Raw genomic sequence first — 56126 nt, 5'->3', positions numbered from 1 at the left:
CGCTGACCCTGCTGGTGATGTTCAGCCTGTGGCAGATGCCGCATTCCTACGCCATCGCGATCTTCCGTTTCAACGACTACCTGGCCGCCTCGATTCCGGTGCTGCCTGTGAAGCGCGGGATCCAGACGGCGAAGAAGCACATCCTGCTCTACATCCTGGCCTTCCTCGTGGCGACCTTGATGCTGACCTTCAGCGGCTACGCCGGCATGAGCTACCTCGCCGTCGCCGCCGCCATGGGCATGTACTGGTTGTACATGGCCTGGACCGGCTACAAAGCGGTGGATGACACGGTCTGGGCACGCAAGCTGTTCGTGTTCTCGATCTTCACCATTACCGCGTTGAGCGTGATGATGTCCCTGGACTTCAAAGTGCCGACCGAATTGCTGCTGACGTACGCGCACTAAGCGCTGCTAGCGACAAACAAAAACCCCGCCCTTCGAGAGAAGGTGCGGGGTTTTTTGTTGGGTTACATGGCAGGTTTTTGCAAAAAAACTTGGCTTACTCGATTTGGACTGACCATATCTGTAGCGAGTTCAGGGAAAATGCAAGCAGTTCTTCAATTGCAATGACCTTCCAGTTCACTGAAAAAAACAGGCTTTAGAAGTTAGTCGATGGCCTTTAACAGTTGCTTCCTAGTGCAGCAGTAATGGATGGCCACGGATAGCGACGCAGTTAAAAATGCTGCGCATGCAGCCAAAATAAAGGGGGCTTGTCTACCCATGTCTGCAATTAGCACTGTTCCTATCATCGGCCCCATGATAACGCAAAGGATTTGGATACTTCTGAAAGACGTCGATACCCTTCCGATATTTTCAGCGGGGCATAGCTGTTGAAGAATAATATTCGAGGATATTATTAATATTTCATAGCCAAAGCCATTTATAAACCACACCGCTGGATAAAGATATCTTCTGCCGGGGATCTCAAAGAATATTAGTGCGGCAGCGAGCAGCAATGCGGTTGAAAAAATGATCAGGGCATATGATCGAAGCACAAATTCGTCGGTAGTCTTGAATTTGAACTTCAATAGTAAAGCAGCACACACGGCGCCCCCGGCGGTCGCTGATATGATCCCGGAAAACACAACGGGGGCCAGGCCTTCATAAGCGAGGAAGGCGGCCAAATGGGGATCGTAGACTCCTAACGCCAATGACGTTAGCAAGGAGTATAGAAATCCGATCCGCAACTGAAAAGGCAAAGACCGGAATATATGAAACCCTTTCAAAACGTCTTGATACAGCGAGAGGATCTTTGCAGACGAAACCTCAGGCTTCGACGGGATGGCCGCGCAAATCGACATCAGGACAGGAAGGGAAATAAATACGGCAGCGGCCGATAAAAAGAATAAATCTTTCGGTATCAGAATCAAAGTTAATAGTCCTGCCAGCAATGGAGCAAGAATCTTCGTGGATTGATCAAGCAAACTCACGTAACTGAAGAAGCTTTTTCGATCCTCAGCGCCGATCAGTTGCCGCACAGTTACGGTGATGGAGGGGAAGTAAACTAGATTTGCCACGCCTTTCAAGATGACGAGGCCTAAAAATACATTAAAATTCGGCGAGCAAGCTAGCGCGGTAGTCGAAATTACGCGAAGCAAAGCTCCAAGTATTAATGTTTTCTGAACATCTTGTCGATCTATTATGGTTCCCACTACCGGCCCCAAAATCAACATGGGCAAGCCGAGGCAGAAAGCTAACAGAGCAATTGATGAGGGCGGAACTTGCCACATGTAAACGGGGACAGTAAAAATCAGAAAAATGTCTAGCCATAATGACAGGCTGGAAAGAGATTGGACGAAGATAAGTTTATTTGAGACTTTCATTGTTGCGGCCTGTGTCTTTCAAGTAAAACTTCTCGTTGAAGATGAACCCATCAAGCCCATGCTCATTGGCAAAGCGATGGAGGTCACTTAATTTATTTATAAATCCACGTCCGTTAAAATTTAGAGAGGTGTTGCAAAGCACCCCTATTCCCGACACGTCCCGGCATGCGCTTAGCAGTTGATGCATGAGAAAATTTTGCGATTGATTAACAGATTGAGGGCGCGCTGAAATGTCTACATGCGTTACGGCGGGTATTTTAGTGGATATGACTCTACGAAACTCTAGCATATAAGGTGAAGGGGAAGATGGATAAAAATACTTATTCATACATTCCTCCCTACAGATCGGAGCAATAGGGCGAAAGCCCTCTCGCTTCTTAATACGGTTCAACCTATCGAGATTTTGTTTTGGATAAGGCGCTGCTAATATCGAGCGATTTCCCAGCGCTCTAGGGCCTATTTCATACCTTCCCTGTACCCATCCCAATATGTACCCATTATTCAGCAAGCGTGCTACGCGAAGCGGATCGTACGGCTCTTGAGTAAAGCCGTTTATTCTCCCCATGTCGTCATCTGGTAGCTCTCCGGCATAGGGTGACCAAGTAATTTTAGCTTGCCCTTTGATATGCAATAAAGCATCAATGGCAGTTCCAATTGCTGAGCCGCTATCGTTTGTGCAGGGAGGAATAAACACATCAGTAAATAGTCGAGTTTCGATCCACTTTGAGTTCCAGTCACAATTTAATCCGCACCCACCGACGATCAACAATGGCGCATCGTCAAAAATGGCTTTTTGTACAAAGTCTCGGAAAAGATTAAAAATTGCGTTCGATAGATGATGAGCGAGCGAAGCAAGTCGAGGGCTTTCGATTCCTATGTTGTAATATTTATTACTTTGAAATTGGCGCTTTTCTAATTTTCTGAAGTCGAGGTTTTTATCAGTTAGTGCTTTAATAATGTATTCGGCGTCACTGTCAAGTGCATTGTCTTGACCTTTACCATATGCGGCCACAGCCATGAGTTTGCCTGCATCACTCAAGCGAATTTGGCCCGCGCCTAGGTTAAAGGTAGGATCCGCCAGTCCATACAAAAAAGCGAACCTGTCTCCAGGATTATCAATTACTTGACCTAGATTCGTAATGTTTACATCCTGATCAATTCGATAAAATGCTCCAAAATGGCCCTCCCAGAGTAATGCATAGCATGGTTGTCCCTGTGGGAATGGCGAAAGCCCATATCCGCAAAGAAGGTGAGAGCGTTCATGCGAAGATGAGTAATATTTTACGTCTTGACCAAGTATCGAAAGGTCCGCATGTAAAATATTATTCAATCCAGAATAACCTGCGCCTATGGCATCGCTGGAAAATCTAGAACCTCTATTCCACCCGCTTTGTGCCACAACATCCAAGGGTTTGTTTATGGTGCTAAGAACTTTTAGAATGACATCTGGCGTTAAGCTCGAAAAACGCAGTCCGTTATCTTTTTCCGCTTCCGTTGAAAATGCCAAGTGACCATCTACAATTAAAGCCATGGCGCCATCATGTCCATCTTTAACGCCAAGAATTACACAGTCATCACTGCGATAATCAACCATGAATCGCTCCTTGATCAGGTTCTAGCGAAAAGCTCTCTTACTTCTTTGGTATAGGAGCTACCACTACCATGTCCCGCCCCTACCAAAAAAATAACCTGTTCCGAGGAGGTTTTAAGGTCTAGTAGTTCATTGATTTCTTTATCATGAAAGTAACCGGTCAACCACGGATGTAAACCGAGCGCCGTAATCAATAGGTTAGCGGTTTGCGATAGATGCCCGATATCGATCAGCATCGGGCGATAAGCACGAGAGTGCGGATATTTCCACCAAAGTTTGTCGAAGCGAGAAGTAAAAAATATCGCGAACCCTAAATTATTTGACCAGTATTGGCCGCATAGATATGTGGATATAATTTCCGGAGGAAGATCGCGGACTTTCTCAAGAGTGTGTTGTTCACTTAAATAATGGTAAATACCAGTATCTAAGCCTTCGACGTTGCGTACCCAAACGTAACCCTCGGTGGCCTGGAGTCCGCCTGCTGATGGCGATGTTCTCCTGAAACCGAATTTTCGCGCGCCAACGGGTGAGTCATTATCCGGCTCTTTTTTATCAGCCAATGTTCCATAGAGTACGGTTGCGAGCGCTAGTAATGACATAGGTTTGTCAATGAAGTCACGACAGGTTCGCCGGTTCGATAGGGTATCCCACAGGCTTGCCTGTTGAATTGCGACAATGTTGGGTGGTGGTAATATTGTTCTTGCGCCTCCCTTTATCAAAGAAAATTCAGGCTCTTTTTTATGTATTGACTGACAGAACTCCAAATAGCTTTTGGCATATTCTACGTACATGTCTGGCCTGTCTGGCGTGGGCGGATTTGGATGTGATGTACCGATATGGAATATCTTTGATAGGACGTCCCATCCCCAGTCATCAGGTGGTTGCGAGTCAAGTAAAACTCCAGAATTTTCAATCGCCTTGTCATCGGCTGTAGTCTTTATAAAATCACCTGCCGAGAATTTCACTAATCGTTCGAATTCGGTCGAACTTATCTCGTATTGGGTATGATTTCTGTAATCCCACAAATAGGCCGTACCATCTTTTAGGATTACAAAAACTTCGCTTGATAGCCACTTCTTATTTTCGATGCTCATGAGCTTTGACTGCCATTTGATATTGTTGATTTTAGAGGTGCCTGGGCGGTAGCCCAGGCGGTCAGTCACACATTTAGTTCACTTTCGACGCTTAAGAGCGGAGGGCTCGTTTGGGTTGAGCGTGACTTTCAATGCGGAAGTGGCGGCCATCTTAATTGTAAAGTGAGGGTTGTTGTAAGCGTCATTTGATTGGTTTTTAAGTGTCGGTTCTATAAATACTTGCTTCATGTATAGTTCCTCAAAGTTGTCGCCTCGCAATATAGCGATGCAAAAAGACCCTAAGGAAGCGAGTTTCGTGTGTCAACGTGATTTTTATGTCTTTGGATTTGGTAAAGATTTTTGTTTGTAGGATTTTTCTTAGTTATTTTTCCTACTTTGCGCTAGCCGTCTAATTTGTAGAGGTGCCCAAAAATTAATTGCGGGGTTGCTCCGACCTGTAAAAAATTTTACGTCTTTTGTATGTGTAGGACATTTCTCCATCGTTGACCGATCAAACGCTTTCAAGCTAACGTTTGGGCGTCAATGCACCTCGAAGGGCTGTGTTTATCCAGCCACGCCTTAATTAAGGGTAACGTGTGATATTAAGCGTCGGCTGATGCAAAAAACTGCCTTGTCAGAAGTGCGTTTTCTCTGCAGGAGACTTCAGTTCGTCGGGTTAGCGTATGAATGATGGCCAGTCTGGATCTTTGTAATTTATAACAAAGAGGTGATTGAGGGTTTGAATGCTGAACAAGAGTGAGTGCTCAAACAATCAGTGAGACAGAGTTGAAAGTACGAGGTACCCCCTGAAGAAACGCGATCTGTTAGCAGAGCTGATGCAGGGCGTTGATGAGATGGAAACTCAACGCGAAGGCAAGATCACACTGCGCATTACCAGCATTGAGGACATTTCTGCGTCTGAGGTTGGTGCACGGAAAATGGTTGCACCCCGGGAGAGGCTTGATATGTCCCAGACAGTTGTGCCAGACGCATCAGAACCAGCCCCGGCACGCTGAGAAACTGGGAACAGGAAAAATCCAAACCCAATGCCCAAGCCGCGTTGTTGATCAAGCTGGTGGAAAATTTTCCAAACATGGTTGATCGGGTGGCAGTGGTTTGAATCCATGATCGAACATGAAATACCCTGCCCTTCGAGAGAAAGTGCGTTTTTTGTTGGACTAATGTTCCTCCATTATGGCGGTGCGACTATTCGACAGGCTCCCACAGCCAATGGGGAAACGTCCTAACGCCAAATCCGTTTCACTGACGTTGATGCCGAGATCAAAGATCTACCTACCTCCGTCCTCACCAATATCCTGCATGACTATCTGGAGGCAAAAGATGATGAAGTCCTCTGATAGTCACGTTCTCTCCACTGCATTGGACACGCTGGTCAAAAGCCCGTTGGACCAGGCGGATGACGCCGCGCTGGTTAACGCTGCGAAAGCTCTCTGGTACTCGAGCGCCAATCTGGGAAACGAAGTCGCTGCGTTTCTGAGCTGCCACAGCGAAGAGTTGGAGTTACGGCGTGCGGGCTATCTGCTTGAGCGCTTGACTCGTTTCGCGTGCGTGTCTGATTCCCGGGTCTGCGAAACCCTGAATGTGATAGAGCTTTTTGCGTGTGCAACATCCACGCAGGAAGTCACTCGGCGTTTGGGGGTGCCGCTCCATCAGCGCCGTGACGAGTTGGCCATTTCCTGGGGATTGGCTGAAGGGCTGGGGCTAAAAGCCCAAGCCCTGATGCCTTATCAGACGCGGCATTACGCAGCAGAACAGCGACTGATTTGATCAGCGCCTGGTGCCGTAGTACAGGGCGCTGCCAGGCTCTGAACGTCTAATCGAGCAACCGAAAAAACCGCTCACGCACCTGAAAGTTATCACTGTGTGCCACATTGAAGCGCATGAACTGGCTTGCCTGCGGGGCCTTGCTCAGCAAGGTGCCGGGGGCCAGGACCAGGTCGATATCCATGCCTTTGAGCGCGAGTGTTTCGGCATGCAGCCCATCGGGCAGGCGCGTCCAGATGTACAGGCCTTCATGGGGCCGCGAGGACACCGAGCAGCCGGCCTCGATCAGCCAGCCGGACACGCGACTGCTCGATTCGTAGAGCCGGTCCACGGTGCGACGGGTGTGCTTGGCGTAGCTGCCATCGCTGAGCATGGTGCAGACGATCTGTTCGGCCAATTCCGACGTCATGCCGCCGCAGGCCATTTTCAGGGTGACCATCCGGGCCGCCAGTTGTGGCGACAGCACGGCGAAGCTGACGCGGCTGTTGGCCGTCAGGGTCTTGGAGAAACCGGAGATGTACGTGACGTTGTCCAGCCCGCCTGCGGCCAGGCGCGGGGTCATGCGCTGTTGCAGGTCGCAATACAAATCGTCTTCGACGATGTGGAAGCCATAGCGATGGCTCAACTCCAGCAAGCGATACACCTGTGCCGGGGAGAACGAGTGGCTGGTCGGGTTGTGAAGAACGTTGTTGGTCAGGTAGAGCACGGGGCGCTGGCTGCTCACCAATTGCTCGAAGGCCTCCATGTCCATGCCGTCGGCACTGCGTGGAATGGTGATGACCCGGGCGCCGTGCAACGCCAGGTTGGTGTGCATGGTGATGTAGCAGGGGTCGTCGAGCAGCACCGTGTCGCCGGGTTTGACCAGCAGGCGCATCAGCATGTCGATGGCCTGCACGGTATTGGCCGTGGTCACGATCTGGTCCAGCGGGACCTCGATGCCGATGGCCGCCAGTTTGACGCGCAGTGCCTCACGCAATGGCACGTAGCCGGCGGCGACGCCGTATTCGCCCATCTGCAGCGATGCGGCGCGCAAGGTGCCGCGCACGGCCTTGAGCAATTCTTCGGCGGGCAGCCAGGACGAAGGCAAGAAGCCGGCGCCGGGGCGCAGGGCGCCGGTGTCCTGCAGCACGGCGCGACGCACCACGCTCAGGGTGTCCTGGGGTTGCAGGTCGGGGCCGGCATCGGTCTTGATCGTCAGCGTGGAGCGGTGCACGTAATGCCCCGAACCCTGGCGCGACACCACCAGTCCCTTGGCCCGTAGTCGGTCCAGCGCATCCACTACCGTGGATTTGCCCACGTTCATCAACTCGGAAAGTTCGCGAATCGGCGGCAGTCGCGAGCCATGAGGCAGCCCGCCCTGACTGATCGATACCGACAATTGATCGACGATCTGCTGGACCAGCGGCACCCCCGGCTGGAACTCGAAGGCGGCGATCACAGCGCGCTGAACCTGCATTTTACTGGTCCTTTTGGCAGTAAAGTTCGTTTGATTCTATACGAACTTACTCTGATGAAAACAAACGGCTCTCTCTACCATCACCTCACAGACTACCCAGATTGTCGGCGCTCGTCGCCTGGACAATCGCTGGTTCCAGAGGTGTTGCATGAGCGTTCAAACAACGGCGGCCGTCGCCAAGCCGGTGATCAACGTCCGGCTGTTCCTGATCCGGATCATCACGGCGGTGTCGCTGTTCGCAGTACTGGGCAAGGCCAACGTGTGGCTCGATACGGCCACCAACAGCATCCTCGCCCTCGGGTATCGGGCGTTGCTGTTGCTCCTGCCGTTGACCTTGCTGGTGCTGGGCCGGCGTTCCCTGAGCGTGACCCTGACGTGCGCGGCCCTTGGCCTGGTGTTGTTGGCCGTTACCAGCAACCAGGGCGTGGTGATGTTCGCCGCGGCGTTGTTCGCCTACGGCATTGCGATTGCCGGCTACCTGATCAAGAGCGAAGCGGCGCAAACCAAGGAAGGCGCGGCGTACAACCGCGTGGCGATGAACATGGGCAGCCTGCTCGCCGGGCTGATCCTGCTTTCACCGCTGCTCACTCCGAGCATGTTCTTCCTCGGTGCGGCGGCGTTCGTCCTGCTGTGCCTGCCGATCGCGGCGGGTGCGACCTTCACCTCCCAGCCGGTGGTGACGAGCCCGGTCACCGTTGATGGCAGCGGCTGGCGCAACAAACTGCCGTGGGTGATCGCCGGGATCATCATGGGCATCAAGTTGTTTGGCGTGTTCTCGATCCTGCCGCAGGCAATCCTCCTGGAAACCGGTGAGTTGCCCGCCTGGTACGGCCTGATGCTGATACTCAACAGCGCCGTGGTGGTGTTTGCCCAGGTGCCGATGATGAAGCTGATCGAGCGCACCGGGCGCTTCAAGGTACTGGCGGTGATCGGGATCATTGCCGGCGGTTTTGCGGTGCTGTCGTCACCGGCGGCGTTCCACGTCCAAACCCTGGCCGGCGCGCTGATCTGGGTGGCGCTGCTGTCCCTCGCCGAATGTGCGTTCAGCTACCTCGACTATTTCTCGGTCAAGCAAAACAACATGTTCATCAAGGAAGTCTCGCTGGGCATCGGCGCCGGGCTGACGGTGCTCGTCATGCGGGTAGTGCCGATGCCGTACAACGCGTTGTTGCTGGCTGCCATCGGGGCTGCGGGCATCCTGGCGTGGTACTGGTTCAACCGTAAATCCATTGCGTCGCTGCATGACTGAACGTCTGCATCTTTCTTCTCCACAGGTCGGAGGCTTCATGAATACGACGTCATGCGTAGTAGTGGTCGGGTACAACGGCAATCGGGTACACGATATCCGCAAGCTGCGCGACCTTTGCAAGGCGCTCTATAACGCCCGGCTGATCCTGGTCGTCGAACGGATCCAGGCCGATGACGACCAGGTGGCGGATCACGTCTGCACGGCCTCGATGGCGACACAGGACATCGCCGACTCGGTGGATCTGGTGGCCGGTTGCCTGGGCGTCGACAATTGGAAGCTGATAGGCGTCCTGCCGTTTTCCGACCGTGGCGTGCTGCTGGGGGCGGCCTTGGCGACCCATTTCGGCTTGCCTGGCATTACCTCCGGCGAGGCACGGGCGGGCCTGGACAAACAAATCTTTCGCCAGCTCGAAGTGGCGGTCGACCATGAGCCACAGGGTTACCGCCCGGTGTTCTCCGCTCGGGTCGAAAGCCTTGGCGAGCTGCGCCAGCGGGTGGTCGAGCTGGGCGGTAAAGCGTTCATCAAGCCGGCATGCGAAGGGGCGAGCCGGGGCTGCCGGGTGATTCATCATCCGTCCGAATGCGATGAGGCCTGGCAGGCGCTCAAACCCTACCGCGAGGGTGGCATTGTCCTCGAGGAGTTGATTCAGAACGCCCGGGAATACAGCTGGGATTATGTGGCGGGCAGCACCTGGGTCACTGAGAAAACCACCACCGAAGGTGCCTATCGCGCAGAGATCCAGCAAGTCGTACCGGCGCCGCTGGCCACGGATGTCCAGGCCCGCCTGGCTGCTGCCGGCCGACATATGGCCGGGCTGGTGTCGCTCGACAACGGCGCCTATCACAACGAAATCTTCCTGCGCAGCGACGGCCTGACCTCGGCAGTGGAAACCAACATGCGTCCCGGCGGCATGCATATCTGGGACCTGGCGCGGTTGGCATTCGTCGACTTCGATCCCTGGGAGCGTTGGGTCAGGTGGGCCGTCGAAGGCACGGTCGAACCTCACGATCCAGTGGCGCGTGGTTATTGCGGCATCCGCCTGCTGCGGGCGCCGGCCGGTGGTTTGTTGCGCTCGTTACCAGACATCGACGCGCTGGCCCGGGAGATGAACATTCAACTGGTCGAGGCGCTGTACAGCAAACGACTCGGTGATTCGGTCACCGCCCTGGTGAGGGACAACACCTCTTTTATCGGCCACATCGTGCTGTTCGACGAAGACTACGCGGCACTCAGCGCCAACCTGTTGCGCCTTGCCGAAGCCATCGAGTCGCGTGTCGAAATCACCGCACTGGCGGCACCGGCGAGAGCCGTGGGTTGAGTCGTCGGTATATCAAGTTTTGGGACAAGAGGATCGGTTCAGATGATTGTGCAAACAAAAATGTCTTGTGATGAACGCTTCATTGCCCTGGCAAAGGAACTCGACTACGACATTTACGGAGAGAACACCGTGGGCGGGCATTACTCGCCGCTGGTGAGGCATCACGATGAGCTGTACGTCAGTGGACTGGTGCCGCGCACGAACGGCAGGATCCAGTTTCCGGGCCGGGTAGGCTTGGAGCTCGGCATGGCGGACGCCCAGGCAGCGGCCAGCATCAGTGCCATGCGTGGCCTGGCGCTGATCGTCGACACCATCGGCTCTCTGGACAAGATCAAGTCGCTGATTCGCATCACGGTCTACGTAAAATGCACCGCGGATTTCGTTGACCTCAGCGAGGTGGCCAACGGTGCATCGGATGTCTTCAGCCACGTGCTGGGCGATGCCGGGAAACATACCCGCACCACGGTCGGGGTGTATCAGTTACCGAAGAATGCGGCTGTTGAAGTTGACATGATTGTGGCGCTTCGGCCGTCGGTTATATAAGTGTTAGTTGCCTGGCTTTACAGTGACTGATTGTTCGCCTAGTGTCTTGTCACTTGAGTCGATAATAAGTCGGTGTCTACAGATGAATAACACAAAAGGTGGTTTTTTTTCGTATAAGGATTTTCGCCAGAGCCTGGCTAATCCACCGGTCAGTGCCAAAGTCTGGAAGGACGGCGAACTGGCCGACATTCGCCGCAGTCTGGAATCCAGCGAGATCGATATCGTCGCGCTGGCTCATGACAACAGTGTCGAAGGCTGCAAGCTGACGCCAGGGATGGCGGTGTCCATGCAATGGTTGAAGCCCGGTACGGCACTCAATGGCCATGCCCATTCGTGGTGGCATCTGTTCATCATCCAGTGCGGCAGTGGCACGCTGACCCTTGGGGATGCCGATGCAGTCAGCGTCGGCCAGGGTGATGTCCTGCTGGTGCCCGCCTGGACCCGACACGGCTTCGTCAACACCAGCGCCACCCAGCCACTGGCTATGCTCAACCTGAGCAACATGCCGCAAATCGCCCAGCTCTCCAGCTCAACAGACGCCGTGGCCTGATTTCCCCCCGCCCAGTTTTGCCCTGCTGCCTGCCAGGGAGTCCGCATTCGCCGACTCCCTTTTTGTTATTGGCAGACATTTTCTGTATCCGTATAAACAGATAATTTCTGTATCTGTTCAGACTTTAACCATCTAAATACGATCGCTCCCAAGGCAACGGATTATTGTGCTTAATGCAAGGGAGCGTTCTATGGAAAGTTCAAAGTTGAAGTTGTATGTTGGCGCCGATTTTGTCAGCGCCTTTGCGATGTCGGCATTTGTGGCGCTAAAGGAAAAGCAACTTACATTTGAAATTGTCACGCTGGATTTAAAAGCGCGTGAGAACTATCAAGCCAGTTACCGTAATGTGTCGTTGACCTGCAAGATCCCGACCCTCGTGCACGAAGGTTTTGCCCTCTCGGAATCTTCCGCCATTGGCGAATACCTCGAAGAACTCGCGCCCGGGCATCCAAAGTTGTATCCCCAAGGCATCCAGCAACGTGCCCGTGCCCGTCAGCTACAAGCCTGGTTGCGCAGTGACCTGCTGGTGATCCGCAAGGAGCGCCCGGCTGATCTCATTTACTTCGGCAAAAAGAACACCGCGCTGTCCGACGACGCCCAGGCCGCGGTCGCCCGGTTGTTCTTCGTCGCCGAGCAGTTGCTGGAGGAGGGTGCCGATCATCTGTTCGGCAACTGGAGCATCGCCGACACCGATCTGGCGATCATGCTCAACCGCCTGGTGGCCAACGGTGATCCGGTGCCTGAACGGTTGGTGACCTACGTCCGTCGACAGTGGGACCGCGACAGTGTTCGCGCATGGATGGACATGGAGCGCGTAGCGCCAGCCATTGCCCCTTGAATCACCCGGATTTCGTGAGGCAATCACCAGGAGCGCTGCCATGCAAGGACTGGAGCAAGAACGATACAAAGCCTACAACTCACGCACCATACGCGACACGCCGTATTGGCAGAAACTGACACCCGCGTTGCAGGAAGCCATGGACGTGGTAGCGCGGGTCATGCCGTTTAGAACCAACGAATACGTGCTGGGCACCTTGATCGACTGGAACAACATTCCGGACGATCCGATGTTCCGCCTGACCTTCCCGCACAAGGACATGTTGCTGCCCGAAGAATATGCGTCGCTCAAGCAGTTGATCGAGCGCGACGATGCCGTCGCCATCAAGCGGCGGATCGAAGCGATCTGGCTGCGCATGAATCCGCATCCGGCCGGGCAACTCACGCACAACGCAGCAACGCTCGACGCAAAAGTCCTGCCGGGCCTGCAGCACAAGTACCGCGAGACCGTGCTGTTTTTCCCCGGCGCCGGGCAGACCTGTCACGCCTACTGCACCTTCTGTTTCCGCTGGGCACAGTTCATCGGCGAGGAAGAGCTCAAGTTCAACGCGCGTGAATCACAGGAGCTGGTGAATTACCTGCGGGTGCACACCGAGGTTACCGACGTGCTGATCACCGGGGGCGATCCGATGATCATGAACACCCGGTCGCTGGCAGGTTACATCGAGCCCTTGCTCGCGCTGCCGCACCTCAAGAGCATTCGTATCGGCACCAAAGCCGTGGCGTACTGGCCGCAACGTTTTGTCAGCGACAAGGATGCGCCGCAGCTGCTGGAGCTGTTTGAGCGCATCGTTGCAGCCGGCAAGCACCTGTCGGTGATGGGCCATTACAACCATCCGGTGGAGATCCGCCAGGACATTGCCCGTCAGGCCATCGAGCGAATCCGCTCGACCGGCGCGACTTTGCGCATGCAGGCGCCGGTGATCCGCCACATCAACGAAAACCCCGCCGACTGGGCTGCGTTATGGACCGAAGGCGTGCGGCTTGGGGCGGTGCCCTATTACATGTTCGTCGAGCGTGATACCGGGCCCAGCCACTACTTTGAGATGCCGCTGGCGCGGGCGTTCGAGATTTTCCAGGCGGCCTACAGGACCGTGTCAGGGCTGGCGCGCACGGTGCGCGGACCGTCCATGAGCACCTTCTACGGCAAGGTGTTGATCAACGGCATTGAGGTGGTCGCCGGGGAAAAGGTCTTCGTGCTGCAGTTCCTCCAGGCCCGCGATCCGCAGTGGGTGTTGCGCACCTTTTATGCGCGCTTCGATCCGCTTGCGACCTGGTTCGATCAGTTACGACCTGCGTTTGGCGAGGCGTCGTTCTTCTTTCAACTGCCGCCGGCAAACGCGCCTGAATTGATACCGGTCCTGCTGGAAACGGCGTAGGACGATTCACCTGGAGACAAGGACATGAGCAGTATCGGGTTTGATCAGCGAGAAGGTTTTATCTGGCTCGACGGTGAGTTTGTCGAGTGGTCCCAGGCACGGTTGCACGTGCTGACCCACGGTCTGCATTACGCGAGCACCGTGTATGAAGGCGAGCGTGTCTACAACGGCAAGGTCTTCAAACTGCGCGAACACAGCGAGCGGCTGTATCGCTCGGCGCACCTGATGGATTTCGTCATCCCCTTTGAACGGGCCGAGCTGGAGTCGGCCAGCCATGAATTGCTGCAACGCAACAGCGTGGTCGACGGTTACCTGCGCCCCGTAGCATGGCGTGGCAGTGAAATGATCTCCACCTCGGCGCGTTTCAACCGTGTGCACGTGGCGATCGCCTGCTGGCAATGGCCGAGCTACTTCGATCCGGCGGCGCGCATGGCCGGCATCCGCCTGAAGACGGCGGCTTGGCGACGCCCGCCACCGGATACCAGCCCGTTCGAAGCCAAGGCCTCGGGGCATTACCAGATCGCCACGTTGAGCAAGCACGACGCGGAAAATCACGGCTATCACGATGCGCTGATGCTCGACTGGCGCGGTCATGTGGCCGAGGCCACCAGTGCCAACGTGTTTTTCGCCAAAGGCCGGACGCTGCACACGCCCAAGCCGGATTGTTTTCTCGATGGGATCACCCGCCAGACCGTCATCGAGCTGGCCAGGGCGCTGGATTACCAGGTGGTCGAACGCAGGATTCTTCCCACCGAGCTGGGTGATTTCGACGAGTGTTTTCTCACGGGCACCGCCGCCGAAATTACCCCAGTGCAGAGCATCGACGAGCAGCACTACCGACCGGGCACTGCCTGCCGCGACTTCATCGCCGCGTACACCCAAACCGTTAACGCCTGATAAACCACCAGGAACACCACCATGTCAGATCAAGGGACTCTTGTGTCTACACCTTACGTTTCGCTCGGCCATCGCCAAGAGGAATTGGCCTCGCGCGGCTGGACGGTGCTGACTGCTGGCGAATTTGCCTACGATGTTGTCGGCACATTGCAGGCGTTCGGCCGGATCATTCCGCAATTCAATGGGCAAACCGCCTACCCCATCACCCGTATGCCAGGGTATGAAGCCTTGCCGTATTCCCAGAGCATGAATGGCATTGGCCCGCACACCGAGGCGCCGGTCTACGGCCCGCCGCCGCGTTACCTGGCGCTGCATTGTCATCAGCAGGCGACCTGCGGCGGTGGGCATACCGGGTTGGTGGACGGCATCGAGTTCCTGGCCCATCTGGAGCGCACCGAACCGGAATTGCGCGAGTGGCTCGACGAAACCCCGGTGGAATTTGTGGCCACCGCCAAACCGGGGGAAGCGGCACAGACGCGGGTCAAGGAATACATCCTCACGCCTACAGAAGATGGGGATATTTTCCGCTTCAGCTACAACCAGTTTCACTACGGCGATGTGAACCCGTCCGAGGAAGACCTGCAGCACTCGAACGTGACGAACAGCCGCTCGCCACTGGCCCGTTTTGCGACCCTGGGGGAAGCCTGGTTCGTCGAGCACAACACGCCGGTGCTGATCCCCGATGGCTGCATGTTGATCTGGGATAACTGGCGCATGATCCACGCCCGCAGCCGATACACCGACCCCGGACGAAACCTGACCCGCTACTGGCTGGCCTGACTCCCACTTTTCCATTGGCGTACCCCTTACCGGGTACGCGTCCTACAGGTATCGCCTCATGCAAACAGCAATCGAGATCGCCAAGGTCGATCATCAACTGGTGGTCCGCCTCAACCAGGCCTGGACCCGACGCGCCACGGTGTGTTCGCCGGACAAGTCTGCCGTCGACGAAGTGTTCGATCCCGCTCGTCCGGATTATCCAGAGTGCATGGTGCCGTTTTTCCACCACCCGGAGTTCCAGGCGCTGGATGACGAGCTGAAAAGCAACGTCGTGACCTGGGGCTGGATTGGCTACAACCTGCGCACCGTGACCGCTGAAGAGCACGTGGTTAATCCGGCACTGAGCGTCATCGCCAACCAGTATCTGGGAAAGGACAACTGGCATTTTCGCGAGGCGATGCAACAGACACTGATCGACGAGCACTACCACACCCTCATGCACCTGCGAGCCATCGAGCGGACCCGAGAGGACCGTGCGCTGGACCACGACCTGGACCTGCCACCCTCAGTCACCTACCTGCGCCTTGTCGCATTGCAGCAAACCCTGACCGAACAATGGCAGCGCGACCTGGCGGCGATCACCTTCGCGGTGGTGGCCGAGATCAGCGTCAACGCCTACCTGGATCTCCTGGCCGATGACCAGAGTATCCAACCGCAAAACCGCCGGGTTGCCGAACTGCACAACCGCGACGAATATGCCCACAGCAAGGTACTCGCCGAAGTGGCGAAGGTCATGTACGCCAACATGGAATCCGAGCAACGGGTGTTTTTCACACAGACCCTGTCGGTAGCGCTGAGTGCATTCGTGGCACAGGACTACTCGATGTGGGAGGCGATCCTGACCCAACTGGGTGTCGCGCAGGCGGAGCGGATCATTGCCGACACCCGCGAGAGCAACCGGAACGCCACGATCATGCGTGACTACAGCGGGCTGCAGCGGTTGGCCGAGGATCTGGGCATCCGCGACCAGATCGATTTCGACTTCCGTCCGACACTCAAATCGGCTGCCGTGGCCTGATCAGGAGATGAATATGTCCGTTCCTGAGTACGAAGTGTTCGCCATTCGCGTCGGCGCCAATGCCCAGCGCACGGCGCGGGAGAACTTTCTTTACGACGCCTGTTGTGGTGATCCGAATGCCTCGATGCCGCTGGATTACTACTTCTGGGTCATCCGCAACCCGCAGCAGGTGATCGTGGTCGACACCTGTTTCCAGCCGGCCACGGCGGATCGGCGCAACCGACAGATGTATTGCCTGCCGGAACAATCCCTACGCCAACTGGACATAGATCCGTCACGCGTCGAGAACCTGATCCTCACCCATTTACACTGGGATCATGCCGGCAACCTGGGGTTGTTTCCCAACGCCACGGTGCATTTGCAGGAAGCCGAATTGCGTTTCTGCACCGGTCCGAAAATGGCACACCGTACGGTGAACAAAACCTATGAGGTGGAGGATGTGATGTCGGCATTGCCGCCGCTGTTCGAGGGGCGGTTGCGGTTGCATGGTGGCGTGGTCGAAGTGGCGCCGGGTGTGACGCTGCACCCGGTGGGCGGCCACACGCCGGGCAGCCAGGTGGTGCGGGTCAACACGGCACGCGGGTGGATTGTCCTGGCCTCGGATGCGGCGCATTTGTGGGCGAACATCCGCGAACGCAGCCCGTTTCCGATTCTGGATGACCTGGCGCAGACGCTGGAGGCGTTCGATGTGATCGACGCGCTGGCGGATGGCGAGGACCACGTCATTCCTGGGCATGATCCGCTGATCGCTGAGCGTTTCCCGCATTGGAATGGTGAGCCGCACATTATCTGTCTGCATCAAGCACCAATGCTCTACCCCCTGTAGAAGCGAGCATGCTCGCGATGGAGGCCAACGATAACGCTGGCTGCCTGACACCCTGTGGAGTCCCGGCCACCATCGCGAGCGTGCTCGCTCCTGCAGCGAGGTGTTCAGGTCGGGTTTTTTAACATCTGCCCCAACGTCGCCAGCGCCTCATCGATCTTCGGCGAATACGGCATCCCGCAGCCGATCCGCACGAAATGATTGAAGCGTTGGTTGTTGGAAAAGACATCCCCAGGCAAGATCTGGATCCCCACCTTGAGCGCTTCATGGAACAGCCTCATGGATGAACAGTGTGGTGGCAGTTCCACCCACAGCAACGCGCCGCCCCGAGGTTCGCTGATGCCGGTGCCTGCCGGGAAATAGCGTGTGATCGATTCACTCATTTGCTGGCGTTGTAGCGTCAGGGTTTTTCTCAACCGGCGCAGATAACGTTCGTAGGAGGGTGTTTTCATGAACGCGCTCACCGCCAGTTGCGTCAACGCTTCGCAACCTCGGGATTGCGTGTGTTTGAGCATCTCGACGCGTTCGTGCCATTTCCCCCCGCTGATCCAGCCCAGGCGCATGCCCGGTGCCAGGGTTTTATTCAATGAGGCGCAATGGATCACGTTATCGCTGTGGTCCCAATGCTTGAGCGTCGACAGCGGCTGATCGGTCTCCACCAGGTCGCCGTAAGTGTCGTCTTCGATCAGCACCGTGCCGTGCTCGGCGCACAGTTGCACCAGCCTGGCCTTGTTGGCGTCGGGCATGATGCTGCCCAGCGGATTTTGCAGGTTCGGCATGACGACCACGGCGCGTATGGGCTGCGAGCCTTGCAGCAGTTGCTCCAACGCCAGCAGGTTGATACCCGATTGCGCCGTTGCCGGAATTTCCTGCACGTGCAGGTGGAGGCTCTCGAGAATCTGCAGCAGTCCATAGAAGGTCGGTGACTCCACGGCCACCGTGTCACCGGGATGGCTGACCGCGCGCAGCGCCAGCGTGAGAGCTTCAGTGGCGCCGTTGGTGATCACGATTTTCTCCGCGGGCAGAATGGCTTTGGCGGTCAGCGCACGTCGAGCGAGGACATTGCGCAACGCAAGGTTGCCGCAGGTCGGGCCTTCTGTATCAAGTAAATGCGCGTCCCGACGCAGCGCCTTGATCATCTGGTCCTGCAAGGTCTTCAAGGGGTAGAGCGATGGCGCGCAGTAGGCAGTGGCGAAATTGACCTTTACCGCCGCCTGCTCGCTGGCCTTGAACACAGATGATACCTGCGGGTGAATGCCCAGGTAAACACTGGTGTCCAGGGGCGGGGCAGGTGTGATCGCAACTTGTCTGGGCGAGGTCTCTGGCTGGCGAATGTAGTTGCCCGAGCGCGGTCGCGCTTCGAGGACGCCGCAGTCCTCAAGTTCGCGGCAAACCTGCACGGCCGTCGATAGGCTGACGGCATGTTTCTCCATCATCAGCCTGATAGAGGGGAAACGTTCACCGGTTTTCAAGGTGCCGCTTCGGATCGCGTCGAGATAGTGGTTGGCCAACTGACGGTACAAGGGCGTGGTGTGCATGATGACCTCAGCAATCGCACCACTGAAGTCTTGGGCTGGAAAGAAAGTCGATGTTCCCCGCAGGCGGACCCGTGGTGCTCAAGGGTGAAGGGAAGTGTTTAAGCATGTGTCGTTACTGTGAGAGTAATCGGGCTTTGGCAGGAATCGCGGGCAATAAAAAGCCCCGCTCTAGGGCGGGGCTTTCAGTCCGACGGTGGCGGGACTTCGAGGGAGTTACTGTGCGGTGATGCTATAGCCGTCGAAGGCTGTTTGCTGTTGGAGCGCGGTGATGATGTTCTTGCGGTTGACCGCTTGTTCGGTGCCCGCATTATCCAGGAAGGTCTCGCTTTCAAGCTCGGCTTCATCACCTTCACCGACGAATGCAAAGCCGAGGAATTCCAGCGCTTCACGGTCAACGCTCAAGCGCGAGCGCGGGGTGCGCAGGGGCAGGGTGACACTGATGCCGTCCTTGCTGATGGTGAACACTTCGGCTTCTTTTTTGACTCGGGCAGCCTTGCTCTTGCCACCGCTCGGGTTACTGATGGCCTGATGCGTCTGGTTCAGCACTTTGAGTGCCAGGCCGTAGACGATTTCCTGGAACGCCGGGTCGTCCTTGAACGCAGACAGGATGCGGCTGATCGGGAATTTGCTGCTCAGGTCTTCCAGCGCCGCCGTATCGGCTGCTTCGGCATCCTTGAGCTGTTTGAGCTGGCCCATCAGTTCATAGGCGGTATCGTCATCAAAGCGGTCATGCGCCTGGCGAATCGCGGCACGCAGCTCGCGAATCTGGTCACTTTCCCGAGTGGACTGGAAAGCGTCCAGCACCATCTCGCTAATGGTCTTGGCCTGGGACACATGTTGTGAAAGATTGATGGAGTTTTCGTATTCCGCTTTGGACGACAGGGTGACTACGGATTCAGCGGTATTGGAATCGGACATTGAAATTTCACTACTTATTTCAGCTTGAATAGAGACGAGAAAGCGCGCGGGCTTTTTCCGGCCGACTAATCTATTGGACCGGGGCGGGGTTGTCACCCCTGTAGGAGCGAGCCTGTCAAAACGTCGAAACGTGGCGATGGTCGTTAACGATAACGATGGCTGCCACCCTGCGGCGTCCTTGAGTCCATCGCGGACAAGTCCGCTCCTACAGGGGATGCGTTATCCCCGTTCCCACGATGGGGTTTACAGGGTTGGGGTGTTGAGGTTCATGGACCGCACGGCCCACTGTTCCGCTGTCTGTTGGTTTACCGCCAATGTGAAGCGAAAGGTCGCGCCGCGCCCGGGCACGTCGACCAGCTGGATATCGCGGCCATGCAATTGCAGGATCCGGTGCACGATCCTCAGCCCCAGTCCGCCGTCACGGCGCGCGCCGCCGATGTTGAACGGCCGCAGGAACAAGCCTTCGCGCAGTTCCGGGGCGATACCCGGGCCGGTATCGCTGACGGTCACCTCAATGAAAGCTCCCTGAGTTCGCAGGCTCAGTTCGATTTCCCCCCCCTGCGGCGTATGGCGCAAGGCATTGTCGAACAGGTTGGTCAGCACCCTTTCGATCAAGCCCAGGTCGGCGCAGGCTGCCGCCACGCTGGGGGCGAAACTGGCCTTGAGCTCCACTTGGCGCGCCTCGGCGGTCAGTTCGAATTTCTGAAAAATGTCCTGAACCAGATCGGTCAGCGAAAAGCGCTCAAGCACCGGTTGCACAAAACCGTGTTCGAGCCTTACCAGTTCCAGCAGTGACTGCGCCAGGCCGCCTACCTTGCGGCTCTGATCCAAGGCGATGCCCAGGTAACGCCGCCGGTCGGCTGGGGACAGCGTCGTATCCTTCAGCGACAGGGTCTCCAGATAACCATGCAATGAAGCCAGCGGCGTACGCAGGTCATGGGAAATGTTCGCGACCAGTTCGCGTCGCTCCTGATCCTGGCGGGTCAGCGAGCGCCACTGTTCGCTAAGCCGTGTCTGCATCTGGCGGAAAGTCGCATCGAGAATGGCAATTTCGTCGTGGCTGGCGATCTTTTCCACAGGGAGTGCGGCAGCGGCTGCCATTGGCGTGCCATCAATGTCGAACCGGCTGACGGTTTCCGTCAAGCGGCGCAACGGCCGGGTGATCAACGCGAACGCGGTGAGACCTGCGATCAGGCAAAGCAGGGCGACCAGGGCGATGGACAGCAGTGCAGTGTTGAGGGCCGCGCTGGTGGCACCGCGTTCGGCCAGGCGATCATGATCTTCGCCCAGTAGCACCACATAGAGATAGCCGGCGGCTTTGCCGTCAACCTTGAGCGGCGCAGCACTGAATACCTTACGGGCATCGACGCTGCGCGGGTCGTCGCCGAGGATCGGCAGGGCATCGCCCTTGAGCAGGCGCTGGATAGGCGCCAGGTCGACACGCTCGCGGTGAATCCGTCCTTCGGGCGCCGCGCTGCCGACGATCTTGCCCTCGGTGTCGAGCAGATACACCTCGACACTCGGGTTGACCAGCATCAGCTTGCTGAACAGATCACGCACGGCATTGGGCATCAGGCCCTGGGTGTCCATCAGCACGGTGTCGCGGGCGATGTGCTGGGCGAGGTCGCGTGACAACCCCTGCACCACTTCCTGCTCGTGCATCTGGTTGGAGCGCACCTGCATCCATGCCGACGTGCCGCAGCACACCAGCAACAGCACGGCGAATACCAGCGACAAACGCTGCGTCAGGGTCAGCCTCATGGCTGTTCATCCGGGGCGGCGAATTTGTAACCTCGACCCCACACCGTGAGGATGCGCATCGGGTCTGCCGGGTCGGCCTCGATCTTGGCGCGCAGGCGGTTGATGTGGGTATTGACCGTGTGCTCGTAGCCTTCATGGCTGTAGCCCCACACGGCATTGAGCAGGTCCATGCGCGAGAACACCTTGCCTGGCTGGCGGGCGAAGAAATAGAGCAGGTCGAACTCCCTTGGCGTGAGGTCCAGTCGCCGGCCATCGAGGGCGACCTCGCGGGTGATCGGGTCGATGGACAGTCCGTCGATGATCAAGCTGCCGGCGTCCATCTTCAGGTTGCGCGCCATGGCGTCCACTCGCCGTAACAACGCCTTGACCCGGGCCACCAGCTCGAGCATGGAGAAGGGTTTGGCCAGGTAGTCGTCGGCACCCAGCTCCAGCCCGAGAATCCGGTGCACCTCACTGGAGCGCGCACTGGTGATGATGATCGGTGTGTAGCGGGCCATGGCGCGAGCGCGCCGACAGATTTCCAGGCCGTCGACACCCGGCAGCATCAAATCGAGAATCAATGCGTCCCAGCTTCCTTGCTCCAGCCGTCGCATACCTTCGTTGCCGTCGGCGCAGTGCACCACCTCGAACTGCTCGTCACGCAGGTGCAGGCAGATAAGGTCGGCGATATGCAGGTCGTCCTCGACCACGAGAACGCGTTTGGTCTGTTCCATCCAGTTCAATCCTTCGACGCAATGGGCACATTGTGCGGGTTTTCCAACGCCAGAGTTATCACGAATTATTTAACTTCTCGTGAGGATTTGGCGATCAACCCAAGCCTAGGCTGTGTTCCACGAAAGGCACTTTGGATTGTTGGAGGCGGCCATGTTTTCTCGGCGACATTTTCTTCTCGCGGGCGGTGGGCTGGGGGTTGCGGCGGTGGTCGTCGGTGTATTGCCAAAATTTGCCGCGACCAGCGCACTGATCAGCGAAGCCAATGCCGGGGAGGTCTTCGAGGTCACCCACAGCGACAGCGAATGGCGTTCAAAACTCAGTGCCGAGCAATACGAAATCCTGCGCGAAGAGGGCACGGAACGCGCCTACAGCAGCGCCCTGAACAACGAACACCGCGAGGGCACGTTCGCCTGTGCCGGTTGCGAGCTGGCGTTGTTTTCATCGGCGACCAAATTCGACAGCCGCACAGGCTGGCCAAGTTTTTGGGCGCCGCTGGACGGCGCCGTCGCGACGCGCCAGGACCGCAGCTTCGGCATGGTGCGCGACGAGGTCCACTGCCGGCGCTGCGGCGGGCACCTGGGGCACGTTTTCGATGACGGGCCGAAACCCACGGGCCTGCGCTATTGCATGAACGGCCTCGCCATGACATTCGACCCCCAAACCGTTTGATACGTTTTTTTCATTCTGGAGTAAGCCCATGAAATCCATGTTCACCTGGCGTCGTGCCCTGTTGGGCCTGGCCGCTGCCGGCGTTATCGGGCAGTGTTCGGCGTTTTCCCTTGGCGGGGCTGAAGAGGCGGTGCTTCTTCCTCCTCCCGCGATTGACGAAAACACCCAGGCCCACACTGAAACAGCGATCTTCGCCGGTGGCTGCTTCTGGGGTGTACAAGGCGTGTTTCAGCATGTCAAAGGCGTGAAGAGCGCGGTGTCGGGTTACGCCGGGGGGGCGGCCGGTACTGCGCAATACGAGCGGGTCAGTGAAGGGGATACTGGCCATGCGGAGTCGGTACAGGTGACTTTCGACCCCACGCAGGTGAGCTATGGCACCTTGCTGCAAATCTACTTTTCCGTGGCGCACAACCCCACTGAACTCAACCGCCAGGGACCGGACCACGGCACGCAATATCGTTCGGCAATCTTCGTGCAGAACAGCGAGCAGCAACGTGTCGCCCAGGCTTATATCGACCAACTGAGTGCGACGAAGTCCTTCGAGCAGCCGATCGTCACGCGGCTGGAACGCTACAACGGTTTTTACCCGGCGGAGGAGGAACACCAGGACTTCCTGACCGAGCATCCGACGTATCCCTACATCGTGATCAACGATCTGCCGAAGGTGGCGCAGTTGAAGCAGTTGTATCCACAGCGCTACCAGGAAAAACCGGTGCTGGTAAAAGCGGGGCCTTGAGGGCGGGAGTTCAACTGGAAATCACATTCTTGCCTGCCGTTTTCGACCGATACAACGCTTGATCGGCTCTGGCGAGCAAACCGGTCTGGTGTTCTTCGTCGAATCGCTGCACCACCCCGATGCTGAGTGTCAGTTGGAAATCGCCGACCGGGGGAAGGTCGGCAAGTTTGCTACGAATGGTTTCAGCAAGAGCCCTGGCGTCGGCCAGGCTCGTATTGGGCAGGACCATGATGAACTCGTCACCGCCCCAGCGCACCAGCAGGTCGCCTTCACGAACGCATTGTTTGACCTTATCGACCACCCGCACCAGCGCTGCGTCCCCAAGGGCGTGCCCGTAGTGGTCGTTGATCGGCTTGAAGTCGTCAATGTCCATGGCAATCAGCGACAGTGGCTGGCGAAAACGTTGGGCGCGCTCACATTCCTGGGGCAGGGCGGTGCTCAGCAGATGTCGGTTGGCGGTCGCTGTCAGCGCGTCGGTTTGCGCCAGTTTGCGGTTTTCTTCGAGCTGGGTTTGTAGCTGCTGGTTCACCCGGGACAGCTCCTGGGTGCGCGCTTCAACCATGGCTTCCAGGGATTCATTACGTCGCTCGAGGGCTTCGACCAGTCGCTTCCTGTCATCGATACTGCGATGCGCGCCGACCATGCGCGCGACAGAGCCATCGTCATTGCGGGCAATCACGTAGCCTCGGTCTTCGATCCAGATATAGCGCCCATCTTTGGCGCGGCATCGGTACTCGGCCTGGTAACCGGTCGAGCGTCGTTCCAGGTAGGCGTCGAACAGGACCATGACCCGAGGGTAGTCGTCGGGATGTATCACGCTTTCCCAGGTCAGCACGGTGTTTTCCAGGGAATGCGGTTCGTAACCCAACATTTCATACCAGCCAGGGTTGCGATAGACAAATCCGGAATTGGCGTTCCAATCCCAGATGCCATCGCTCACCAACTCCAGGATGGTGTGCAGCATGTCTTCGTTCAAATCCGATAGATTGAACTTCAGCGTTCCAATTTCCGACGCTCCATCCATCAACGTTCTCCCTGACGAAAATGTTCCGCGTGCCCAGCAGATTAGTCGAACAGTTGTTCAGCCGCCTAGTGCTTGCCCCACATCTGCATGGCGAAATCGACAAAGCGACGCAGTTTCGGCAAACGGTAGCGATCTTGCGCGTACATCAGGCTCATCGGCCGGCTAGGGGGCAAGAAGTCTGGCATCAGGGCAATCAATTTGCCGTTCTCCAGATCCTCCTCCACCAGCGCATCAGGCAACATCACGATACCCATGCCTGTACGGGCAGCCTGGTGTAGCCCAGCGGAACTATTGATCAGCATCGGTCCGTTGACCGCGACGGCAATCTCGCCATCGGGTCCACTCAGGCGCCATTGTTTTTCCACCGAGTGCCAGTCGTCGCCGGCCGGGTAGGCGAACGACAGACAGTCGTGCAATTGCAACTCCTCCGGGGTTTGCGGATTGCCACGTCGCGCCAGGTAGGCGGGTGAGGCGCACATGGTCAGTGGATAGTCGATCAAGGCGCGGGCGATCAGATTCTGCTGTTCCATATGGCCAAGGCGAAAGGCCACGTCGAAACCGTTTTCCAACAGGTCAGGGCGGCGATTGGTCAGGACCACGTCGAGTTTGACGTGCGGGTACAACAGCGTGAACTCGCTCAGGGCCGGTGCCAGTTTTTCCGTGCCGAACGTCAACGGGGCAGTGATGCGCAAGGTGCCGCTCGGCTCATCCAGTGCCTGCTCGGCCAGGCGCTCGGATTCGGCCACCAACCCCAGTACCTCCAGGCAGCGCTGATAGTACGCGGTGCCGAATTCCGTCAACCGCTGGCGCCGTGTCGTACGGTTGAGCAAGCGCACGCCAAGACGTTTCTCCAGGGCTCGCAGGTGATTGCCCACCATCGTGGTAGACATTTCGCACTGCAAAGCTGCGGCGGTCATGCTGCCTGTTTCCACCACTCTGACGTAAACGGTCATTGCCTGGAACAAATCCATTATCAAGCCTGACTTTTAAATGAATGAAGTTTTGCAGAGTTTATCCATTTCAGGTGGCTAACCATACTGGCAAAAACACCAACCTGATGGAGCCTGATGCCATGACCGCCGCCTGCCTGATGAGCACTTACCAACCACTGGCCCTGAGCTTCAGCAAAGGGCTGGGCACGCGTTTGTGGGACCAGGCCGGGCGAGAGTACCTGGACGCGGTGGCAGGGGTGGCGGTGACCAACGTCGGTCACTCACATCCGAAAATCGTCTCCGCCATCAGCGAACAGGCCGGCCTGTTGCTGCACACCTCCAACCTCTACAGCATCGACTGGCAGCAACAGTTGGCGCAGAAACTGACGCGATTGGCGGACATGGAGAAGGTGTTTTTCAACAACTCCGGTGCCGAGGCGAACGAAACCGCGTTGAAACTGGCGCGTCTGCATGGCTGGCACAAAGGTATCGAACAACCGCTGGTGGTGGTCATGGAAAACGCTTTCCATGGCCGCACGCTCGGCACCCTGTCGGCCAGCGATGGCCCGGCGGTGCGCCTGGGCTACAACAAACTGCCGGGGGACTTCGTCAAAGTGCCATTCGGTGACCTCAAGGCGTTGGGCAAGGTGCAAAAGGCCCATGGCCCGCGCATTGCCGCGATCCTCATGGAACCGATCCAGGGCGAGAGCGGCGTACAACCGGCACCACCCGGGTACCTCAAGGCGCTCCGCGATGTGTGCAGCCGGCACGGCTGGCTGCTGATGCTCGATGAAATCCAGACCGGTATCGGCCGCACGGGACAGTGGTTCGCCTTTCAGCACGAAGGCATCGTCCCGGACGTGATGACCCTGGCCAAGGGCCTCGGTAACGGCGTCCCCATCGGCGCCTGCCTGGCTCGTGGCCGAGCCGCCGAACTGTTCACCCCAGGTAGCCACGGCAGCACCTTCGGCGGCAACCCGCTGGCTTGCCGCGTGGGTTGCACCGTGCTGGAGATCATCGAGGAACAGGGGCTGCTGGAGAACGCCAAAGTGCAGGGCGTACGGCTGCTCGAAAAATTACGCATCGAGTTGGCCGACAACCCCAACGTCCTGGCGATTCGCGGCCAGGGCTTGATGATCGGCATCGAACTCAAGCAACCCATCCGCGACCTGGCCCTGATCGCCGCCCGAGATCACGGCTTGCTGATCAATGTCACACGCGGCAAGACCATTCGCCTGCTGCCGCCGTTGACGATCGATGAGCGGGAGGTGGAGATGATTGTCAGAGGGGTGGGGCGGGTGGTACGGGAGGGGTGAATATCAGTAATGGTATCTGCACATGACGATGCAGATTTCACCGCCTTCGACGGCGTAGACCAATCGGTGCTCTGCCGTAATCCGACGTGACCAAAAACCGCTCAAGTTGTGTTTGAGCGGTTCTGGCTTTCCGAGACCATCGAACGGTTCGCGCTGAATTGATTTGATCAACAGATTGATGCGCTTCAAACCTGCTTTATCGTTTTGTTGGAACCACAAATAGTCTTCCCAACCTTCAGGAGTGAATTCGATGTTCATTCTTCGATAAGTTGCCTGGTTTTTGTTTTCCCTGCTCGCAGGTTGCTGATCGATTTGATCAGACGCTCAGCGTTGGCCGGTGAGCGCAGGAGATACGCTGTTTCTTCGAGGGCGTTGTATTCCGCCAGGGACATCATTACGACTGGCTCGCCTTTCTGGCGAGTCACCAGCAATGGTGCTCGGTCTTCGTTAACTCGATCCATGGTTTCGGCAAGGTGCGCGCGTGCGGTGGTGTAGTTAATGGTTTGCATATTGTCGTCCTCGCTTGATGCGACGAACGTACAGAAATGAGTACAGGTTGACAAGGCGATACCTACCAATGGTTGTTTCGCAGACGACGTATCTGCGTTCGCTCTGAAGTATCGCTCAAGCCGATTCGAGACGTTTCTGTGACTGATGTAGTCCAGGTCCTAGCGTAATCAAGCAGACAACACGGGCAACTGTAGGAGCAAGCTCGCTCCTACAGGTCCTCGGGTTCAGGGGGGATCATTCGGGTTTTCGGTGCGCCGTTGGCGTTGTGTTGGTAGATCGCCTGCGGTTGCCCCTGTTCATTGAAGAACACCTGGCCGATCCCCGCCGAGTTCCACAGGCGCTCGCCCGCTTCGGCATGCTCGGGCACATGCGGCACGATGCGCATGCGCCGACGTTTGGTCAGCCAGTTCAAGGGTGAGCGTGGGGAATAGAGCCAGCGGTTGAGGCGGTCGAACCATTCCAGCAGGGCGGGCGGGAATTCGTTCTTGATGCCGCTGCTGGTGATTTGCCAGATCCGTGGGCCGCCCTTGCGGTGGCGGATAAACACTTCGTAAACGAAGGAATAATGCACGTCGCCGGATAGCACCACGTAGTTTCCCGGTGTACGCGAGTGTCGGAAAATGTTCAGGATCACCTGCGCTGCGCCGCGATGGGCCATCCAGTTTTCCGCGTCCACCAGCAGCGGGTAACCCAGCCAGCTGAAGACCCGCTGCACGGTCTCGATCAGTTTGACGCCGAATATCGGAGCGGGGGAAACGATGATCGCCGAAGGGTGATCCAGCAGTTCCTGTTGCAATTCACACAAGGCTTCCCAGTCCAGCAGACCCGAGGGTTGCTTGAGTGTCATCTCGCTGCGCCAGCGCCGGGTGCGGGTGTCGAGCACCACCAGCGCCGGGGTGGTGGGCAGCACGTAATGCCAGTGCTGGAACTTCAGCAGTTCGTCGATCAAGGCGTCCTGCACCGGGCTGTCGAGGTAGCCGTCGTCGCCGGTGGTACTGAAACCATTGGCCTTCTCAAGTAAGGCGCCGAACACATCCGGGTTGTTGCCCCAGCCCTGGCACAGCAGGTAGGCAATCAGCGCGTTACCGATGATGCGCTTGGAGAACGGATGGCCGTAGGCCGTTTCTTCCCATTGCGCGGAAAGGTTCCAGTCGTCGGTTATATCGTGATCGTCGAAAATCATCAGGCATGGCAAGTGCGCGAACGCCCGGGCGACACGGGGCAGGCCAGCCTTGAACGCGTCGATGCGGGTCTGCTCCAGGGCATAACGCTCACGGCGCTCGGGGATCAGCTTCGGCGGTTTCGGCGCGATCAGCGTCCAGGGCACTGGAGACCAGACCAGCAGGTACATGGCCATGACTTCGGCGAAGGTCACCAAATGGTTGTCGGCACTGCTGCTGGTGAAAATCGGCTTACGTGTGCCGCCAAAAAATCGCTCGCGCAGGGTTTCGTTGCTTCGCAGCGCCGGTAGCAAATCCGCACGGTGGTAGTAGCTGGCCGGGTGTTCGTAGAGCTTGGCGCTGTCACTGACCACCGCGCCGTCCAGATGCTCGCCAAACAGGCCGAGGCGCTCGATCAACGCATGAATCGCCCGCAGCATCGGTCCGGCGACATCGTCGGCGTACACTTGATCGCCGCTCATCAGCAGCAGCGCGGGCCGCTCTGTTGCTTCATGGGTCGAACCCAGCAAGCCGTCCACACATAGCAAACCGTCAACTGCCGGGTGATGCGGTTTTCGGCAGGAACCGTGTAACAACTGGTCGATACGCGAGCGCAGGACAAAATTCGGACAAGCCGCCGCGTCGTACACCAGATGGGGCGCCCATTCAGCAATGCCGCTCAAGCCGTCGATCAGCAAGTCGTAATCGATCAATGTGTCGCAGGGCAGGGCGCTGTCCAGCGGCACATCGATCAAATGCACAAAAGCATGACGACCAACCGGGATCACCGTGCACTGCCCGGCATCCAGACGGATGTCGCCAACACCTTGCAGACGTAACGTCAGCGCCAGCGCCCGACTTCCTACGAGCCACAAGACCAGCCGCGTAGGCTCCAGCCGTCGCAGCATGGGCCCTGCGAGAACCGCTGGCAGTGAAGAGTCATCGTCAGGTAATGGCAGAGATACGGACATCCGGGTTCAAGACTCGTGGCGCTTGGGTGGTCGATGATACCGCAGAGCGCAGAGGAGCCAGGAATGGCTGTGTTGAAACAGCATGATTCGCCGGTGATTCGTGGCGTCTTATTGCCGTTTCGCCATTGGCCACCAGCCAGCGAAACAACTCGCTGACTGACACCGTATGGCTGCGCTCGACCCAGCGTACCAGCGCCGGGCCGTAATGTTCGCTGTAGCGGCTGAGCACCAGTTGCCGGCAGTCCGGGGAAAACCGCAGGGTGATTTCCCGGCAGTGCAGCGCCGCCTCGTCCTCGCGGGTGGTGCGTTGTTGCAGCAGTTCAAAAACCATCAGCCGATGCTCCTGTGCAGTGTGGCTTGGATGCCTTTGGCGACCCCTGTTTGCCCTCAATCACAAAACCGGCGCGATGCTCGGCCACCACGTTGCGCAGCGCGCTGTAATAATCCGGCAGTTTTTTCAGGCTGTCGGTGAGCGGCAATGCCTCAGCGCGGCCGTCTACGATGTCACCCACGGTATTGACGGTCGAGAGTGTGTCCACGGTGTCGCTGTTGTCGCCAAACGGATCGACGACAAAACTCAGCACCCGACCGGCGGCGTCGCGGCTGTTGGAGGTGCCGAGCAGCGGCAGCTCGACGATTGGTCCGTTGCCGATACCCCACACGCCAAAGGTCTGACCGAAATCGGCCTGGTGACGGGCGATGCCCAGTTTGCCTGACACGTCGAACAGGCCCACCACGCCCACCGTGGTGTTGATCACGAACCGCCCCAGTGTGTTGGCCGAACGCTGCGCATTGCCTTGCAACAGGTCGTTGATGAACACCTTGGGTTCGCCGAAGTTGTTGACGAAGTTATGCACACCCGTCTGGAAAAAATCCGGCAGGTGACGGTAACCCCGGGCAACCGGCGCCAGGGCGTAGTCGTCCACCACTCGGTTGAAGGCGAAGATCCCACGGTTGACCGGCTCCGCTGGGTCATACGCCGAATAGTTCACATCGGCGCATCGAACATCGGCCTCCACCTCCGGGGCCGGTGGCTGGTTGCTGCAACCGGCCAGGCCAACGACGATCACGGCAATTGAAGTGTTGCGGGCCAGCCAGGGAGCGGGAGAATAACGCGACATAGGGGCAAGTCTCGTGGGAAATTCGCCGAGATGCTGGGCCCAGAGCCTTGCGTAAAGATGTCCGCTTTATTGCGCCGCTGACGTTTTGTTGCACGATTGAAATATATGACTCGCCGCCGCGAATGGTTTTGAATGACGGTTCTATTCGCGCCTTTTAAGTGACCCTTGGTGAACAGCCTGTTGATTGTCGATGACGACGTTGAAGTCCTCGACCTGCTGAAAAAATTCTTCGTCCAGCACGGCTACCGCGTCGAAGTCGCCACCGACGGCGCTTCGCTGTGGGCAGCCATCGAGCGGCAGGCGCCGGACCTGATCATTTTGGACGTGATGCTGCCAGGGGACAGCGGGCTCATCCTGTGTCAGCAACTGCGCATCCGCCATGCGGTGCCGGTCATCATGCTCACCGCCATGGGCGAACTCAGCGACCGCGTGGTCGGGCTGGAACTGGGGGCCGACGACTACCTGACCAAACCCTTCGACGCCCGTGAACTGCTGGCCCGGGTGCGCGCCGTGCTGCGCCGCGTCGACGAACGCCGCCCTCTGGCCGAGGAACGACCACGGCCACTGATCGACTTCGCCGACTGGCACCTGGACGTCACCCGCCGTGAACTGCGCTCGCCGGACAACGTGATGATTCCGCTGTCGGCGTGCGAGTTCGACCTGCTGCTGGTGTTTGTCGAGCATCCGCAGCGCATTCTCACCCGCGAGCAGTTGCTCGACCTGGCGCGGGGCCATAGCCACGACGCCTTTGATCGAAGCATCGACGTGCAGGTCAGCCGCCTGCGCCGCAAACTGGAGTCCGACACCAAGCGCCCGGCGATGATTCGCACGGTGCGCAACGGCGGCTATCTGTTCACCCCCAGCGTGACGCGGCGATGAACTGGCTCAAGGGATTTCGCCGCGACACGGTAGCGCGCTGGGTGGCGCTGACCATCATCCTGGCGATGCTGATTTCCCTGGCGCTCAACGGGCTGTTTATCCAGCTGGCCGGGGTGTGGGCCCGACCGCCATTGACCGAGGTCGGTATTCTGGAAAATGCTGCGACCGTCGCCCGTCTGATCGATGCGGCGCCGGTAGCGCTGCGGCCGCAATTGGCGCAGACGGTCACGGAGAGCGGCTTCGAGGTCAGTTGGCACGCTGATCGGCACGATCTCAGGTTACCGGAGGTGGACGATGACATCTCCGAAGAAGGCTCCAGAATTCTCCTGCCGTTGTTACACGCCACGAATCGACGCATTGAGGCCTATGAACCCGGCGAATGGCCCGAGGGCTCGGCGGATGCGCGGTATGTGCTGGTGATCGAACTGTCGGATGGCTCGTGGCTGACGTTCTCGGCACCGTCGCGCAGTTGGGGGCTCGATGAAACGCCGCGCACCTTGATCGTCGTTCTGCTGGTGCTGATCTCGACCGCGTTGGTGGCGCTGATCGCCACGCGGCGCCTGGCCAAGCCCTTGGAGCAATTCACCGAAGGCGCCAGACGTTTTGGCGTGGACTTCCGCGCCCCGCCCATCGAACCGCTGGGGCCGCAGGAAATCCGCCAGGCGATCCTCGCGTTCAATGCCATGCAGGCCCAGTTGCAACACTTTATCCGTGACCGTACACAGATGCTCGCCGCCATCTCTCATGACCTGCGCGCACCGCTGACGCGCATGCGCCTGCGAGGTGAGTTCATCGAAGACGCCGAGCAACAGCAGCGGCTGTTTCGTGATGTGGATGAAATGCAGGCGATGATCAACTCGGCACTGGAGTTCTTCCGCGATGATGCGCGGTTGGAGCCGGCGACCCAGTTCGACCTGGCCGAATTGCTGCACACGCTCAAGGACGATTACCGCGACCAGGGCATCGAGGTCGCCTTCAGCGGTCCGCAACGGTTGGTGTATTTCGGTCGGCCGCTGGGGCTCAAGCGAGTGATGACCAACCTGCTGGATAACGCGATCAAGTACGGCGCGGAGCCTGAAATGAAGCTGGTGGCCGATGCCGGGGAAGTGCGGATCAAGGTGCTGGATCGCGGGCCGGGGATTCCAGAGCAGAGCCTTGAGCAGGTGTTCACGCCGTTTTTCCGCATGGAAGGTTCGCGTAACAAAAGCACCGGCGGCGTGGGCCTGGGCTTGTCGGCGGCGCGAGCCATTGTGTTGGAACACGGCGGCAAGCTGACGTTACGCAATCGCTACACGGGTGGTTTACAGGCGCTGGTGGTGCTACCAGAGGTGCACACATCCCTGTAGGAGCGAGCATGCTCGCGATGCGGTTTGCCCGTCACCACGGCGGTGTCTGGCCGGTTGCTATCGCGAGCATGCTCGCTCCTACAGGTCCGGCGTTAGTGCAGAACCATTGTAGGAGCGGGCTTGCCCGCGATGCGGTTTGCCCGTCACCACGGTAGTGTCTGGCCGGTTGCTATCGCGAGCATGCTCGCTCCTACAGGTCCGGCGTCAACACCAGAATCATTGTAGGAGCGGGCTTGCCCGCGATGCGGTTTGCCCGTCACCACGGCAGTGTCTGGCCGGTTGCCATCGCGAGCAAGCTCGCTCCTACAGGTCCAGGGTTAATGCAGAACCATTGTAGGAGCGGGCTTGCCCGCGATGCGGTTTGCCCGTCACTGTTGCAGCGTCTGACGGATTGCTATCGCGAGCAACCCCGCTCCCACAGTGGTGGAGTCCTCACAGGTTTGGCGAATACTCAAGCCTCCCAACCCGCCTCACTCACTGCCGTCTGCACCAGCGGGTGCAGCTCTGCCCCCTGGTGCTTGGTCTGCCAGGCCAGCAACTCTTTGCGCATGCCCGGGGTCCAGAACATCTGCAGGTGGTTGCGCACGCTGAGCACGGCCTGTTGCTGATCCGGCTCGTTGGCGAAGTATTGGGCGATCTGGTTGGCCATCTTGATCAGGTTGGCTGTACTCATTGGCGCGCCTCCGCTTTATCGCCCCGTGCCTGACGGCGTTCCTTGAGCAGGCGTTGCTGTTCATCACTGAACGCCTGGTAGCGCTTCTGCCACTCGGATGGGTGATAAACGCGGCTGACTTCCACCGCCGTGACCTTGTATTCCGGGCAGTTGGTGGCCCAGTCGGAGTTGTCGGTGGTGATCACGTTGGCGCCCGATTCCGGGAAGTGGAAGGTGGTGTACACCACGCCCGGCGCCACCCGCTCGGTCACCCGTGCGCGCAGCACGGTCTGCCCGGCGCGGCTGCCGATGCCCACCCAGTCGCCTTCGTTGATGCCACGGCTCTCGGCGTCGGTCGGGTGGATTTCCAGGCGGTCTTCGTCGTGCCAGGCCACGTTGTCGGTGCGCCGGGTCTGCGCGCCGACGTTGTACTGGCTGAGGATGCGCCCGGTGGTCAGCAACAGCGGGTAACGGCTGTTGACCTTCTCTTCGGTGGGCACATAGCCGGTGAGCATGAACCGCCCTTTGCCGCGCACGAACTCCTCGATGTGCATGGTCGGCGTACCGTCCGGCGCCGCTTCGTTGCAGGGCCATTGCAGGCTGCCGTGGCGGTCCAGTTCGGCGTAGCTGACGTTGGTGAAGGTCGGCGTCAGGCTGGCGATTTCATCCATGATTTGTGATGGATGCGTGTAGTTCATCGGGTAACCCAGCGCATGCGCCATGGCCACGGTGCCTTCCCAGTCGGCTTTGCCGCCCAGCGGCTCCATGACCTTGCGCACCCGCGAGATACGCCGCTCGGCGTTGGTAAAGGTGCCGTCCTTCTCCAGGAACGAACTGCCCGGCAAGAACACATGGGCAAACTTGGCGGTTTCGTTGAGGAAAATGTCCTGCACCACCACGCACTCCATGGCCGACAGGGCCGCCGTCACGTGTTGGGTGTTGGGGTCGCTCTGGGCGATGTCCTCGCCCTGGCAATAAAGGCCCTTGAAACTGCCGGCCAGCGCCGACTCGAACATGTTGGGAATACGCAGGCCTGGGTCGGGTTGCAGGGTGACGTTCCATGCCTGCTCGAACTGGGTGCGCACGCCGACGTTGGAGATGTGCCGGTAACCGGGCAGCTCGTGGGGGAACGAGCCCATGTCGCAGGAGCCCTGCACGTTGTTCTGCCCGCGCAGCGGGTTCACGCCCACGCCTTCGCGGCCGATGTTGCCGGTGGCCATGGCGAGGTTGGCGATGCCCATCACCGACGTGCTGCCCTGACTGTGTTCGGTCACGCCCAGGCCGTAGTAGATGGCCGCGTTGCCGCCCGTGGCGTAGAGGCGGGCAGCGGCGCGGATGTCGGCCGCCGGCACACCGCAGATCGGGCCGAGCACTTCCGGCGAGTTTTCCGCACGGCTGACGAACTCGCTCCAGCGGGCAAAATCGCTCGCCTCGCAACGCGCGTCGATGAACGCCTGGTCTTGCAGGCCTTCCGTGAGGATCGTGTGCGCCAGGGCATTGAGCATCGCGACGTTGGTGCCGGGGCGCAGCGCCAGGTGCAGCTCGGCGCGGGCATGCACCGAATCCACCAGGTCGATGCGCCGTGGGTCGATGACAATCAATCGTGCGCCTTCACGCAGGCGGCGCTTGAGCTGCGAGCCGAACACCGGGTGCGCATCGCTCGGGTTGGCGCCCATCACCAGAATCACATCGGCCTTCATCACCGAATCGAAGCTCTGGGTCCCGGCCGACTCGCCGAGGGTTTGTTTCAAACCATAACCGGTCGGCGAGTGGCAGACCCGTGCGCAGGTGTCGACGTTGTTGTTGCCGAACGCGGCGCGCACCAGTTTCTGCACCAGGTAGGTTTCTTCGTTGGTGCAACGGCTGGACGTGATGCCGCCAATGGAGTCGCGACCGTATGTTTGCTGCAAGCGACGGAATTCGCTGGCGGCGTAGGTCACTGCCTCATCCCAGCTGACTTCCTGCCACGGGTCACTGATGTGCTTGCGGATCATTGGCTTGGTGATGCGATCCGGGTGGGTGGCGTAACCCCAGGCAAAGCGGCCCTTGACGCACGAGTGGCCGTGGTTGGCCTGACCGTTCTTGTCCGGCACCATGCGCACCAGTTGATCGCCCTTCATTTCGGCGCGGAACGAACAACCCACGCCGCAATAGGCGCAAGTGGTAATCACCGCACGTTCCGGCTGGCCCATCTCGACCACGCTTTTTTCCATCAGCGTGGCGGTCGGGCAGGCCTGCACGCAGGCACCGCAGGACACGCATTCGGAGTCCAGGAAGTCCTCGCCACCGGCCGCCGAGATCCGCGATTCAAACCCGCGCCCGGTGACGGTCAGGGCAAAAGTGCCCTGGGTTTCTTCGCAGGCGCGCACGCAGCGGTTGCAGACGATGCACTTGCTCGGGTCGTAATCGAAATACGGGTTGGAGGTGTCTTTCACATCCGCCAGGTGGTTCTCGCCTTCATAGCCATAACGCACCTCGCGCAGACCCACTTGCCCGGCGACGGTTTGCAGTTCGCAGTTGCCGTTGGCCGAGCAGGTCAGGCAATCGAGCGGGTGATCGGAGATATACAGCTCCATGACGTTGCGGCGCAGGGTCGCCAGTTTCGGCGTGTGGGTGTGCACGGTCATGCCTTCGGTGACCGGCGTGGTGCACGACGCCGGGTACCCACGCATGCCGTCGATTTCCACCAGGCACATGCGGCAGGAACCGAAGGCTTCCAGGCTGTCGGTGGCGCAGAGTTTGGGGATGGTGGTGCCCATCAGCGCGGCGGCTCGCATCACCGAGGTGCCTTCGGGCACTGTGATACTGCGGCCGTCGATATTCAGGGTGATTTGCACCTGGCTGTCGCGGGCGGGCGTGCCCAGGTCGATATCGGTTTTCGGGTCGAAGAGAGTGATCATTGCTCGGCCTCCGAGGCGTGCAGACCGAAGTCGGCAGGGAAATGCTTGAGGGCGCTGGCCACCGGATAGGAAGTCATGCCGCCCAATGCGCACAACGAACCGTATTGCAGGGTGTCGCACAGGTCCTTGAGGATGATGGCCTGCTCATCGCGACCGCTCTGGTCAGGCGCTGCCAGCAGGCGGTCGATGACTTCGACACCCCGGGTGGAGCCGATCCGGCAGGGCGTGCACTTGCCGCAGGATTCCTCGGCGCAGAACTGCAAGGCGAAGCGCGCCATGTGCGCCATGTCGAGGCTGTCGTCCGCCACCACCACGCCACCGTGGCCGAGCATCGCGCCCATGGCGGCGAACGCTTCGTAGTCCAGCGGCGTATCGAATTGCCCCGGCGGCACCCAGGCGCCCAGCGGGCCACCGACCTGCGCGGCTTTCAACGGGCGGCCGCTGGCGGTGCCACCACCGTAGTCCTCCACCAGCTCGCGCAGGGTCAGGCCAAAGGCCCGTTCCACCAGGCCACCGTGGCGAACATTGCCCGCCAGTTGGAACGGCATGGTGCCCAGCGAACGGCCCATGCCGTAATCGCGATAAAACTGTGCGCCCTTGGCCAGAATCAACGGCACCGACGCCAGCGTCAGCACGTTGTGCACCAGGGTCGGCAGGCCGAACAAACCTTTGAGCGCCGGAATAGGGGGCTTGGCACGCACGTAGCCGCGCTTGCCTTCCAACGAATCCAGCAGCGCGGTTTCTTCACCGCAGATGTAGGCCCCGGCGCCTACGCGCACTTCCATGTCGAAGGTCAAACCGCTGCCACCGACGTTCGCGCCCAGGTAACCGGCCTGGCGCGCCAGGTTTATCGCCTGACGCAACACCGCCACCGCATCCGGGTATTCCGAGCGCACGTAAATGTAGCCATAGGTCGCGCCGACGCAAAGGCCGGCAATCGCCATGCCTTCGATCAGCAAAAACGGATCGCCTTCCATCAACATACGGTCGGCAAAGGTGCCGGAGTCGCCCTCGTCGGCATTGCACACAATGTACTTCTGCGCAGCCGGAGTGCCGCGCACCGTGCGCCACTTGATCCCCGCCGGAAACGCCGCGCCGCCCCGGCCACGCAGGCCGGAATCGAACACCGCCGTGGCCGTCTGCTCGCCGCCCAATTCGACGGCCTTTTTCAGCCCCTCAAAGCCTCCGTGGGCTCGGTAATCGTCCAGCGACAAGGGCCGGGTAATGCCGGCGCGGGCGAACAGCAAACGTTGTTGCGTCTTCAGATAAGGCAATTGCTCCACGAGCCCGAGGGCCAGCGGATGGCTGGAAGCAGGGTTTTGCAGGGCCTCGAGCACCGACGGCACATCCGCGGCGGTCATCGGCCCGAAGCCGAGCCGGCCTTGCGGGCTGTCCACTTCCAGCAGCGGCTCCAGCCAGTACAAACCACGGGAGCTGGTGCGTTGCAGTTCCAGCGGCAGGTCGCATTGCGTGGCCTGGGTGATCAGCGCCGTCGACACCTCATCGGCGCCCACGGCACGGGCCAGGGAATCGGCTGGCAAATAGAGCGTGGGCATCATGCGTCCTCCCGGCAGGCGTCCAGCAACGCATCCAGCCGCTCGGCACTGAGCCGCGCATGCACCCGGCCATCGAGCTCCAGGGCCGGCGAGCAGGCGCAGGCGCCCAGGCAATAAACCGGGCGCAAACTGATGTTGCCATCGGCGCTACTGCCGTGATCATCGAGCTGCAAGCGCTCGCGCAACTGCGCCGCCAGCTGCTCGGCCCCACGGCTCTGGCACGACTCGGCGCGGCACAAACGCAGAATGTGCCGGGCGGGCGGGGCAGTACGAAAATCATGGTAAAAACTGATCACCCCGCGCACCTCCGCCTGACTCTGGTTCAGCGCGTGGGCAATTTCGGGCACGGCGGCATCCGGGATATACCCGATGCGTTCCTGAATATCATGAAGAACCGGCAACAGCGCCCCCGCCGAGCCCGCATGGCGCTCCAGCAGACTGTTAACCACGGACAGGTGCAAACTCTCATCAGGCATTGCGCAATCCTCACGGTCACGGACACACCAGATGGTTGTCGGTTGTCCGAAAGTGTCGGCTGCGGCACTCGCCACGTCACGATTCGTGGCATCTAACGGCCGGCGGCCAGGGCACCCTGAGCGGGCATCTTGTTGTGCCCGGCACGGTCTTCGCCGCGCCTCTGAAGGGCATAAAAGGCAGAGTGCCACGGCGCCCCGGGTTAAAACGCACCAAAGCGACGTGTTCAGTTCTGTCTACGACTCTCCATTGAGTCTAGATGAGGACCCAATGCCCGGCAGGGCTTGTCGATATAGCCTGTATACCAACCGCCAGGCTTGATAAACAGCATCAGAAGGGTAGGCAAATCTACGGCGCAGAGCTGGCTGCGCAAAAACCTTGAAACACATTAGCCCCAACCCGTGGGGATCGCATCGCCCTAATCGCGAGCGAGCTCGCTTGTTTCACATTGCCCTGCGTTACACAGGGCCATTGTGGGAGCGGGCTTGCCCGCGATGGACTTCAACGATAACGCTGATAACCAGACACCCCGCATCACAGCGCTTCCAGCCGGAACTACGCTTTCTAACGGGCGCTCACAGGATGTCCTTCAAATACTGCCTCAAAGCCCCCACCGGAACACCAAGCTCCCCCATCGTCCCCGCACAACCCACCTCAGCCGCCAACCGCTGCAACTCCCGCCCCAACGGCTTCTCCACTCCACCCACAGCCTCCATCGCCAACCCTACGCATTCCCCCACCTTCACCTGGATCCCCGCCACATCGCCACGCTTTACCAGCAGTTCAAACACATCCTGCTGGTAATCCCCCATCACCAGGTCGTCGCGCAAAATCGGGCTTTGCCCGTCCGACTCATAGGCCAGTTTCAGGGAGAACAGGGCGACGGTTTCCAGCTGTGATTCCATGGGCGAGTCCTTTTAAGGGCGGTGGTGGATTAGGGGCGCACGATTGTACCGCTGTGGATAAAACGAGGCATTGGGTTATCCACAGCTGCGTGATGGCCCGAAACCTGCCTGTCTGACCCGCGACAGGTCGTTACTGACTACGCGAACGGCACATCTGAGCCGAACCGCGTGGGTGGCTACCCCGATAATCGGACGTGAATGGACGAATGACGAGGTTCAGCATGACGAGTGTAACGACAGGGCAGGTCAGCCCGCAGACGCTGAGAAGGGTGATCGTGGCCGCCGGGATCGGCAATTTTGTCGAGTGGTTCGACTTCGCGGTCTACGGCTTTTTGGCGACCACCATCGCCCAGCAGTTTTTCCCCAGTGGTGACGCCAGTGCGGCGTTGCTCAAGACCTTCGCCGTGTTCGCCGTGGCGTTTGCCTTTCGGCCGCTGGGCGGGATTTTCTTTGGCATGTTGGGTGACAAGATCGGCCGCAAGCGCACCCTGGCGATGACGATTCTGTTGATGGCCGGGGCGACCACGTTGATCGGCCTGCTGCCCACCTACGCCGCGATCGGGGTGGCGGCGCCGATCCTGCTGTCGCTGATCCGTTGCGCCCAGGGCTTTTCTGCCGGGGGCGAGTATGCGGGCGCCTGTGCCTACCTGATGGAGCACGCGCCGAGCGACAAGCGCGCCTGGTACGGCAGCTTCATTCCGGTGTCGACGTTTTCCGCTTTCGCCGCAGCGGCGGTGGTGGCCTACGCACTCGAAGCCTCGCTGTCGGCAGAAGCCATGGGCAGCTGGGGCTGGCGCCTGCCGTTCCTGATCGCCGCGCCGCTGGGGCTGGTGGGCCTTTACCTGCGCTGGAAACTGGACGAGACGCCGGCCTTCCAGGCGGTGACCGAGGAACACGCCGTCGCGCATTCGCCGCTCAAGGAAACCCTGCGCAACCATGGTGCAGCCATCTGCTGCCTGGGCGCATTCGTGTCACTCACGGCGCTGTCGTTCTATATGTTCACCACCTACTTTGCCACCTACCTGCAAGTCGCCGGTGGCCTGAGCCGCGCCACCGCGTTGCTGGTGTCGCTGATCGCCTTGTTGTTCGCGGCGGCGATCTGCCCATTGGCCGGGCTGTATTCGGACCGGTTTGGCCGGCGAAAAACCGTGGCAACTGCCGGCATCCTGCTGATCGTGGTCGTGTACCCCTCGTTCCTGATGGCCAGTTCCGGCTCGTTCGCCGCGTCCGTCGTCGGCGTTATGTTGTTGGCGATTGGCGCGGTGTTATGCGGCGTAGTCACGGCGGCCTTGCTCTCGGAAACCTTTCCGACACGCACTCGCTACACCGCCTCGGCGATTACCTACAACATGGCTTACACCATCTTCGGCGGTACTGCGCCATTGGTCGCCACCTGGCTGATCACCACCACGGGCAGCAACCTGTCGCCGGCGTTTTACCTCATCGCGATTGCGCTGCTGGCGTTGGCGGGTGGGTTGGCGTTGCCGGAGACATCGCGCATTTCCCTGCATGACGTGCCGAGCGATGAAAAACGTGCTGGTGTCAGCGCGACGGCGTAACGCCATTCAAGACCTGCGGGCGCACGGAAGCGCCTTCAGTCAGCGCAACGCCGCGAAGAGCTCGCTCGCACCTGCAACTGCGGGGCGAGGATGATCGACTGGGCAGGCTCGCCCTGGATGCGTTTGAGCAACAGCTCCACGGCGTGTCGGCCCATGTCCGCCAACTGCAAGCGCACGCTGGTGAGCGGCACGGTCAGTTCGTTGGCCAGGGTGATGTCGTTGAAACCCACGACGGCGATGTCCTTTCCCGGCATCAGCCCCTTGTCGCGGGCGGCACCCATCAGGCCGATGGCCAGGAAGTCGTTGACCGCAAAAAACGCCTGAGGACGTGGGGTGAGCCCCAGCAGGTACTCGCCTTGTTGATGGCCGGTCAGGCTGTCAAAAGGACCATTAATGGTCCACTGCGGATTCAACGTCAGGCCCTGCTCGCGGTAGTAGCGAATGAACCCACGGGTACGATCAGCACCGGTGGACGCATGGCGCTCGCCCGCCAGGATCGCCACGTCGCGATAACCCAGCTCAAACAAATGTTGCGCCGCCAGCCAGCCGCCCAATTCGTCGTCGCTCGCTGCCGCCAGATGTCCGGCAATCTGCCGGCTGGCCAGCACGTAGGGGATGTGCTTGCGTGTCAGCAAGTCCAGCAGCGGCTGGCTGTCGCCCAGGTGCGAGTCCGCCACGATCAGCCCGGCCACCGAACGGCGCAAGGCGTGCTCGGCACGGGCCAGTTGGCGGGGTTGCTGGTCGTCGGTGTTGGAGACGAAGGTGAGGTAGCCGGCCTGCTCGGCGGCGGCGTCGATGCTGTCATAAATGGTCGCCATCACCAGGTCGGTGAGGCGGGGCATGAGCACGCAGATTTCCTGGCTCTTGCGCAATTTCAGGTTGGAAGCCTGGGTGTTTGGCCGGTAATCCAGGGCCTCGGCCAGTGCGCGAATACGCGCCACCACCTCGGGCGACGCCGCACGCTCTACGCCGTTGGGGTCGCCATTGAGCACGCGGGACACCGTCGAGACGTGCAACCCGAGTTCAGCCGCCATGGATTTCAGCGTGGCGGGGCGAGATTGATTCGGCATGTGTGCGGGGCTTCCGACCGTCTGTTGTTAAGCCCCGGATTCTAACCCAAGGGCTGCATCCTCCCGGAAAAATCCTTTACCCAAACGATTGACTAAACGTTTTTCGGAATCTACATTCGGTCAACCCAAACGTTTGGGTAACACAATAAAAATACGCCGGACGCGGCCGACTTTTTGACCTCTGCCCTCATTTTGAAGAGTCAGACACCCATGAAAAGTGCAGCTATTCCGTCTTTCCGCTACCAGATTTTCTTCCTGATCATGCTGATGGCGTTGCTCAACTACATTGATCGCGGGGCCATTTCCTACGCTTCAGCGAGCATTCTTCCCGAGTACGGTTTCGACAAGGCTGACTGGGGCAACGTCCTGGGGTACTTCGGCTATGGCTACATCCTGGGCGCCTTGATTGGCGGCATCCTGGCCGACCGCTTTGGCGCCAAGCGCATCTGGCTGATCGCCGGCGCCACCTGGTCGATTTTCGAGATCTGCACCGCGTTTGCCGGCGACCTGGGGCTGGCCTTCATGGGCGGCTCGGCCATGGCGGGCTTCGCCACCATCCGCGTGCTGTTCGGCTTTGCCGAAGGTCCTGCCTATTCGGTGATCAACAAGAGCGTGGCCAACTGGGCGACCCCCAAGGAGCGCGGTTTTGTGGTGTCGGTGGGCCTGCTCAGCACGCCCCTGGGTGCGCTGTTGACTGCGCCGATTGCGGTCGGCCTGCAAACCCTCACCGGTGACTGGCGCAGCATGTTCGTGGTGTTGGGCGTGGTCAGCCTGGCGCTGTTGATCTTCTTCATGACGCGCTTCACCAACACCCCCGACGAGAACCCGCGCGTGTCCCAGGCCGAGCGCGACTACCTGCGCCAGGAACGCGCGGCGGCGGGCAATGCTTCAGCCCCTGCGGCGGCCACCACGTCGGTCTGGCATTTCTTCAAGAACAAGGACCTGCTGCTCAACGCGGTCGGTTACTTCTCGTTCGTGTACGTGACCTTCCTCCTGCTGACCTGGACCCCCAAATACCTGCAGGACCAGTTCCACTACAACCTGTCGTCCCTCTGGTACATGGGCATGATCCCCTGGACCGGCGCCTGCTTTACCGTGCTGCTGGGCGGCAAGCTTTCCGACCTGCTGCTGCGCCGCACCGGCAACCTGAAAGTGGCGCGCAGCTGGCTGGCGGCGACCTGCCTGTTGTTGACCACCCTGTGCTTCATCCTCGTATCGCAAGCGCAGACCGTGTGGGGCGTGATCGCCCTGATGACCGTGGCCAACGCCCTCAACGCGCTGCCCAATTCGGTTTACTGGGCCGTGGTGATCGACACCGCGCCGTCCAACCGCGTCGGCGCCTACAGCGGCATGACCCACTTCATCGCCAACACCGCCTCGTTCATCGCGCCCATGCTCACCGGCTACCTGACCTTGCACTACGGCTACTCGTCGATGTTCGTCGCGGCGGCGGTCGCCACGGCACTGGGCATGAGCGCGATGCTGATGGTGCGCCCGGGTGCTCGGCAAGTTGCCGCTTCCCCACTACCCGCCGCTGTTTGATGGAGTCGTTTTTATGAGCCTGGCCAAGCCCGTTCATGTTGGACCCTTTCACGGCCAGTCAGTCGTCACACTGGCCAAAGACTTGCGCGCCGGAACCCTGACCTGCGTGCAAATGACACAAGCTGCCCTGGACAGCATCGAACGCCTGAACCCCACGCTGAACGCCTTCGTTCACGTCGATGGCGCCGTGGCGCTCGCCCAGGCGCACAAGGCCGACGCGTTGCTGGCGCAGGGCATCGACCTGGGCCCGCTGCATGGCATCCCGGTGGCGATCAAGGACAACATCGACACCTTCGACCACGTCACCACCTACGGCTCGGCGCATTTCGCCGGCTTCCGGCCGAGCCGTGACGCGTTGTGCGTACAACGCCTGCGCGAGGCGGGGGCGGTGATCCTGGGCAAAACCCTGACCCACGAATTCGCCTACGGCCCGACCGGCGATCGCTCGCTGCAAGGCGCGGCACGCAACCCGTGGGACGCCGCCTGCATCACCGGCGGCTCCAGCGCCGGCAGCGCGGCGGCGGTGGCCAGCGGCATGGTGCCCTTGGCGCTGGGCACCGACACCGGCGGGTCGATCCGCATTCCGGCGGCATTGTGCGGCGCGGTCGGCTTCAAGCCCTCGTTCGCCAGCGTCCCGCTGGACGGCGTTTTTCCGCTGTCCAGGAGCCTCGATCACGTGGGGCCCATCGCCAACCACGTCGAAGACGCGCGATTGTTGTATGAAGTGCTGACAGGGCGTCCATGCAAACAATCGCCCCCTGATCGACCGCTGCGGGTGGGCTGGATCACCACCGGCAGCTTCGGCCCGGTGGACCCCGAACTGGATCGACAAATCTACTTGGCGGCGTCGCGATTATTTGGCGATGCACTCCAGGAAACCGCTGAACTGCAACCCCTGGCCGCCGACATGAAACAAGCCTTGCTGGCGCTGCAACGCGCCGAAGCCTTCGACGTGCACGCCGAACGCATGCAACAGGCGCCAAAAAAATTCGACCAGGAAGTGCGCGAGCGCTTGGAGTTGTCAGCCGAAGTCCGAGGCTGGCAATACATCCGCGCCCAGGCAACACAGGCCAGGCTCAAGGCCACCATGGCCCACCTGTTCGAACACTATGATTTGCTGGTCTCGCCCAGCGTGCCCATCACCGCAACACCCATCGATGCCCGCGAAGTGCAGGTCGGCAACCAAACCCTCGACGTCCGCGCCGCCGTCCTCAGCTACACCAGCCCCTGGAACCTCACCGGCCTACCCGCCATCAGCCTGCCCGCAGGCCAGGTAAACGGAATGCCCGTCGGCCTGCAAATCATCGCCGCTGCCGGCGACGATGATCGACTGCTTCAAAGGGTGAGCCGGCGATTTCAGGCGGACTGAAACCGCGCGACCGGTTCCTCGGTGGCATTAAACAACCATATCCGTAGGACTTTTGGTCGCTCCAACCGCGAACTTTCCTGTTCTTTCCTCAAGCCGCAGATTTCGTGCTGCATTGGCTTAAGCTCCCGCCGCATTATTCCCCCAGCAGCTTGATCAAGGCTCGCTGGGGGCTCTGTTTGAGATCCGAAAACGGAGAGTCGACTGACGGTCGCAAGCGTTCCGGACGCGACCGAATGCAAGGGAGAAAACACTTTGAACGAAGGCTATTTCATCGGTAAAGGCGACAAGACCACCTGCGGCGGCGTGGTCATGGATGGAAACTCTCGAATCAATATGCACGGCCTGTTGCAGTCCTTTGAGGGTGATCGGGTCTCCTGTGGAGTGGATGGGCAGACCTACGGAATCGTCGGCGGCATTCCTTTTATGAGCGGTAACGGTCGGCGGATGGCCGGCACCCTGCACAGCGCCAGCAATTGCCCCTGCAAAGCCCAGCTGGTGCCCTCTTTAACCGCGGCAAGCTACCGAACAGAGGGCCGTGCAGCGCAACCACACAGCCGGGCCACCCAATCGGTCTCGCCCATTGCGGCTCGGCACACCGCAGCACCACCACAATCCACATTCGCAGCAGCCACCCGCTCGACCCCGGCAACATTCGGTGGCCCAGCAGGCCAGGAACCCGGCTTCTACATCGTGCCCAAAAGCACGACCCGTCAGGCGCTTGAGACCACGCTACTCCCCTCGCCCGACGCCGCCGTGATGAACAAATTCAGGACACTCAACCCGGGTCGTGAGGATGTCAAAGCGGGCTCGATGATCGTGCTCAGCGACCCGAACAACTTCCAGTGCACCCGTGAAGAAGCGTGGCTGATGGAAGCCGCCGCCAAGACACAGAACGCCCTCAAAACGCTGAGTGCCGATGAAGCGGACTTCATGGCTCGTCACTATGCAGAAATCTCCACGTTCCTGTCGCACGGCTCGACTGGTGTTGGCCTGGCCACTGCCTCGTTTGCCAGCCACCTGAAAAACGTCGAGTACCTACTCAAAGACATGGAAAGCCTGCACCACAGATCATTCCAAACCCACGGCCATCTGCGATCGCCGGAGTTCTTCGCCGAACGCCAGCGCCTGCTGAAGATGCTGGACAACAGCCTGAACGGCCTGACCAAAATCAGCACCGGTTTCCCGGACCACCCTAACCTTAAAAGCGCGCTGGGCATCTCCACCAAAAGCCTGGTTCACCAGTGGAGCAAGGCTGGGATAGCAGGACAGATACCAGGTTACGCAACGCATCTTGAGGGCGTGGCCAAGGCGTCCAGGTATGTCCAATACGGCGGGTGGATTGGTACGGCGATTGGGGGTGGGGCTTCGTATATGAAGGTTCAGGATGTTTGCACGGCGGGGGAAGCTGAGGCTTGTGAGCGGGTGAAGTTTACGGAGACTGGGAGTTTCGTGGGCGGCGTTGTAGGAGGCGTAGCAGTAGGTGGAATCCTTTCAGCAAGTAATTTAGGTGGCCTTTGCATTGCTCTAGGCGTTCCATCTGGCGGTACAGGAACAATAGCGTGCGGACTCCTAATTTCTGGTGTTGGAGCCTTTGCTGGGGGAGTGTTAGGTGATAAAGGTGGCGAGGGTTTCGGGGAGATGATCTATGAGTATGTCAAATGACCACCGCCCTTTCCGTCGCAAGCCTTTTGTGTGGCGTAGTACTTATCGGGATGTTTTTTTGGATCGTTTTTGCGCTGTATCTTTATCGTACCAAGATAGAATTTTTATTAACTCTTCTCAAAAATAACGCAGCGATCAGGGAACGTATGATTTTCAATTTCGGCATCTGGGGAAAAATCGCACTTATTGGGGCGGTCGCTGGAATTGTTACGTTCCCTAGACTTTTCGTAATTAGCGGAGGCATCAGCAGTGAAGAACTGACAAGTATACCCCTGCCTCTCAAGAAAAAATTAGCACTGCTTTCTTGGAGTTCCGTGATATTGGTTACGTCCTTGATTTGCGCTGTGTCAATCACTGAGGTCATTAAAATGTACGGGATTTAAAACACCCGAAAGCATCATCCATTCGATATGCGCGCAGGTAGCAGTAACCGCTTTTATAGTCCGACGCGCCCACTTAAGATACTCCACAACAGCCTGAACGGGCCTGACCAAAATCAGCACCGGCTTCCCGGACCACTCGAACCTCAAAAGTGCACTGGGCATCTCCACCAAAAGCCTGGTGCATCAATGGGCCAAGGCTGGGGTAGCAACATGCCTTTTTTGTGGGAGCGAGCCTGCTCGCGATGGTCTTCAACGATAACGCCAATACCCAGACACGCCACCGTCCCCATCCCAACCAAACCCACTCCACAACCCAGCGCCAGCCGCTACCCCTCAGCCTCTTCCTCAGCCGCCGCCCGCGTCGCCGCACGCCCCCGATCCCACTCCAACACCTTCACCGCATCATCCACCAACGCCTTACTCATCGACGCCAGATAATGCGCAGCCCAAGCGTGATAATCCGAATCCCGCGCATAAGCCGCATCCTTGCTCAGCGCCTTGGCCAGAAACAGAAAATCAGAAGCCATGCCCAACGCATCCACCAGCGGCACACCGCGAGTGACATGGAACAGCGGATCGTCAGAACCGGTGGAGTAAATGGCCGGGGTCAAACCGATGGTTTTGAGTTCGGGTTGCTCGGTCATTGGACACCTCCGCAGATGCAGGGGTGATGGGGGAGGGTGTTGCGCGATTGCGAATTACCCTGAAGGAACAGCCATTTTTTACACGGATTGATACTGCGCATTATCCAACTCCTTGATATCTGGAGCCGCCATCATTCGTTTCCACACGAATGGGTGACAGCTGTGCGCAGGGTGGAAAACCGGGAATCAAGGAAACCGGCACGCCCGAAGACGTCCCACGCACAGCCGCCATAACTCACGTTCACAGGCATAAAAAAAACGCCTGCAGACGTGATGGGGGCGCTGATGCGCCTTGAATTACTCGGGTTTCCACACCCGGTCGCTGAATTGGCAGCGACGTAAGGAGGTTATCGCCCGAAAGGCTTTCCCGCAACCGTCAGCATTACGGATGATAAATCAGCCCTTCGCCGGAAAAACTCAGAGGAATCAAGGCACAACAGCACTTCTGTAGACATGCGGGTGTATATCACGAAAACCATTGAAACAAACCTCTGTCAGGTGGCAACACTTTGCCTCTACCGGCAAACCACTGCACTTAAAACCCCAGCCAATCAGCGAAAACCCCGCAAAACAGCACTCCGATCAATTGGCCTGCCTTTTGCTCAACCGCTCATTACCCACAAAGGAGCGGCAACATGATCGGAAGCAACCTCCCCATGCTGGACTACGTCAAAGAGTTCAGAAAGTCACTGGAAAACGGAACAGTAAAGACCGCCCGATTCGAGCTAACCAACGCGACCCCGGAAGCACAGGCGAAGCTCGATCAACGGTTTATCCAGGACGAGATAGACCTAAAACAGCTGATAAAACACCACCAGGCCAACCCAAGCTGGGCAACGTTCGATGACCAGAACAACGCCGTCGAATTCCCCGATGTGCAGACCCTCAGCAAGAGCGATGCGTCACACATACTGAACGGCCTCAAACACCTGATGGAGATCGGGCGTCTGGATGGGAAAACCATCAATGCTACGAATGGCGGTCTGTCGACTAACAACGTAGCGGACTACCAAGACTGGTTGTTGGCTCGTATGGGGGTAGATGAAACGGCGTAAGCCCGGGGCAGAAGCCAACCATCAGAGTAAGCGGACGCTTTCGAACCTTCGGTTTCGATGTCAGTTCGCTTTACCTAAGCGCCCCGACTGGTTTTGGGTCAATTCAAACAGGAAAAGGTGTGACGGCATGACAGCAGATAAAGCCTGCCCTGTGGTTCTGCGATCCCGTGAAACTCTGGAAATCCTGGCGTTCGAGCACCCGTTAGCCGGCCTGCAACTGGTCAAAGGCAGCGTGGAACCGGGTGAGTCAACCGACATGGCTGCCGTGCGAGAACTCATGGAGGAAGCCGGGATTCAATCCGAGGTAGGGCAAGATTTGGGTGAATGGCATGCCATCGAAACGGGGCACACGTGGGCCTTTCATGAGTGTCATGTTGCCCACGACCTTCCCGACACCTGGGTGCATTTTGCAAACGATGATGGAGGCCATGAATTCAGGTTTTTTTGGCATCCACTGATGAGTGAGCCTTCTGAACGATGGCATCAGGTTTTCAAGGATGCTTTGGGCTTTCTCAGGATTACCCTTGTTTCTGATGGTTTTCAGCGAGGCAGAATGGGAAACAAGTAAAAATCGGGCACAAAAAAACCGACCCAACTGGCCGGTTTCTTCAGTCCGAAAGCCCGGTAGTGGCTTTCGTCTACTGCCATATGGTGCCCGAGGGAGACTCGCTTTCACTAGATAAATCAAGGTCTGTAGCTTGATTCCAGCTTCTGGGATACACGTCGGGATACACAATAAAGTTTGCTAGTTGAGGCTCAGTCTAAAAGACCCTCATTCAGATATCGAGAGTTTCCTGGGTAAGAGGCGCAGTGGATACTCCTCGGCTGGACCTAGCGGTCGCAATTCTGCTCTGGGGAATTAAGAACTGTGGCGATCGCTGCCTCAAGGTCGTCAATCGACCATGGCTTCTCCAAATATAACGTCGAGGGAGGAACGACCACTGGCTCTAAACCGTACCCAGATACCAAGATTGCGGGTACGTAGGACCACTGCTCGTGAACATCTCTAATGAAATCGGCCCCCGAAAGCCGACCGGGCAGACCGTAATCTGTGATTATGAGCGGACACTGCTTTTCCGTTCGTTGCAGGTAGTTGAAAGCGTCATCAGCACTGGCAAATGAAATAGACGGGACGCCGAACTCCTCAAGCACCGTGCTCATAAGCACGCGCAAGGTGGGATCATCCTCAATGACGATCACATCTCCCTGTAAGCTTGCCAGCTCTTTCTTATTCACTCGGTGGATCCTGATCCGGGGCAAGACGAATAGCTGTTTGCTCAGCGGAAATATTCTGCATCCTCCTCCACAGCGCTTGCCAGCCCTTTTTCCTCAACTTCGGCTTTCTGAACATTAATTCTAGACGAGCCTCTTCGATTGCCAGACGACGGTGGCCGATAGCGCTGTAGGATCGTGCGAGCACTATGCTGCCAGGGGACTGCATGTGCGAAGCACTGCTGAATGGGGTTGGCCCAGCCAAAAAAAACGCCGGGGACCCTGAGGATATTTGAAGGGTACGGGGTCGGAAACCCGCGGGATCGAGTTAGTGGGAGGTGTGGGAAGTTACTGAAATTTCAATCGTTGAAATTGAAGGATTTTGAAGAAAAGAGGGCATCGTTACCGTACTGGTAACGATGCCCTCAGATCGCCCAAACGGTAGGGCAAATGCACAGGTGAACTGGAGTTCACCAGGTTCACCTGTTCACTAAGCTGGGAGTCTTCCCGCTAACACGATTCCGCGGGTTTCCGACCCCGTGTGTGTCTCAATGCCTCAGGGGCCCCCCCAGTCCAGGCTCTCCATCGCTGAGGGAGCTATTTCCAACGGGGAGTGGGGTAGATGCCTGCCAAAAGCCGTGTAACGCGTGTTACAGGTGTAATGAAATCCGATATGTTATTGAAATATAAGGATAAAATACTAGTAACACCGGCGTCTGTTTTCTCGCAGGAGCGGTGTAACTTTCAGAATCGGTGTAACGCATTTGCCCAATACAGAGAAAGCGTATCTCAGGAGGTAATGGACGCTTGAGACTCAAGCGTGAACGGCAAGTGAACTCAAAGGTTGTGTTCAATATATGAATATGCGTATATTCGATTATCCATATGTTTGAGCGCAACACATGATTACTCCACCAGAAGTATTTAAGAGCTTGGCCGACGAGACTCGTGTCCGGGCCATTCTGCTCATCTCCGATCAGGGTGAACTTTGTGTCTGCGAATTAATGTGCGCACTTGACGACAGTCAACCAAAGATCAGCCGCCACCTCGCCCAACTGCGCGGCAGTGGTCTACTGCTCGATCGCCGTCAGGGTCAATGGGTTTACTACCGCCTCAATCCGGATCTGCCTGTGTGGATTCGCGAGATTCTGCAAGTGACGTCAAAGGCGAACGCCGATTGGCTCAAAGACAACTCTGCGCGCCTGCAAAGCATGGATGGACGACCTGTCCGAGATGCCGCCTGCTGCTGAATCCTGATCGAGTGAGGCCTCAATGTTCATTGCTGTTGCAGTTTTCGTCTTCACCCTAGTTTTAGTGATATGGCAACCCAAAGGGCTCGGTGTCGGTTGGAGCGCGACACTCGGTGCTCTGATTGCGCTGGCACTAGGTGCCGTTTCGCTTCAAGACATCCCCACAGTCTGGACCATCGTCTGGAACGCGACCGCCACCTTCATCGCGGTGATCGTTATTAGTTTGTTGCTGGATGAGGCAGGCTTTTTCGAGTGGGCTGCTCTGCATGTGGCGCGATGGGCGAAGGGGAGTGGTTATCGATTGTTCGCGTTTTGCGTGTTGTTGGGGGCGGCGGTGTCTGCGGTATTCGCCAATGACGGTGCGGCGTTGATCCTTACGCCTATCGTCATGTCGATGTTGCTCGCACTCCGGTTCTCACCGGCCGCAACGCTGGCGTTTGTCATGGCCGCCGGTTTCATTGCCGACACTGCGAGCCTGCCACTGGTGGTCTCTAACCTGGTCAACATAGTGTCCGCCGATTATTTCGAATTAGGCTTCGCCGAATACGCGTCTGTAATGGTGCCGGTGAGTCTGATCAGTGTCGCCTCTACCTTGTTGATGCTGTTTCTATACTTCCGCAAAGATGTACCGCCTAGCTACGCGCTGGAGGCTTTACAGGACCCAAAAGCTGCAATACGCGACCGCGCCACGTTCATCGTCGGTGGCTGGACGCTGTTGATTTTGCTTGTAGGATTGTTTGCCCTTGAACCGCTGGGCATTCCCGTTAGTGCAGTTGCGGCTGTGTGTGCGGCGACACTCTTCGCCGTTGCGGCCAGGGGCCACAAGATCTCGACTCGACGGGTGCTGCATGACGCTCCGTGGCAAGTCGTGGTGTTTTCTCTCGGCATGTATCTGGTGGTTTACGGTTTGAAGAATGCCGGCTTGACCGATTACCTCGCCCGCATACTTGGCGATCTGGCCGGGCAAGGTTTGTGGAGCGCCACTATTGGCACCGGCCTGATCGCTGCGCTGCTGTCGTCCGTGATGAATAACATGCCCAGCGTGCTGATCGGCGCGCTGTCGATTCAGGCCAGTGGAGCAGAAGGGCTCATCCGCGAAGCCATGATCTACGCCAACATCATCGGTTGCGACCTTGGCCCGAAGATCACTCCTATTGGTAGCCTCGCCACACTGCTCTGGCTGCATGTGTTGGAACGCAAAGGTGTGCGAATCACTTGGGGTTACTACTTCAAAGTGGGCGTCATGCTGACTTTTCCGGTTCTGTTGATCACCCTCTCGGCTCTGGCTCTGCGCCTAAGTCTCTGACGCCCGCTAAAAGCGGCAGGAGTAATCTATGCGTTTCCTGTTTATGTGCACCGCCAATAGCTGCCGGAGCGTGCTCTCCGAAGGCTTGTTCAACCACATGGCGCCGGATGGAATGAGCGCAATCAGTTCGGGAAGCTTCCCCAGTGGACGCCTTAATCCTCGGGCAGTCAGCACCTTGAAAAGTCTCGGCGTTGACACCTCGAAGCTGTATAGCAAAGGCTCTGATAGCTTCACTGAAAACCCGCCGGATATTGTGATTACTGTCTGTGACAAAGCAGGGGGCGAGCCTTGTCCAGTTTATTTCGGATCTGCAATCAAGAGCCATTGGGGCTTGTCTGACCCATCAGACGTAGAAGGCAGCGACGAGGAGATACAGGCGGCATTTAACGCTACGGTAGCTAGAATCCGTCAACGATTCGCCGCGTTGTTTGCTCTCGATATCGCGTCCCTCAGTCAGATCGAACTCAAGCAGAAACTGGATGAGATTGGAGAAATTTGATGAACGAGTACTCCAGCGAAAATCCGAATGACTTTCCAGGGCTTGACCTATCGCTGCTTGATATACCAACCCCCGCAAGACTTACAGAGAGGGACGCGTCTGGGCACAAACCGCGCATTCTTTTGCTGTATGGATCGACGCGGGAACGCTCGTTCAGCCGGTTGCTAACACAAGAGGCAGCGCGTCTCTTGGAGCTCATGGGCGCAGAAACGGCTATTTTCGATCCCTCCGGGTTGCCACTGCCAGATGATGCCCCTGTCGATCATCCGAAGGTGCGGGAACTGCGTGATATGGTGATGTGGTCAGAGGGGCAGGTTTGGTGCTCGCCTGAGCGTCACGGCTCGATGTCAGCAGTGTTCAAAGCACAGATCGACTGGATTCCACTTGCACTTGGCGCAGTCCGGCCTTCGCAAGGAAAAACTTTAGCATTGATGCAGGTCTGTGGTGGTTCGCAGTCATTTAACACAGTAAATCAGCTTCGCGTCCTTGGCCGCTGGATGCGCATGATCACGATACCTAATCAATCATCAGTGCCAAAGGCATTCCTTGAGTTCGACGAAGCGGGGCGGATGAAACCTTCTTCTTATTACGACCGTGTTGTAGATGTGATGGAAGAGTTGATGAAGTTCACCTTGTTGGTGCGCGGCAAAGAAAACTATCTGGTTGATCGTTATTCAGAACGCAAGGAGAGTGCCGAAGAGCTTTCCAAGCGCGTTAACCAGAAGTCTATTTAAGTGAGACGCTTCGCCATATAAGTTGCGGTGGCGGGACAGAGACTGCGGAACTCAAGAGTGTTTTGAATGGCGGTGGGCGCAGTAGCTCTATCACAAGCTTGAAAGCCATGGCGCTCAAAGAATAGAGCGGCGGTGGTTGTGAGGAGATGCAACGATTGCACCCCTTTACTCATGAGAAGCGTCTCCACTGATTTCAGCGCCTCTGAGCCGATGCCTCCGCCTCGGTTTAATGGCAAGACAAAAAAAGAACGCAACAGGCGATCCGCGGTGGAACCCTCTACGCCCGCATACCCCACCAACTGATCGCCTTGCTCAAGCTGAAAAAACTCACGGTCGGGTTCGTCGAGGTCTGCATGAGGCAGTCCTTCGATTCGTAGCCACTCCGTTAGCGAGTCCAGGTCATAGGGGGGGAAATATTCAGATGCTGGAATTTGCGCATGAAACATCACCTCGGGGCCACGAATGAATACAAGCTGCCAAGTCAGAATTGCCGTTCCATCGGATGCAGCCGCCATACAAGCGATCTATGCGCCATTTGTTGAGCGTACCGCAATTTCGTTTGAGCTCGACCCACCCAGTATTGAAGAAATGGCTCAGAGGATCTCATCGACACTGGCCACCTATCCGTACCTTGTCGCAGAGCAAAGCGGCGAAGTGGTCGGTTACGCTTACGCGAGCCAACATCGTGCACGCGAAGCGTATCGTTGGTCGGTCGATGTGACTGTGTATGTTTCGTCGCAAGCCCACCGTAAAGGGATCGGCCGAGGTTTATACAACCATCTCTTGTCAATCCTTCAGGACCAGGGCTTTCACGCCGCGTATGCCGGAATCGCTTTACCCAATGAGGGCAGTGTTGGTTTGCATGAGTCTATGGGTTTTACGCCCATAGGAATATATCCTGAAGTCGGATTCAAGTTCGGTAAATGGCACGATGTTGGCTATTGGCGCAAGTCACTCAATACAGCGATGCCGCCCCGGCCAATCGTAGAATTTAGTAGTAAGCGTCTACAGGAAGATGCAAAGTGAATTTAAACTCTTAGTTTAAATGCGCCGGGGTTTCTTGTTTTCTGTTGCTTGGTACGACTGGCTCCGTATGTCTTGCCCAGTTTTTGAAGTTGCCAATAAATACGTGCTGTTTTTTTGTTCTACTCTTTTTTTGCCATGCTCAATAGTTTCTTTAATTCTTCTAGGTCGAGCTTCTCAAGCAATCGATGTATAGGCATCTTCTCAGTATGTTTACCATCCAAAGTGATTGAGGCGTTGAATGAAATCGCTTCAATCGCTTTTGCGATTAGTTCTTTCTGAAGCGCATCTCCGTCAATTTGAAGCGCCTGTAGCTGCTTCTTGTAGCTTTCATAGGAGGATGCGAAAGCTTCTTTGTGGGCATATTCTTGCTGAAGTCGCTCATACTGGCTACGACGAGTCGCTGAAAATATTGCAATCCATATAATTGGAAGAATAATCGGAGCTCGCGTTAAAATCGTTCGCAGCATTTCCTCCCAAGTGCTTGTTTTCACAAACTCAATGTGAAATGGCGATAAGGTTATATTTTCCGATACGATTGTCAGCCCGCCCAGAAACAATGTCAGCATTGAGGCGTAGAACGCTATTGTGTAGCCAATGATAGGGATGTTGAATTTGTCTTTAAGCTTGTTATAGGCAGATGCAAGGCCCGCGCTGGTTGCTCCGGGCAGCAATGATTCAATGCTGACAAATAGTGCTTCTTGGCGTTCAGTCTGCAGGTCTTCGTGATCGCTAAGTTGCTGAAGCCTTAAGTCGAGTTCGCGCTTCAACCCGATTTCCTGGATTTCTTCGCCATCAACGGCTTGGCTGCCGAAGATTTGTTCATAAAAAGTCGCTATTTCTTCGTCTCTAGTTGTCGCCGAATTTAACATTTTATTCAGTGAGCGGTTTGTTTTTTCAGCCTCATCCGCATAGGATTTAATCTTTTGGGATGTTGATTCAGGGCCATCAAGTAGTGCTTTGTATAAAAGATCAATACTTTCCTGTTTTTCTTTTATTTCATTTACAAGTTCTTTGACGTATTTTTCTGCTGGGTTATTTCCGTTTATACCTTCAAATAAGTATTCATCGAAGTGTTTTGCTCGCTCCTCAATTTCCGCTATCTGCTGTTGCTGCTTGAGGGCGGCGATCATGGCGGTTTCAATGCTTTCCTGCGCCTTGGATGTTTGTGTTTGGAAGGACGTTACATACTGCGAGATCTGCTTGAAAAAAGCTCGCTGAGCTTTCCCGAAAGCTTCCATGGCCTGTTTTGGAATAACCATATAGGGCCGGACATACGTCAGGAGATTATCGGCGTGTTCGTTTGCCTGCTGAAGATGCCCTACGTTTCGGCTGTTAGCATATGCTCGCATTTGTTGCAGGCATGCCTCGGTTTGGCTGAAAGAATTTGCCCATACTGATTTCGGCGTAAGCTCAAGGTCAGCGTTGGAAATGATTGTATCCACGAATGCGAGCACCTTTTTCAGCCTCGCAAGCTCCTCAACCGTCGTCATAACTGTTTGATCATCGACGTCCAGGGTCTCGGCAGTGTCCATCAGTGATGCCCACATCGCCTTGAACGGATGCTGCTCAAACTCTTGGTTCCATCTTGTCATTTGGAATTCCTTTCTTCGTT

Annotated in this window: 53 protein-coding genes and 2 pseudogenes (1 of these 55 running past the window's edge); 30 read left to right on the top strand and 25 right to left on the bottom strand. The window is 58.0% G+C overall.

Features of this window, described 5'->3' with window-relative positions; translation table 11 throughout:
• Positions 1 to 404 carry the 3' end of a heme o synthase gene (cyoE, locus tag AB4N64_RS20410; RefSeq protein ID WP_460117868.1) on the top strand. It extends 484 nt beyond the left edge of the window, so only the last 404 of its 888 coding nucleotides appear in the window; its start codon lies off the left edge, out of view; the stop codon is at positions 402 to 404.
• Positions 405 to 604: 200 nt separating this feature from the next.
• Here the strand turns inward: cyoE and AB4N64_RS20405 are convergent, their stop codons facing one another.
• From AB4N64_RS20405 to AB4N64_RS20395, 3 genes are read right to left on the bottom strand one after another with little or no spacing between them, the layout of a single operon-like run.
• Positions 605 to 1822 (bottom strand): MFS transporter, encoded by a 1218-nt coding sequence (locus AB4N64_RS20405; protein ID WP_460117866.1) that lies wholly within the window; start codon positions 1820 to 1822, stop codon positions 605 to 607.
• A complete protein-coding gene (locus AB4N64_RS20400; protein WP_460117864.1) occupies positions 1806 to 3416 on the bottom strand; it encodes a carbamoyltransferase C-terminal domain-containing protein in 1611 nt (536 codons plus the stop codon). The genes AB4N64_RS20405 and AB4N64_RS20400 overlap by 17 nt, the downstream gene beginning before the upstream one ends.
• 14 nt (positions 3417 to 3430) lie before the next feature.
• Positions 3431 to 4576: a SagB family peptide dehydrogenase gene (locus tag AB4N64_RS20395; RefSeq protein ID WP_460117862.1), complete on the bottom strand. Its 1146-nt coding sequence runs from the start codon at positions 4574 to 4576 to the stop codon at positions 3431 to 3433.
• A gap of 716 nt (positions 4577 to 5292) precedes the next feature.
• Here AB4N64_RS20395 and AB4N64_RS20390 point away from each other — a divergent pair.
• Both AB4N64_RS20390 and AB4N64_RS20385 read left to right on the top strand, forming a co-directional pair.
• Positions 5293 to 5606, top strand: a pseudogene (locus AB4N64_RS20390) (helix-turn-helix domain-containing protein).
• Positions 5607 to 5827: 221 nt separating this feature from the next.
• Complete coding sequence (locus AB4N64_RS20385) at positions 5828 to 6274, top strand: hypothetical protein (RefSeq protein WP_460117860.1); 447 nt, start codon at positions 5828 to 5830, stop codon at positions 6272 to 6274.
• A 46-nt stretch (positions 6275 to 6320) separates the two neighbouring features.
• On the opposite strand, the gene AB4N64_RS20380 is transcribed toward AB4N64_RS20385, so the two are convergent.
• Positions 6321 to 7727, bottom strand: coding sequence for an aminotransferase-like domain-containing protein (locus tag AB4N64_RS20380; protein ID WP_460117858.1), 1407 nt, complete (start codon positions 7725 to 7727; stop codon positions 6321 to 6323).
• Between the two features lie 148 nt (positions 7728 to 7875).
• On the opposite strand from AB4N64_RS20380, the gene AB4N64_RS20375 reads away from it, so the two are divergent.
• The 10 genes from AB4N64_RS20375 (at position 7876) to AB4N64_RS20330 (ending at position 17124) form a co-directional block, all read left to right on the top strand.
• A complete protein-coding gene (locus AB4N64_RS20375; protein ID WP_460117856.1) occupies positions 7876 to 8976 on the top strand; it encodes a hypothetical protein in 1101 nt (366 codons plus the stop codon).
• A gap of 37 nt (positions 8977 to 9013) precedes the next feature.
• Positions 9014 to 10294: a biotin carboxylase gene (locus tag AB4N64_RS20370; protein WP_460117854.1), complete on the top strand. Its 1281-nt coding sequence runs from the start codon at positions 9014 to 9016 to the stop codon at positions 10292 to 10294.
• Positions 10295 to 10336: 42 nt separating this feature from the next.
• Positions 10337 to 10837, top strand: a complete 501-nt coding sequence (locus AB4N64_RS20365; protein WP_460117853.1) for a RidA family protein — start codon at positions 10337 to 10339, stop codon at positions 10835 to 10837.
• Positions 10838 to 10919: 82 nt separating this feature from the next.
• Positions 10920 to 11387 (top strand): cupin domain-containing protein, encoded by a 468-nt coding sequence (locus AB4N64_RS20360; RefSeq protein ID WP_460117851.1) that lies wholly within the window; start codon positions 10920 to 10922, stop codon positions 11385 to 11387.
• Between the two features lie 190 nt (positions 11388 to 11577).
• Positions 11578 to 12225, top strand: a complete 648-nt coding sequence (gene yfcF, locus AB4N64_RS20355) for a glutathione transferase (RefSeq protein ID WP_460117850.1) — start codon at positions 11578 to 11580, stop codon at positions 12223 to 12225.
• A 40-nt stretch (positions 12226 to 12265) separates the two neighbouring features.
• Positions 12266 to 13603 (top strand): KamA family radical SAM protein, encoded by a 1338-nt coding sequence (locus tag AB4N64_RS20350; RefSeq protein ID WP_460117848.1) that lies wholly within the window; start codon positions 12266 to 12268, stop codon positions 13601 to 13603.
• 24 nt (positions 13604 to 13627) lie between these two features.
• Entirely contained in the window at positions 13628 to 14500 is an 873-nt protein-coding gene (locus AB4N64_RS20345) for a branched-chain amino acid aminotransferase (protein WP_460117846.1), read from the top strand.
• A 21-nt stretch (positions 14501 to 14521) separates the two neighbouring features.
• Positions 14522 to 15280, top strand: coding sequence for a TauD/TfdA family dioxygenase (locus AB4N64_RS20340; RefSeq protein WP_460117844.1), 759 nt, complete (start codon positions 14522 to 14524; stop codon positions 15278 to 15280).
• A gap of 58 nt (positions 15281 to 15338) precedes the next feature.
• Positions 15339 to 16298: a diiron oxygenase gene (locus AB4N64_RS20335; protein ID WP_460117842.1), complete on the top strand. Its 960-nt coding sequence runs from the start codon at positions 15339 to 15341 to the stop codon at positions 16296 to 16298.
• A gap of 13 nt (positions 16299 to 16311) precedes the next feature.
• Positions 16312 to 17124 carry an N-acyl homoserine lactonase family protein gene (locus tag AB4N64_RS20330; protein ID WP_460117840.1) on the top strand — a complete coding sequence of 271 codons (813 nt, stop codon included), beginning with the start codon at positions 16312 to 16314 and terminating at the stop codon, positions 17122 to 17124.
• Between the two features lie 104 nt (positions 17125 to 17228).
• On the opposite strand, the gene AB4N64_RS20325 is transcribed toward AB4N64_RS20330, so the two are convergent.
• From AB4N64_RS20325 to AB4N64_RS20310, 4 genes are all read right to left on the bottom strand, one after another.
• Positions 17229 to 18659, bottom strand: a complete 1431-nt coding sequence (locus tag AB4N64_RS20325) for an aminotransferase-like domain-containing protein (protein WP_460117838.1) — start codon at positions 18657 to 18659, stop codon at positions 17229 to 17231.
• A gap of 213 nt (positions 18660 to 18872) precedes the next feature.
• On the bottom strand, positions 18873 to 19577 hold the full coding sequence (locus tag AB4N64_RS20320; protein WP_460117837.1) for a hypothetical protein: 705 nt from the start codon (positions 19575 to 19577) through the stop codon (positions 18873 to 18875).
• Between the two features lie 243 nt (positions 19578 to 19820).
• Positions 19821 to 21338 (bottom strand): sensor histidine kinase, encoded by a 1518-nt coding sequence (locus AB4N64_RS20315; protein ID WP_460117835.1) that lies wholly within the window; start codon positions 21336 to 21338, stop codon positions 19821 to 19823.
• Positions 21335 to 22051: a response regulator transcription factor gene (locus tag AB4N64_RS20310; RefSeq protein WP_460117833.1), complete on the bottom strand. Its 717-nt coding sequence runs from the start codon at positions 22049 to 22051 to the stop codon at positions 21335 to 21337. The genes AB4N64_RS20315 and AB4N64_RS20310 overlap by 4 nt, the downstream gene beginning before the upstream one ends.
• A 151-nt stretch (positions 22052 to 22202) precedes the next feature.
• On the opposite strand from AB4N64_RS20310, the gene msrB reads away from it, so the two are divergent.
• The gene (gene msrB / locus AB4N64_RS20305) at positions 22203 to 22721 is read left to right on the top strand and encodes a peptide-methionine (R)-S-oxide reductase MsrB (RefSeq protein WP_460117831.1); all 519 of its coding nucleotides are present in this window, start codon (positions 22203 to 22205) and stop codon (positions 22719 to 22721) included.
• 28 nt (positions 22722 to 22749) lie between these two features.
• Entirely contained in the window at positions 22750 to 23457 is a 708-nt protein-coding gene (gene msrA / locus AB4N64_RS20300; RefSeq protein ID WP_460117830.1) for a peptide-methionine (S)-S-oxide reductase MsrA, read from the top strand.
• Between the two features lie 10 nt (positions 23458 to 23467).
• Here msrA and AB4N64_RS20295 read toward each other — a convergent pair whose 3' ends face one another.
• The gene (locus tag AB4N64_RS20295; RefSeq protein WP_460117828.1) at positions 23468 to 24481 is read right to left on the bottom strand and encodes a sensor domain-containing diguanylate cyclase; all 1014 of its coding nucleotides are present in this window, start codon (positions 24479 to 24481) and stop codon (positions 23468 to 23470) included.
• Between the two features lie 65 nt (positions 24482 to 24546).
• Complete coding sequence (locus AB4N64_RS20290) at positions 24547 to 25452, bottom strand: LysR family transcriptional regulator (protein ID WP_460117826.1); 906 nt, start codon at positions 25450 to 25452, stop codon at positions 24547 to 24549.
• Between the two features lie 101 nt (positions 25453 to 25553).
• Here AB4N64_RS20290 and AB4N64_RS20285 point away from each other — a divergent pair, with 101 nt between their 5' ends.
• The gene (locus AB4N64_RS20285; RefSeq protein WP_460117825.1) at positions 25554 to 26729 is read left to right on the top strand and encodes an acetylornithine transaminase; all 1176 of its coding nucleotides are present in this window, start codon (positions 25554 to 25556) and stop codon (positions 26727 to 26729) included.
• Positions 26730 to 26732: 3 nt separating this feature from the next.
• Here the strand turns inward: AB4N64_RS20285 and AB4N64_RS20280 are convergent, their stop codons facing one another.
• From AB4N64_RS20280 to AB4N64_RS20260, 5 genes and pseudogenes are all read right to left on the bottom strand, one after another.
• Positions 26733 to 26987, bottom strand: a complete 255-nt coding sequence (locus AB4N64_RS20280; protein WP_460117823.1) for a Txe/YoeB family addiction module toxin — start codon at positions 26985 to 26987, stop codon at positions 26733 to 26735.
• Entirely contained in the window at positions 26984 to 27238 is a 255-nt protein-coding gene (locus AB4N64_RS20275) for a type II toxin-antitoxin system prevent-host-death family antitoxin (RefSeq protein WP_460117821.1), read from the bottom strand. The genes AB4N64_RS20280 and AB4N64_RS20275 overlap by 4 nt, the downstream gene beginning before the upstream one ends.
• Before the next feature lie 209 nt (positions 27239 to 27447).
• Positions 27448 to 29370 carry an alkaline phosphatase D family protein gene (locus AB4N64_RS20270; RefSeq protein WP_460117820.1) on the bottom strand — a complete coding sequence of 641 codons (1923 nt, stop codon included), beginning with the start codon at positions 29368 to 29370 and terminating at the stop codon, positions 27448 to 27450.
• A 94-nt stretch (positions 29371 to 29464) separates the two neighbouring features.
• Positions 29465 to 29701 (bottom strand): annotated as a pseudogene (locus AB4N64_RS20265) (hypothetical protein); the annotation flags it as partial.
• On the bottom strand, positions 29691 to 30491 hold the full coding sequence (locus AB4N64_RS20260) for an MlaA family lipoprotein (protein WP_460117818.1): 801 nt from the start codon (positions 30489 to 30491) through the stop codon (positions 29691 to 29693). The gene AB4N64_RS20260 and the pseudogene AB4N64_RS20265, both read right to left, overlap by 11 nt.
• Before the next feature lie 168 nt (positions 30492 to 30659).
• Between AB4N64_RS20260 and AB4N64_RS20255 the strand changes: the two genes are divergently transcribed.
• Together AB4N64_RS20255 and AB4N64_RS20250 are read left to right on the top strand one after the other, a co-directional pair.
• Positions 30660 to 31370 carry a response regulator gene (locus tag AB4N64_RS20255; RefSeq protein WP_460117816.1) on the top strand — a complete coding sequence of 237 codons (711 nt, stop codon included), beginning with the start codon at positions 30660 to 30662 and terminating at the stop codon, positions 31368 to 31370.
• Positions 31367 to 32716 (top strand): ATP-binding protein, encoded by a 1350-nt coding sequence (locus tag AB4N64_RS20250; RefSeq protein WP_460117814.1) that lies wholly within the window; start codon positions 31367 to 31369, stop codon positions 32714 to 32716. The genes AB4N64_RS20255 and AB4N64_RS20250 overlap by 4 nt, the downstream gene beginning before the upstream one ends.
• 451 nt (positions 32717 to 33167) lie before the next feature.
• Here AB4N64_RS20250 and AB4N64_RS20245 read toward each other — a convergent pair whose 3' ends face one another.
• The 5 genes from AB4N64_RS20245 to AB4N64_RS20225 form a co-directional block, all read right to left on the bottom strand.
• Positions 33168 to 33389, bottom strand: coding sequence for a formate dehydrogenase subunit delta (locus tag AB4N64_RS20245; RefSeq protein WP_460117812.1), 222 nt, complete (start codon positions 33387 to 33389; stop codon positions 33168 to 33170).
• On the bottom strand, positions 33386 to 36268 hold the full coding sequence (gene fdhF, locus AB4N64_RS20240; protein ID WP_460117810.1) for a formate dehydrogenase subunit alpha: 2883 nt from the start codon (positions 36266 to 36268) through the stop codon (positions 33386 to 33388). Before fdhF ends, AB4N64_RS20245 begins: the two co-directional genes overlap by 4 nt.
• The gene (locus AB4N64_RS20235) at positions 36265 to 37827 is read right to left on the bottom strand and encodes a formate dehydrogenase beta subunit (RefSeq protein WP_460117808.1); all 1563 of its coding nucleotides are present in this window, start codon (positions 37825 to 37827) and stop codon (positions 36265 to 36267) included. The genes fdhF and AB4N64_RS20235 overlap by 4 nt, the downstream gene beginning before the upstream one ends.
• On the bottom strand, positions 37824 to 38300 hold the full coding sequence (locus AB4N64_RS20230) for a formate dehydrogenase subunit gamma (RefSeq protein WP_460117806.1): 477 nt from the start codon (positions 38298 to 38300) through the stop codon (positions 37824 to 37826). The genes AB4N64_RS20235 and AB4N64_RS20230 overlap by 4 nt, the downstream gene beginning before the upstream one ends.
• A 573-nt stretch (positions 38301 to 38873) precedes the next feature.
• A complete protein-coding gene (locus AB4N64_RS20225) occupies positions 38874 to 39203 on the bottom strand; it encodes a hypothetical protein (RefSeq protein ID WP_460117804.1) in 330 nt (109 codons plus the stop codon).
• 221 nt (positions 39204 to 39424) lie between these two features.
• On the opposite strand from AB4N64_RS20225, the gene AB4N64_RS20220 reads away from it, so the two are divergent.
• A complete protein-coding gene (locus tag AB4N64_RS20220) occupies positions 39425 to 40762 on the top strand; it encodes an MFS transporter (RefSeq protein WP_460117802.1) in 1338 nt (445 codons plus the stop codon).
• Positions 40763 to 40797: 35 nt separating this feature from the next.
• Here AB4N64_RS20220 and AB4N64_RS20215 read toward each other — a convergent pair whose 3' ends face one another.
• Positions 40798 to 41832 carry a LacI family DNA-binding transcriptional regulator gene (locus AB4N64_RS20215; protein WP_460117801.1) on the bottom strand — a complete coding sequence of 345 codons (1035 nt, stop codon included), beginning with the start codon at positions 41830 to 41832 and terminating at the stop codon, positions 40798 to 40800.
• Between the two features lie 210 nt (positions 41833 to 42042).
• Here AB4N64_RS20215 and AB4N64_RS20210 point away from each other — a divergent pair, with 210 nt between their 5' ends.
• From AB4N64_RS20210 to AB4N64_RS20195, 4 genes are all read left to right on the top strand, one after another.
• On the top strand, positions 42043 to 43374 hold the full coding sequence (locus AB4N64_RS20210) for an MFS transporter (protein WP_460117799.1): 1332 nt from the start codon (positions 42043 to 42045) through the stop codon (positions 43372 to 43374).
• Between the two features lie 13 nt (positions 43375 to 43387).
• The gene (locus AB4N64_RS20205; protein ID WP_460117797.1) at positions 43388 to 44743 is read left to right on the top strand and encodes an amidase; all 1356 of its coding nucleotides are present in this window, start codon (positions 43388 to 43390) and stop codon (positions 44741 to 44743) included.
• A 252-nt stretch (positions 44744 to 44995) separates the two neighbouring features.
• Entirely contained in the window at positions 44996 to 46405 is a 1410-nt protein-coding gene (locus AB4N64_RS20200) for a PAAR domain-containing protein (protein WP_460117795.1), read from the top strand.
• Positions 46402 to 46788 (top strand): hypothetical protein, encoded by a 387-nt coding sequence (locus AB4N64_RS20195; RefSeq protein WP_460117794.1) that lies wholly within the window; start codon positions 46402 to 46404, stop codon positions 46786 to 46788. Before AB4N64_RS20200 ends, AB4N64_RS20195 begins: the two co-directional genes overlap by 4 nt.
• A 326-nt stretch (positions 46789 to 47114) precedes the next feature.
• Here AB4N64_RS20195 and AB4N64_RS20190 read toward each other — a convergent pair whose 3' ends face one another.
• Positions 47115 to 47432 (bottom strand): DUF3077 domain-containing protein, encoded by a 318-nt coding sequence (locus tag AB4N64_RS20190; protein WP_460117792.1) that lies wholly within the window; start codon positions 47430 to 47432, stop codon positions 47115 to 47117.
• Between the two features lie 635 nt (positions 47433 to 48067).
• Between AB4N64_RS20190 and AB4N64_RS20185 the strand changes: the two genes are divergently transcribed.
• Positions 48068 to 48487, top strand: a complete 420-nt coding sequence (locus tag AB4N64_RS20185) for a hypothetical protein (protein WP_460117790.1) — start codon at positions 48068 to 48070, stop codon at positions 48485 to 48487.
• 127 nt (positions 48488 to 48614) lie between these two features.
• A complete protein-coding gene (locus tag AB4N64_RS20180; protein WP_460117788.1) occupies positions 48615 to 49055 on the top strand; it encodes an NUDIX hydrolase in 441 nt (146 codons plus the stop codon).
• A 263-nt stretch (positions 49056 to 49318) separates the two neighbouring features.
• On the opposite strand, the gene AB4N64_RS20175 is transcribed toward AB4N64_RS20180, so the two are convergent.
• Positions 49319 to 49723 carry a response regulator gene (locus AB4N64_RS20175; RefSeq protein ID WP_460117786.1) on the bottom strand — a complete coding sequence of 135 codons (405 nt, stop codon included), beginning with the start codon at positions 49721 to 49723 and terminating at the stop codon, positions 49319 to 49321.
• Between the two features lie 878 nt (positions 49724 to 50601).
• Between AB4N64_RS20175 and AB4N64_RS20170 the strand changes: the two genes are divergently transcribed.
• The 4 genes from AB4N64_RS20170 to arsH are packed head-to-tail and all read left to right on the top strand — an operon-like array spanning position 50602 to position 53488.
• On the top strand, positions 50602 to 50949 hold the full coding sequence (locus AB4N64_RS20170; RefSeq protein WP_460117784.1) for a metalloregulator ArsR/SmtB family transcription factor: 348 nt from the start codon (positions 50602 to 50604) through the stop codon (positions 50947 to 50949).
• A 22-nt stretch (positions 50950 to 50971) separates the two neighbouring features.
• Positions 50972 to 52255, top strand: a complete 1284-nt coding sequence (locus tag AB4N64_RS20165) for an arsenic transporter (protein ID WP_460117782.1) — start codon at positions 50972 to 50974, stop codon at positions 52253 to 52255.
• Between the two features lie 28 nt (positions 52256 to 52283).
• Positions 52284 to 52754: an arsenate reductase ArsC gene (locus AB4N64_RS20160; protein WP_460117780.1), complete on the top strand. Its 471-nt coding sequence runs from the start codon at positions 52284 to 52286 to the stop codon at positions 52752 to 52754.
• On the top strand, positions 52754 to 53488 hold the full coding sequence (arsH, locus tag AB4N64_RS20155) for an arsenical resistance protein ArsH (protein ID WP_460117779.1): 735 nt from the start codon (positions 52754 to 52756) through the stop codon (positions 53486 to 53488). Before AB4N64_RS20160 ends, arsH begins: the two co-directional genes overlap by 1 nt.
• Here the strand turns inward: arsH and arsN2 are convergent.
• On the bottom strand, positions 53485 to 53934 hold the full coding sequence (gene arsN2 / locus AB4N64_RS20150) for an arsenic resistance N-acetyltransferase ArsN2 (RefSeq protein WP_460117777.1): 450 nt from the start codon (positions 53932 to 53934) through the stop codon (positions 53485 to 53487). The genes arsH and arsN2 overlap by 4 nt on opposite strands.
• A gap of 16 nt (positions 53935 to 53950) precedes the next feature.
• On the opposite strand from arsN2, the gene AB4N64_RS20145 reads away from it, so the two are divergent.
• Positions 53951 to 54514, top strand: coding sequence for an arsinothricin resistance N-acetyltransferase ArsN1 family B (locus tag AB4N64_RS20145; RefSeq protein WP_460117775.1), 564 nt, complete (start codon positions 53951 to 53953; stop codon positions 54512 to 54514).
• Between the two features lie 119 nt (positions 54515 to 54633).
• Here the strand turns inward: AB4N64_RS20145 and AB4N64_RS20140 are convergent, their stop codons facing one another.
• Positions 54634 to 56106: a hypothetical protein gene (locus AB4N64_RS20140; protein WP_460117773.1), complete on the bottom strand. Its 1473-nt coding sequence runs from the start codon at positions 56104 to 56106 to the stop codon at positions 54634 to 54636.
• Positions 56107 to 56126 lie beyond the last annotated feature (20 nt).

It is taken from the genome of Pseudomonas sp. S2_C03 (genome assembly GCF_054668405.1).
This window is presented reverse-complemented; position numbering and strand designations above follow the sequence as displayed.

Bases quoted from the DNA above. Each gene is read 5' to 3' on its own strand.
- AB4N64_RS20405 (WP_460117866.1), bottom strand. From the start codon at position 1,822: ATGAAAGTCTCAAATAAACTTATCTTCGTCCAATCTCTTTCCAGCCTG.
- AB4N64_RS20400 (WP_460117864.1), bottom strand. From the start codon at position 3,416: ATGGTTGATTATCGCAGTGATGACTGTGTAATTCTTGGCGTTAAAGAT.
- AB4N64_RS20385 (WP_460117860.1), top strand. From the start codon at position 5,828: ATGATGAAGTCCTCTGATAGTCACGTTCTCTCCACTGCATTGGACACG.
- AB4N64_RS20380 (WP_460117858.1), bottom strand. From the start codon at position 7,727: ATGCAGGTTCAGCGCGCTGTGATCGCCGCCTTCGAGTTCCAGCCGGGG.
- AB4N64_RS20375 (WP_460117856.1), top strand. From the start codon at position 7,876: ATGAGCGTTCAAACAACGGCGGCCGTCGCCAAGCCGGTGATCAACGTC.
- AB4N64_RS20370 (WP_460117854.1), top strand. From the start codon at position 9,014: ATGAATACGACGTCATGCGTAGTAGTGGTCGGGTACAACGGCAATCGG.
- AB4N64_RS20365 (WP_460117853.1), top strand. From the start codon at position 10,337: ATGATTGTGCAAACAAAAATGTCTTGTGATGAACGCTTCATTGCCCTG.
- AB4N64_RS20360 (WP_460117851.1), top strand. From the start codon at position 10,920: ATGAATAACACAAAAGGTGGTTTTTTTTCGTATAAGGATTTTCGCCAG.
- yfcF (WP_460117850.1), top strand. From the start codon at position 11,578: ATGGAAAGTTCAAAGTTGAAGTTGTATGTTGGCGCCGATTTTGTCAGC.
- AB4N64_RS20350 (WP_460117848.1), top strand. From the start codon at position 12,266: ATGCAAGGACTGGAGCAAGAACGATACAAAGCCTACAACTCACGCACC.
- AB4N64_RS20345 (WP_460117846.1), top strand. From the start codon at position 13,628: ATGAGCAGTATCGGGTTTGATCAGCGAGAAGGTTTTATCTGGCTCGAC.
- AB4N64_RS20340 (WP_460117844.1), top strand. From the start codon at position 14,522: ATGTCAGATCAAGGGACTCTTGTGTCTACACCTTACGTTTCGCTCGGC.
- AB4N64_RS20335 (WP_460117842.1), top strand. From the start codon at position 15,339: ATGCAAACAGCAATCGAGATCGCCAAGGTCGATCATCAACTGGTGGTC.
- AB4N64_RS20330 (WP_460117840.1), top strand. From the start codon at position 16,312: ATGTCCGTTCCTGAGTACGAAGTGTTCGCCATTCGCGTCGGCGCCAAT.
- AB4N64_RS20325 (WP_460117838.1), bottom strand. From the start codon at position 18,659: ATGCACACCACGCCCTTGTACCGTCAGTTGGCCAACCACTATCTCGAC.
- AB4N64_RS20320 (WP_460117837.1), bottom strand. From the start codon at position 19,577: ATGTCCGATTCCAATACCGCTGAATCCGTAGTCACCCTGTCGTCCAAA.
- AB4N64_RS20315 (WP_460117835.1), bottom strand. From the start codon at position 21,338: ATGAGGCTGACCCTGACGCAGCGTTTGTCGCTGGTATTCGCCGTGCTG.
- AB4N64_RS20310 (WP_460117833.1), bottom strand. From the start codon at position 22,051: ATGGAACAGACCAAACGCGTTCTCGTGGTCGAGGACGACCTGCATATC.
- msrB (WP_460117831.1), top strand. From the start codon at position 22,203: ATGTTTTCTCGGCGACATTTTCTTCTCGCGGGCGGTGGGCTGGGGGTT.
- msrA (WP_460117830.1), top strand. From the start codon at position 22,750: ATGAAATCCATGTTCACCTGGCGTCGTGCCCTGTTGGGCCTGGCCGCT.
- AB4N64_RS20295 (WP_460117828.1), bottom strand. From the start codon at position 24,481: ATGGATGGAGCGTCGGAAATTGGAACGCTGAAGTTCAATCTATCGGAT.
- AB4N64_RS20290 (WP_460117826.1), bottom strand. From the start codon at position 25,452: ATGGATTTGTTCCAGGCAATGACCGTTTACGTCAGAGTGGTGGAAACA.
- AB4N64_RS20285 (WP_460117825.1), top strand. From the start codon at position 25,554: ATGACCGCCGCCTGCCTGATGAGCACTTACCAACCACTGGCCCTGAGC.
- AB4N64_RS20280 (WP_460117823.1), bottom strand. From the start codon at position 26,987: ATGAACATCGAATTCACTCCTGAAGGTTGGGAAGACTATTTGTGGTTC.
- AB4N64_RS20275 (WP_460117821.1), bottom strand. From the start codon at position 27,238: ATGCAAACCATTAACTACACCACCGCACGCGCGCACCTTGCCGAAACC.
- AB4N64_RS20270 (WP_460117820.1), bottom strand. From the start codon at position 29,370: ATGTCCGTATCTCTGCCATTACCTGACGATGACTCTTCACTGCCAGCG.
- AB4N64_RS20260 (WP_460117818.1), bottom strand. From the start codon at position 30,491: ATGTCGCGTTATTCTCCCGCTCCCTGGCTGGCCCGCAACACTTCAATT.
- AB4N64_RS20250 (WP_460117814.1), top strand. From the start codon at position 31,367: ATGAACTGGCTCAAGGGATTTCGCCGCGACACGGTAGCGCGCTGGGTG.
- AB4N64_RS20245 (WP_460117812.1), bottom strand. From the start codon at position 33,389: ATGAGTACAGCCAACCTGATCAAGATGGCCAACCAGATCGCCCAATAC.
- fdhF (WP_460117810.1), bottom strand. From the start codon at position 36,268: ATGATCACTCTCTTCGACCCGAAAACCGATATCGACCTGGGCACGCCC.
- AB4N64_RS20235 (WP_460117808.1), bottom strand. From the start codon at position 37,827: ATGATGCCCACGCTCTATTTGCCAGCCGATTCCCTGGCCCGTGCCGTG.
- AB4N64_RS20230 (WP_460117806.1), bottom strand. From the start codon at position 38,300: ATGCCTGATGAGAGTTTGCACCTGTCCGTGGTTAACAGTCTGCTGGAG.
- AB4N64_RS20225 (WP_460117804.1), bottom strand. From the start codon at position 39,203: ATGGAATCACAGCTGGAAACCGTCGCCCTGTTCTCCCTGAAACTGGCC.
- AB4N64_RS20220 (WP_460117802.1), top strand. From the start codon at position 39,425: ATGACGAGTGTAACGACAGGGCAGGTCAGCCCGCAGACGCTGAGAAGG.
- AB4N64_RS20215 (WP_460117801.1), bottom strand. From the start codon at position 41,832: ATGCCGAATCAATCTCGCCCCGCCACGCTGAAATCCATGGCGGCTGAA.
- AB4N64_RS20210 (WP_460117799.1), top strand. From the start codon at position 42,043: ATGAAAAGTGCAGCTATTCCGTCTTTCCGCTACCAGATTTTCTTCCTG.
- AB4N64_RS20205 (WP_460117797.1), top strand. From the start codon at position 43,388: ATGAGCCTGGCCAAGCCCGTTCATGTTGGACCCTTTCACGGCCAGTCA.
- AB4N64_RS20195 (WP_460117794.1), top strand. From the start codon at position 46,402: ATGACCACCGCCCTTTCCGTCGCAAGCCTTTTGTGTGGCGTAGTACTT.
- AB4N64_RS20190 (WP_460117792.1), bottom strand. From the start codon at position 47,432: ATGACCGAGCAACCCGAACTCAAAACCATCGGTTTGACCCCGGCCATT.
- AB4N64_RS20185 (WP_460117790.1), top strand. From the start codon at position 48,068: ATGATCGGAAGCAACCTCCCCATGCTGGACTACGTCAAAGAGTTCAGA.
- AB4N64_RS20180 (WP_460117788.1), top strand. From the start codon at position 48,615: ATGACAGCAGATAAAGCCTGCCCTGTGGTTCTGCGATCCCGTGAAACT.
- AB4N64_RS20170 (WP_460117784.1), top strand. From the start codon at position 50,602: ATGATTACTCCACCAGAAGTATTTAAGAGCTTGGCCGACGAGACTCGT.
- AB4N64_RS20165 (WP_460117782.1), top strand. From the start codon at position 50,972: ATGTTCATTGCTGTTGCAGTTTTCGTCTTCACCCTAGTTTTAGTGATA.
- AB4N64_RS20160 (WP_460117780.1), top strand. From the start codon at position 52,284: ATGCGTTTCCTGTTTATGTGCACCGCCAATAGCTGCCGGAGCGTGCTC.
- arsH (WP_460117779.1), top strand. From the start codon at position 52,754: ATGAACGAGTACTCCAGCGAAAATCCGAATGACTTTCCAGGGCTTGAC.
- arsN2 (WP_460117777.1), bottom strand. From the start codon at position 53,934: ATGTTTCATGCGCAAATTCCAGCATCTGAATATTTCCCCCCCTATGAC.
- AB4N64_RS20145 (WP_460117775.1), top strand. From the start codon at position 53,951: ATGAATACAAGCTGCCAAGTCAGAATTGCCGTTCCATCGGATGCAGCC.
- AB4N64_RS20140 (WP_460117773.1), bottom strand. From the start codon at position 56,106: ATGACAAGATGGAACCAAGAGTTTGAGCAGCATCCGTTCAAGGCGATG.